This window comes from Bradyrhizobium jicamae (assembly GCF_001440395.1).
In the GTDB taxonomy this organism is placed as follows: domain Bacteria; phylum Pseudomonadota; class Alphaproteobacteria; order Rhizobiales; family Xanthobacteraceae; genus Bradyrhizobium; species Bradyrhizobium jicamae.
In genome coordinates this window covers 1-46,983 of the sequence record NZ_LLXZ01000231.1, presented here as the reverse complement: position 1 = coordinate 46,983, position 46,983 = coordinate 1, and the positions used below count along the sequence as shown (strand labels likewise).

The window sequence follows — 46,983 nt, the reverse complement described above, 5'->3', positions numbered from 1 at the left end:
GCCACCTTATGTGCTCGCAGGCTGCTTGTGCCAGGAGGTGCGCAGCCTGTTTCGTTCGCAGCATCCGCTCGCCTGGCATGTCGTCGAGGGCCGAAGAATATTCGTTGAGCAGGGCCGTGCTAGCGAAAAGGACGCGGCCAACGTTGAACCGGCGCGACGACTGAAGCAGCGATTCGCAAACTGGGCCAGAAACCAGATCTTCGACCGTCTTTGGCGCGCATAGCCGCGATGATTTCGATGGCGCACTTGTGTCGGGCGACGTGGAAAGTTGCCCCCGCACTGCCTCACTAAAAATGTTACCGGACAACTTCCCTGTCGTGTCTGGGGCGGAGCTGCCGAATCAGTTCGGTGGCTGCTATGGCAGGGAAGATCAGCATGCGCGCAAAGCGCGAGATCACATCAGCGCTGGCCGAGCGTTATCGGGCGGGCGGTCGGCGCGAGAAGGGACGGATCCTTGACGAGCTTTGCGCCGTCACGGGATGGCATCGCAAGCACGCGATCCGGGCATTGTCAATGGACGGGTCATCGGGATCGGCCGTCCCGCGGCGGCGAGGGCCGGACCTACGGTGCTTCCATTCGCGATGCACTGATTGCGCTATGGGATGCCTCCGACCGGCTCTGCAGCAAGCGGCTCATCGCGATAATCCCGTTCTTGCTCCCGGCACTTGAGCGGCACGGCAGATTGAAACTTCCTGCCGAGGAGCGGTCGCTGGTTCTGAGGGTGAGCGCGGCGACGATCGATCGCCTACTGAGCGAGGTGAAGATCGCAGCAGCCGAGGACGCCGACGCCAGGCGGGCTTTTCCAGTGCCGTACGGCGGCAGGTCCCGGTGCGCACGTTCAATGATTGGGGAACACCACCACCGGGTTACTGCGAAGCGAATCTGGTTGCGCACGGCGGCACGTCCGTCTCCGGCGCGTTCATTCAGACGCTAACAATGGTCGATGTCGTGGGGTGGACCGAATGCCTTCCGCTCGGCGTGCGTGAAGCAGCTCTTGTGGTCGCGCAGAACCTAGTTCCCTGGCCCGTTCGTGGCCTCGATTTTGACAACGACAGCGCCTTCATGAACGACACGGTCGTGTCATGGTGCCGCTCTCACGATCTCGAAGTAATCGTTCCAGGGCCTACAAGAAGAGGGATCAGGCCTTCGTGGAGTAAAAGAACGGAGCTGTCGTTCGCCGCCCGGTGGGCTATGGGCGGCTTGAAGGCATTGATGCCGCTCGCTTATTAGCTCGCCTGTTTGCAGCGGCACGGCTGCACATCAATTTCTTCCAGCCTTCGTTTATGCTGAAGGAGAAGCACCGTGACCTTGCCCCCATATGTGGAACGGCCCGCGTGGCAAGAGCTTTTTCAGTCGATTTCACACATTGGAACGGTGCGGTCATATGTCCGGCCTTTGCGCGCGGCACATGGCCGCTGGCCTCGATGAGATCCGCGGAACGAGGAGCTAAATCAAGTTTACGCGCTTGAGCGCATTGGGGGCAGTAGCTTCACTCGTTTCGGGATGTCGTCCCATGGGTTCATCGTCTGTTGTTGCACCTTGCCCTCTGCCGGCCTGCGCCGGTCAGATCGTTTTGGCGGTCACTGCGTCCCATCAGACGGCGGCCGCGGTAGTCAGCGGGTCGGGACGCCGGTACGTCCCGCCCTTGTTCAGAAGCGCCCAAATGATCCGCGCCGTCTTGTTGGCCTGCGCGACAGCGGCAACCTTGAAGGGCCGTCTGGCGAGAAGCGCCTTCAGCCACGGCCGCGCCCGAGCGTCGTTTCGGACAACCCGCAAGACGGCCGTTGCCCCGACAATGAGGAGAGAGCGGAGTTCCGGATTTCCCATCTTCGATATCCCTCCTAGCCGCTCTTTGCCTCCGCTTGAATGAGGTCGCGGCGTCAATCCCAACCAGGCGGCAAAGTGGCGAGCCGACTTGAACCCGCTGGGATCCGGCACAAGCGCCTTGATGGTCGCCGCTGTAATGGGGCCGACGCCAGGGATCGTGGTCAAACGACGCATGTCCTCGTCGTGCTTGGCCTCCATGACGATTGCGCGCTCGAGCCTGTCGATCTGGTCAGCTGAAGTTTCAATCTCGTCGGCAATAGCCTTCAGCGCGAAGCGCGCTGCTGCGGGCAGGCGAGCGTCTGTCTCGTCCCGTACGATTGCGACCAGCGCCTCAACCTTTGCCAGGCCGGCGGTGGCGATGATGCCCAATTCGGCGAGATGAGCGCGCAAGGCGTTGACTGCTTGTGTCCTCTGCCGGACCAGAAGCGCGCGGGTCTTCAGCACCATCGCGGCAGCCTGCTGCTCAGCCGTCTTGATCGGCACGAAACGCATGGTCTTGCGGGTCACCGCTTCGCTGATCGCCTCCGCGTCCGCCGCATCCGTTTTACCTCGCTTGACGAACGGCTTGACATAAACCAGCGGAATGAGCCGCACCTCATGACCGAGAGCTGCGATCTCGCGCGCCCAATAGTGGGCGCTACCGCAGGCTTCCATCCCCACCAGGCATCGCGGCAGCTTCTCGAAAAAACGCAGAACTTCGCTGCGTCGCAGTTTCCGGTTGAACACGGGCGAGCCCTCGGCATCCGCCCCGTGAACCTGGAAAACCTGCTTGGCTAGATCCAGCCCGATGGTGATAATCTGTTTCACGGAACGGTCCCTCCTTTGTGGCGTTCGAACAACGACCACGTTCTAGCACTTTGATGCTGTTGGAGCGGGCCGTTCCACCACATCAAGTATTATCCAGACCTGAGTTCGCCGCGGCTGTTGGTGTTGAAGTGCTCCCCAAAACTAGGCCAGCCCCAGCTGGAATTTTCCGGGGTTAGGCTCATGCTGGCGGGGGCGCCGATGAGCCATTCAATCGCGATATCGGCGCCTTGTTGCCGATCGCGCTGTGGGGCCGGATCTCGTTGTAGTCTCTACGCCAATCCTCCATCTTCGCGCGGGCATCGTCAAGGCTCATGAACCAATGCGTGTTGAAACACTCGGTGCGGAATTTGCCATTGAACGATTCGATGAAGCCGTTGTCGGTCGGCTTGCCCGGCCTGGAGAAGTCCAACGTGACGCCGCGCTGATAGGCCCACAGGTCGAGATCGCGCGACACGAACTCGCTGCCTTGATCGACACGGATCGTCTCCGGGAATCCCACTTCATTGCAGACTCTTTCCAGCACCTCCACGACGTCGATGCCGCGGAACGTGTACCGTGGCTCCAGCGCCGGCGAGAAACGGGAGAACGTATCGACCATCGTGAGCACCCGAAGTTTGCGCCCAGTTGCCAGCTGATCATGGACAAAGTCCATGGCCCAGGTCTCATTCGTTCGCGTCGCCGGCTTGCGGTCATCGCGCAGCTTGGCCTTGACGCGGCGCTTGGGTGTCTTGTTGCGCAATTGTAAGCCCAATTCCTTGTAAAGCCGGTAGATGCGTTTGACGTTGACCGACCAGCTATCCCGCCGCAGCAATACGTGGACGCGCCGGTAACCGTAGCGCACCCGGGTCTCGCAGATGCTTTTGATGCGATGCTTGAGGTCGGCCTGGTCGCCGCGCTTCGACTTATAGACGTAAAGTGCACGATCAATCCGGAGGGTCGAGCAGGCACGCCTGATCGAGACCTTCCAGTCGCTGCGCAACTTGTCGACGAGTTCGCGCTTGCGGCCAGGCTTGAAAGCACATCCTGCAGCATGGCCTTGTCCAGCGACAGGTCGGCGACGATCCGCTTCAACTTCGCGTTCTCTTCTTCGAGCTGACGTAGCCGCTTCATGTCCGATGGCATGAGGCCCGCATACTTCTTGCGCCAGTTGTAGAACGTGGCGTCACTGATCCCCGCTTTCCGGCAGACCTCGGCGATCGGTGTCCCTTCCTCGGCTTGCCGGAGAACAAACGCGATCTGCGCTTCCGTAAACTTCGATGCCTTCATGGAACTCTCCTCGTCCCAACGCGGGATCATAGTTGGAAAATTCCAGCTTCAATTGGCCTAATCTGGCGGGAGCAGGTCACCTGGGCCAGAGCGAACTTCAATCTGGATTAAGTCCAGGGGCAAGGTCAGAGCTCTTCGTCGTCAGCTTTTCGTGGTCCTGCTGAGCGCAAGCTTTCCGGCGGCTTTCGTAGATCGCCGCTGCCTTGGTCGCCTCCGAGGGGGCGCCGCTCGATGCCGCCCTTCACAGGGTCGACCCGCGCAGCGGCGCTGGCAGCCTCTCGATCCGCATTGGTCTCGCGCTCTCGATCTTTGCCGCTTTTGTAGATCGCCCCAGCGTCAATACTCTCAGTCGTCTTGGTCATTTCGTTTTCCCTTGCTGCTTGCGTAGATTTGCTAAGCAAGCTCGTTAAATGACGATGGGCCGCTCGCTGAACCCGGACGGTTCCAAAATGCCGAGCTCGCCAAGATTGTGACCAGCGAGGCGCTCGGAAAATTCGGCTCCATGCCGCGGGATGCCATTCGGTTCGCGTCCTCGAGACTGGCAAGCGCGGCGTCCACTGGCACTTCGGTTCCATCCGCAAGTTGCTCCGCCAAAGGCTTGTTCGATCCTGCAGCGAACATGGAACCCAGAATCTTGGAGCGCTGTTTTTGTGGGCGGCCGCTGCTGGTTGCGCTTCCTCAATCTGCCGGCGGTCGTACCAATCGAGATTTGCTATCGTGCACAGAGGTCGCCGATCTCAATGAAGCCAGGCGCTGCCCGTCGCGTTGTTCGGTTCGGCGCGAATAATATCCGTCCATTATCCTCTCTCCTCCACACACGTGATCCGGAAAAGGATGAAGACGGCACGCGCCTCGTTCGCCGTTGACGCCGCAGGCGGAGCCGTACCCAGCGCGCCAAGAAATGCCGCCTCACACTCCCCTCGCCACGTAGTAGCCGGCAAACGCATCATTTGCTCCCCGGCGCCGGCACAAACTACCAAGATTGATAGTTTATTCGTTCGCGTATCGGAGGTAACTGAGCAGATCTTCGTAGTTACGCCAGTCCCCTTCGCTACGTCGAGGTCTATAGGATGGTTGGTTTAGTGAATGGTTGCTCTTGTACAAGGGTGTTTCCTCGCCGAACCTCAAAAAGGCCGCTAGGTTGGCGTGATCGTACAAAAGTCTTTTGTGCGCTTAGGGGGGGCGTCCGGTAAGACCGAATTCAAGCACGGACTGCCGATGGCATCGATTCAACATGATCCTTTCCTCCCGAGATGCGGCGAGGACGTTTAATGGTGCAGGCGGCTGACTCTGATTCCACGGAGAACGGCAATGAACTACGACGAATTCGTAGCCACTTGGCCCCATAAGGAGCCTCCTTCCTGTCAATCCGCGCCGATGCCCGCTGCCGCTTCCGTGCCCGGCGAAATCACGCTCGCAGGCTCGATCGTATACGCCAATGAGCGGATCTGCTGCTTGGAGGCGAACGGGTCACATTTTGAGATCGATCCCAAGGACGTGATCGATATTCAGGTACATGCCACGGCGGCGAAGGCGCAGGCTGCGAACGCGCAGGCAGCCGAGACGGAAAAAGCTCCTCACATCGCCATCCTCCAGGTGAGGCGTGACACAGTGCTGCGTCGATGGGTCTCGGTGCCCGCGACCCTCGTCGCCGCCGTCGGCACCTGGGTGAACGTCGTGCCTGCAAGCCAGAACGCGGCCTAGCCGGCGCAGCTTAGTAGGCAGACATAGTAGTCTCTCTAGCGAACAAAGAGCGCAGTTGGGCGCGCCGGATCGTCACAAGGGGAATCGTCACATGGACATACGAAAGACGATCGTCGCGTACATCGAGGATGTCTCGCGTGAGAAAGGCTTCGACCAATCCTGCAATCTGTTCGAAGCTGGACTGCTGACCTCACTCGACGTCCTGTCTCTCGTTGCGTTTCTCGAGGAAGCGTTCGCGCTCGAGATTTCCGGCGACGACGTCGATATGGATCATTTCGGCACGATCGACGGGCTTGTCAGCCTAGTCGCACAAAAGCAGACCGTTGCCGCGTAGATCGCCGATGCTCCCCGTTCACGACATGCTGAGCAGGACGGCGCGGGACAATCCCGATAAGGAGGCAATTGTCCTACGCGGCCAGCGCTTATCGTTTGGCGAGCTGGAGGATCGTGCGACGCGAATTGCCGGCTTCCTGCGTTCCCGCGTTGCCTTCGGGGCGCGGGTTGCCATCCACGCGCCGAAATGTGTGGATGAGGTCGCGGTGATCTTCGCGATCGCCAAAGCCGGCGCCGTCATGGTGCACATCAATCCGGCGTTCCGAGATGAGCAGCTGCAATACGTCTTAGCCGAAACGGAGCCGGCCGCCGTATTCTTCCACCCGAGCAAGGAGGCGGTCATCGCCCGTGCAGCGCAGCGCGGGCTCCTCCCAGATGTTCGGATCCGCATCGGGCGAGCACCAGCGTTTCGCCAGACGATTGCCGCGCTTGAGCTCGGCACGATAGCAGCCGGCCGGCCGCCAACCCAGTCGGAAGCGGTGAGCGAGGACGATCTCGCGGCGCTTATTTATACGTCAGGGACGACGTCGCGAGCCAAAGGTACCAAGGTCACGCATGGTATCCTGACGGACGCAACCGTGATATCGGCCGCGGTGCTGGAGAACGGCCCGCACGAACGCTTGATCAGCATCACACCCTTTTCGTTCGATGGCGCCCTGAGTCAGCTGTTCACGGCGACCCTGGTCGGTGGCACCCTAGTGCTTCAGGACTCGACCTTCCCGGTCGACATCGTCCGGACTCTCGCCACAGAGCGAATCACCGGCTTTCACGCGATGCCGTCACTGTGGCGGATGATAATCAACACCCACGCGACGCTGCTCGAGCGCCCTTTTCCTGACCTCCGCTATGTCTCGCTGATCGGCGAGGTGTTTCCCGAACGTGAGCTCTCGCAGCTTCGACGTGCGCTAGGCACCACAGACTTTTACATGATGTACGGGACGACTGAAGCGTTCCGCTCCACGTGTCTCGCGCCGTCCGAGCTTTCGAGGAAGCCACGTTCGGTGGGCAGGCCGCTGCCCGGGGTGACGATCACAGTGGTCGACGAGGATGGCCGGCCGTGCGCGCCGGGCACCGTCGGCCAGATCGTGCACAGCGGGGCGTTCGTGTCGCCAGGCTATTGGAAAAAGGACAGCAGCGCCGTCTTTCAGGCGGACGGTGTCCACACCGGCGACTTCGGCATGCTTGATGACGAGGGGTACCTGTACTTCGTCGGCCGCAAGGACACGATGATCAAGCGCTTCGGGCATAGGGTGTACCCCGAGGAAATCGAGCAATGCCTCGCCAGGATCGACGGCATCGCCATGGCGGCGGTCGTATGCGGGCAGGACGATCACAGCGCGCCCACCATACGGGCGGTCGTCGTGCGTGCGCCGGGCGTGGCCGTCACCTGCCAGGATGTCGCGCGCGCATGCGCGATGCTGCCGCATTATATGCGCCCGGACACGATCGAGTTTCGCGCGGCGCTCCCGCTCACGAGCACCTACAAGATCAATCGCGCGGCAGTGGTCGTGGGGGAGGCACCATGAGACGCTGCATCCAGTGCGGTCTACCCGCGGGCTTCCCAGACGTTTCGTTCGGCGACGACGGCGTGTGCTCGATCTGTCGGGATTTCGTCGGGCGCGACCCGACGTCCGGGCGTCAGGCGCAACTGGCCGATGCGCTGCATCAAGTCATCGCCGCTAACCGATCGGATCGACGGCGATACGACGCGGTCGTCGCATTCAGCGGCGGAAAGGACAGCACGTTCCTGCTCAAGTTGTTGCAGGAGAAATTCTGCCTGAATCTCCTGGCGGTTACGTTTGACAACGGCTTCCTGTCGCCGGCAGCCTTCGACAACATGTACAAGGTGGTTGCAACGCTTGATGTCGACCACGTGATTGTCAAGTACCGCCAGGATAGAGTCAATGAGATCTTCCTCGCGAGCGCACTGGCGCGGGTCTACCCCGACTACCTCGCCAAGTTCGGCAGCGGTGTCTGCATCTCGTGCATTCGCATGGTTTTGACCGCAGCGCTGCGCATGGCGATCGAGAAGCAGATCCCGATGGTTATGCTCGGCACCAGCCCTGGCCAGGTGCTGCGGTCGGAGGAGGAACTGATTTACCGCGACAACACCATTCCGTTCGCGGTCCGGCGGCAGTTGTTCGCCATACTGGCGGAGCGCACGGGCTCGTGGGTTTACGACCATGTGATGCTGAGACGCGATGAATACCAGACGCATCCCTTCCCGTACATCGTCAGCCCGCTGCCGATCCTTGGTTACGATGAGGCGGAAATATATCGAAGCATCATGGGCCTCGGATGGCGAAGGCCGGCCGACGTTGATCCCAACTCGACGAATTGCCGGCTGAACGCGTTCGGCATCATCCGGCATAAGAATCTCTACGGCTTTCACCCCTACGACTACGAGATGAGCCAGATGGTCCGTCTCGGTTCGCTTCCTCGCGACGTGGCCGCCGAGCGGTTGGGGGATACGGAGGGGCTGGCGATCGATGTGGCGACGGACGTGGAGCGCGAGCTGATGTGCTACTCCTGCTGCCGTCGAACCGGAGGCGCATGAGCCATGTGCGGTATCTGTGGCGTTGTGAATATGCGCAAGGACGAGCCGGTCTCACCCGCGGTGCTCACGCGCATGAACGCGCCGCTCGAGCACCGCGGGCCCGACGACTGCGGGTTCCATATGGACGGCTTCGTGGGGCTCGGGCACCGGCGGTTGTCAGTGCTCGACATTGAGAACGGCCGCCAGCCGATCGCCAACGAGGACGGCAGCGTATGGGTCACCTATAACGGTGAAATCTACAACTACCCCGAGCTTCGCGAGGACCTCGCCCGCCGCGGTCACCGCTTCAGGACCCGGTGCGACACCGAGGTCATCGTTCATGCCTACGAGGAATATGGCGAGGGCTGTGTATTGCATTTCAACGGCATGTTCGCCTTCGCCCTGTGGGACCGGAGGCGCGATCTTCTGCTCATGGCGCGCGACCGCCTCGGCATCAAGCCGCTCTACTATGCAACGCGTGGCGGGCAGTTCGTGTTCGCCTCGGAGATCAAGGCCATCTTGGCGCATCCGATAATCAATGCCGTCGTCGACTTCAACGCCTTGGCCGAATCCCTGCTGTGCACAACACTGCTCGACTCTAAGACGATGTTCAAGGACGTCCATTCGGTGCCGCCGGGATCGATCGTCGTGGTTCAGGAGGGGCTGGTCAGGAAGCATCGCTACTGGTCGCTCGAGCGCGACAGCCTCAGGCACGGCGACTCGTTCGATGAGTGTCGCGACCGCGTGCGGCATCTGCTGAATTCGGCCATCCGAATGGAGATGGTGAGCGACATGCCGCTGGGTACCCTTCTGAGCGGCGGTCTCGATTCCAGCCTCGTCTCGGCCCTTGCCGCCAAGCATGCAACTGGCTGCCTGAAGACCTTCTCGATGGATTACGACCTCAACGCCAAGGCGCACGGCCATAAATCCGATCCTCACTACGCCCGCATGGTGGCGCGGGCCTACGGCACCGATCACACGGAGTTTTTCTTTCGGCCGGACGAGTACTTTGACGTGCTCAAAGATGTGACTTGGCACGTGGAGAAGCCGGTCGAGCTCACGTCGCCTTCGCTCTATCTGCTGTATCGCGGCGTGAAGCCGACCGCTACGGTCGTGATGTCCGGCGAAGGCGCCGACGAGCTGTTTGCCGGCTACTACTTCTTCCTCGACGGCGAGGAGCCCTCCACCCAATTTCCGTGGGCGCCCTATGTCGACAAGGTCTGCGCCCTGCTCGATCCGGCATTCCAGCGAGAGACAGCGTGCTCTGATCGAATTCGCTCGACCCTGGCGCAGGAGATGGGCGCGCTTGACACCGATGACGCGCTCAACAAACGGCTATATCTGTTCCTCAAATATTACCTGGTAGACATGCTTGAGCGTCTCGACAAGACCAGCATGGCGTCGGGCGTGGAGTCGCGCGTGCCGTTCCTCGACCATCGATTGGTCGAGTACGTCGTGCAGATGCCATCTGCCTTCAAGTCTACCGCGAAATCGGAAAAGATCCTACTCAAGCACATCGCCGAAGATCTCCTGCCGCTGCCGGTCGTGGCACGCAAGAAGCGCCCGGTCCCGATCCCGATCGACGCCGCGACCCTGGTAGCGGAGCGCAACCGCGCCGAGCGGCTGGTCCGATCGACCAACTCGAAGATCGGCCACTATTTCGACGCGGACAAGGTTTCCGAATTTCTCCGCAAGCGCGGTCCGTGCGCGGCCAACGACGATCTCGCGGTCTATCGCACGGCGCATGCTCTGATCGCCCTCGACGCATGGCACGCGGCGTTCGGAGTCGCCGCATGAGCAGCATCGACGACATCCTCGAAAATGGCGCGGCGCTTGTCGCCAAGGTGATCGCGCCGATCGCCGCCGCGGCCGATGAGGCCGAGGCATTTCCGCTCGAGGCGTTTCGGCAAATGGGGACCTTCGGCCTGTACGGCACGCACTATCCGGCGCGATATGGCGGCTGCGGCCTCGATCACACGACCTACATCGGGTTGATCAGGGAGGTCGCGAAGGCGTGCGCGGCGACGGCGATGACCGCCCTGTCGCATGCGACGCTCGCATGCGACCCGATCTTTGCCAGCGGCAATGAAGAGCTCAAGCGCCGCCTTCTGCCGCCGCTTATCGCCGGTGAGAAGATCGGCGCTTTCGCGATGACCGAAAGCGAGAGCGGCTCGGACACGTCGTCGATCCGGACCAGGGCGGAGGAGACGCATGAGGGCTACGTCCTTAATGGCGCTAAGCTGTTCATCACCAACGCCAATGTCGCGGACGTGGCCGTGGTGGTCGCCAGGACCTCGGACGCGGCCGGCGGCCTCGGGCTGAGCCTGTTCGTGGTCGAGAAGGGGACGCCGGGATTCCACGCAAGCGGCCGGCGCGAGCGCAAGCTCGGCATGCGCGCCTCCGACACCGGCGAGCTTATCTTTCGCGACTCGCCCGTTCCCAAGCAAAACTTGCTCGGCCGCAAGAACCGCGGGTTCGACATCCTGCAGCGTACGCTGCCAACGGCTCGGCTCGGCATGGCCGCGATCGCCATCGGCATATCCGAGCGCGTGCGCGATCTGTGCGTGGATCACGTTCTTCGCCGCCGGCAGTTCGGCAAACCGCTGTGCCGCTTCCAACTGATCCAGCGCATGCTGGCGGACATGGAGGTGAACATCAACGCCGCCGATCTGCTTCTGAAAAAGGCGACGCGTCTGCGGGATGACGGCAAGAGCTTCTTCAAGGAAGCCGCCGAGGCGAAGCTTTTCGCCTCCGAGGCAGCAGCCGCAGCGACCCGGGACGCAATCCAGATCCACGGCGCGCAGGGCTACTGCCGCGACCTTCCGCTCGAGCGCTTCTTCCGCGATGCGAAGCTCACCGAGATCGGCGACGGAACGTCAGAAATCCAGCGACTGATCATCGCCGACGAGATGATCAAGGCGGGGACGCGCCGCGCGCAGGGGCGCAATGGGAGTTCGTCGGCCGATTCGGGGTAACGGTGGAGAGTGCAAGGAGATCGACATGCGAAGCCCGGCGCCACTATTGCGGATCGAGCCTTGCGGAGAAGCCCAGTCCTATCCGCTCTCGTTTCAGCAGGAGCGCGTGCTTTATCTCAATAAGCTGTCCCCGGAAAGTCCATTATGGAACAGGATCTCCTGTAAGCGGCTGGTTGGCCGACTGGACATCGCAGCATTGGAACGGGCGATCAATGAGCTGGCCAAACGACACGCGGTGCTGAGGACGCGGATCGGGCTGGTGGCCGGTGCGCCATTCCAGTCGAAGCACGACACGTCGGACGGAACGTTCGAGCTCGTGGAACTGCCCCCGCAGGGCGGCGAGGACAAGGCGCGCGCCCTGCTCAACCGCGAATATGAAACGCCGTTCACGCTTGAGGGCGGACGACTGTTCCGGGTCGTGCTGGTTCGGCGAAGCGAGGCGGAATCGTGGCTAATCCTCAAGCTGCACCACATCATCTCCGATGCGACCACGCTGCGGATCCTGTGGCGCGATCTCAAGTCCGCCTACAACGCGGCGCTCGCAAGCGCTGCGATGCGAGATAAGCCGGCCATCGACTACTTCGACTACGCGAAATGGCAACGCAGCCACTTCTGCGAGGAGAACACCCGCCTCCAGGAAGCCTACTGGCTCGACCAGTTCGCCGGCGAACTGCGAGAGCTCGACCTGCCGACCGACGGTCACGCGGGCACTGCCATGACCTTCTTCCATGGGGCGCTCGCGAGACTTCGCCTGTCGCGCGAGCTGACCAAGCGCATCCAGACTTTCAGCTTGCGAATGCGCGTGATCCCGTTCTCCACGATGCTGAGCGCATGCTACCTGCTGCTGCATCACTACTGCCGCCAGGACGACATCGTCGTCGGATCGGTGTTTTCCGGTCGGCACTACACGCCTCAGCTCAAGGCGTTGGCCGGTTTCTTCTCCAACACCGTGGCGCTGCGCGCGCGGCTCGATCCCACGCAGACTGTGGAGCAATTCGTCAAGGCGACGCATGGCTCGGTCACGCGCGCCTACGACATGCAGGATTATCCGTTCGAGCGGCTCGTCAGCAAGCTCGCGCCCGATCGGGGGCGAAAGCAGAACCCGCTCTTTCGCGTTCTATTTAACATGATTGGCGTGCCGGACGAGACGCAGGCGTTCCGCGGCATCGAGATCGAGGAATGGCGCGAGCCCGACGTCGCGGCCACCCAGATCGAGCTGTTCTTCGATGTGCACATGGGCGCGCACGATTGCGAACTGCGGATTGAATACGATGCCCATCTCTTCGCGCCGGAGACCGTCCAGCGCATGCTGCGCCACTACGTGAACCTTCTCGACGCGGTCACGCGCGGGGCCGGTGTGCGCGCCGGTGCGCTGAGCATGCTCGATGAAGACGAACGGAACCTTGTCCTGGCGTTTGCGCAAGGCGACGCTGCGGGCCCTCCGCCGGCGCCCACCGTCGTCGACCTGCTCGAGGAGCGGGCCGCGCGCGCTCCAGGCGAGCCAGCGATCGTGTCCGCCGCCGGCGTGCTCACCTGCGAACAGGTTAACCGGCGCGCAAATCAGCTCGCCGCGACGCTGGTCGCCTCCGGCGTCGAGCGTGGCGGCACGGTCGCGGTCCTGCTCGAGCGCTCGCCCGAGATGGTGATTGCCTTGCTGGCGATCCTCAAGACCGGCGCCTCCTATCTGCCGCTCGATCCTCAGTTCCCGCCGCAGCGCATCCAGTGCATCCTGCAGGGCAGCGGCGCGTGCACGCTCCTCCTGCGAGGCACGGCCGTACCCGCATCAATGGGTGATTTTGCCCGTCCGTCGCTGACCCGCATCTGCGTTGACGAGGAGGCCGCTTATTCGGGCGACGGGCAAAACCTCGGGCGTCCCGTCGACCCGGCGAGCCCCGCCTACGTCATCTACACCTCCGGTTCGACCGGATGGCCGAAAGGTGTGATCGTCGAGCATCGTGCCCTAATGAACACGCTCGCGTTTCTAGAGACCAGGTACGCGCTGGCCGGCAAGACCATCTTGCTGAAGACCAACTATACTTTCGACGTCTCCGCCGCCGAGCTGTTTGGCTGGCTCTTCGCGCACGGACGGCTCGCCGTGCTCGAGGTGGACGGCGAGAAGGACCCGGCGAAACTACTTGCCGCTATCGAGTGCTTCGAAATCACGCACATCAATTTCGTTCCGTCCATGCTCGGCGCGTTCCTGTCGGGCTTGCGCGAGCAGGACGCGCGGAGGCTCGAGGGGCTGCACTACATTCTCGCAGCTGGCGAGCCGCTCAAGGCGGAGCTGGTCGACCGCTTCCACGCGCTGGTGCGGGGGGTGCAGCTAGAGAATCTCTACGGTCCGACCGAGGCTACAATTTATGCCACCTGGCACGCTCTGCCGCGCGCCGAGCGAACGCTCGTAGTTCCGATCGGCCGACCTTTTCCCAACACCCGCGCGTACATTCTGGACGCCCAGCTCGAGCCGGTCGCGGTCGGGTTGACAGGCGAGCTCTGCCTGTCCGGCGCTGGGGTCGCGCGCGGCTATCTCAATGATCCCGCGCTGACTGCCGAACGGTTCGTGGCGAACCCGCATTGGCCTGGCGAACTACTCTATCGCACCGGAGACCTCGCGAAATGGAGCGACGACGGTCTAATCCAGTGTCTCGGCAGGTCCGACGGGCAGTTGAAGATCCGCGGCTTCCGCGTCGAAATTGATGAGGTCGAGCGCAAGCTTCGCACGTGCGCCGGCGTGGCGGACGTCGCGATCAAGGTGCGGACCGACGAATTCGGCCAGAAGGAGCTAGTTGCCTACCTTGTTCTGCAGTCGAGCAGCTTCACGGCCCAGCAGATCCGCGATGAGCTCGCCGCATGGCTGCCCACCTACATGATTCCGGCGCATCTGGTTGCGATCGAGCGGCTGCCCAGGCTGGCGAGCGGTAAGGTCAACATGCAGGCCCTGCCGGAACCGCGGCCGCGCGAGTCCATGGCTGCACCGGCCGTCGGGGCGACGGAGCTGGAGCAGACCATCATCGATATCGCCGAGCGGCTGCTGAATGTGCGCGGGCTCAACCGGAGCAGCAGTTTCTTCCAGCTCGGCGGTAACTCGCTGTTGGTGCTCCGCTTCATCGCGGCGCTCGATGCGGCGCTGGGCACGCGGCTGTCGGTCATTGATTTTCTCGAACTGCCGACCATCCGCGACATCGCCGGGCTCATCGAGAACTCGCGGACGTCGGTCGAGAGCCGCGCGCCTGATGCGGGCCCCCCATATAACCGTCAGTCGAGCGCGTCGCCGCGCATCCGCGCAAGGGGGGACGCACCTTGATACCGGTCTCGATCCCATCATATCCGCCGATTCCGCCCGCGGGGGAGGGGCCCTATCCGCTAACCTTCCAGCAGGAGAGGGTTCTCCATTTCTGTAGGCTCGAGCCTGATAGCTCGATATGGGACATCAACACCTGCAAGCGCCTGATCGGGACATTCGACGCTCGGGCGCTCAGGCGCTCCGTCGAGCTAGTAATCGAGCGGCATCAGGCGCTGCGCACGCGACTCTCCGACAGTGCCGGCGGCGCCACGCAGTCGTTCGACCTGCGCGGCGTGGGCGCGCTTCGCGAGATCGACATCTCGTGCCAGGCGCAGAACGGCGTCGAGCGCGCGATCGCGGCGTGCCTGACCGAGATCTGCCAAAAGCCGATCTCACGATGGATTTTCGAGGAGCGGCTTTTCGAGGTCGTGCTTCTTTGGCTCGCGCCGCAGGACCACGTCCTTCTGCTGCGCGTCCACCACATCATCGCCGACGCCGCATCCATCGATGTGCTCTGGCGCGATCTCACCGCCATCTATAACGGGCTGGTCGGCGATGCCGCGGACCGGTTCACGTCGGTCCGCCTTGACTACTCTGATTATGCGGTCTGGCAGCGCCGCCAGTTCGCGCCCGAGCGGACGCTGGAGCAGGAGGCCTACTGGCTGGACCAGTTCCGCGACGAGCCCCCAGCGCTCGATCTGCCGACAGACGCGCCTCCTTCCGCGATCGTCTCATTCAAGGGCGGTCTAGAGATCCTCGAGATTGCGAAGGACCTAATTGACGATTTTCAGCGGATCGGCTGGGAGCGGCGGGTCATCCTGTTCTCAAGCCTGTTCGCCGCCTATCTCGTGTTGTTGCACAAGATCTGCCAGCAGGACGACATCACCACCGGGGTGCTGTTCTCGGGCCGGCACTATGCGGCCGACCTCAACGAGGCGGTCGGCTTCTTCGTCAACACAACCGCGGTGCGGGTCGAGGTGCGCCGCGATTGCACGTTCGACCAGCTCGTCCAGGTGGTGCATGCGCAGGTCGAGACCGCATATTGCATGCAGGACTATCCCTTCGAGCGGCTGGTGCAGAGGCTGGCGCCGCGGCGCGGGGAAGGGCGTGTCCCGCTCGTTCGCACCATGTTCAACGTGGTGCGCAGCGGCGACGACGAAACGCTATTCGCCGGTCTCAGCGAGGCGCGCTGGATCGATGTTGCTACGCAGACGAATGCCGTCCAGGTCGACATGATCTTCGACCTGCACTGGGGAACGAAAGGGGCGGAGATTCGCATCGAGTACAACACCGATCTGTTCCGCAAGGAGACCGTGGTACGGCTCGCCGGCTACTACATTACCCTGCTGCGCTTGCTCCGCGGCGGCTGGAACGTGCCTGTGGCCGAGCTCGACCTTGTCGACGAGGCCGAGCGGCGCCAACTGGTCGAAGGTTGGAACCCGCCGCCCACGCCATATGCGGCTACGAAATGCGTGCATGAGCTGTTCGAGGCGCAGGTTGTCAGAAAAGGCGACTCGCTCGCCGTCGTGCACGGCGAGCGTGCCTTGACCTATGCGCAGCTCAACGCCGAGGCGAACTGCCTGGCCAAGGCCCTGCGCGAGCGCGGCATCGGGCCTGACAGCATCGTGGCAATCCTCGGCGGGCGCTCGGCGGGGATGGTGATCGGCCTGCTTGCGATCCTCAAGGCGGGCGGCGCCTATCTCCCCATCGCGCGCAACAGCCCCGGAAGGAGAGTGCAGCAGATACTCGATGATGCTGTGCCCCGCGCGCTAATCTTGACCGACGATGACGAGCCGGCGCTTGATTTCAGTGGCCCCGTCTTTCGGCTGGGCAAGACCGGCGCGGTCGGCGCGCCCGAGCCCGACAATGCGAGCGGGACCGAGCCGACGAACCTCGCCTATGTAATTTACACGTCTGGATCGACCGGGACGCCAAAGGGCGTGATGGTGGAGCACGCGAGCGTCGTCAATCTGGCGACCAACATGGACTATATGCGACTTGTCGCGGACGACCGCATCCTTCAGACCGGCGCACCTTCGTTCGACGCCACAACGTTCGAGATTTGGGGCGCGCTTCTCAACGGGCTTCGGCTCTACCTCGCCGACGATGACGTGCTGCTAGACGCTGCGAGACTCGGCGCGTTTCTAGCCGAGAACCGCATCACTGTCATGTTCTGCGTGCCGACGCTGTTCAACCATCTGGTGGAGGCGGATGCAAGCGTTTTCCGACAGCTTCGTTACGTGCTTTCCGGTGGCGACGTGCTGTCGCTAAAGCATGTCGAGCTCGCCCGTCAGGTGAATCCTCGGCTCACCGTGATCAACGCCTACGGGCCGACCGAGAACACGACCTTTTCGACCTGTTACCCGATCATCCGCCGGGAGCTGCGCACGGTCCCGATCGGCAAGCCGATCCCCAACTCGTGTGCCCATGTTTTCGATCGCGAGATGATGCTGTCGCCGGTCGGCGCGATCGGCGAGCTCTTCGTCGGTGGCGTTGGGCTGGCGCGCGGGTATCTCAACTGTCCCGCGCTGACTGCCGAACGGTTCGTGGGGAATCCGTTCGTGCCGGGAGAGCGCCTATATCGGACCGGCGACCTGGTGAGGCGGCGCTCGGACGGCATGCTCGAGTTCATCGGGCGGGCCGACCGGCAGGTGAAGATCCGCGGCTTCCGCACTGAGCCTGGCGAGATCGAAAATCGCCTGTTCGAGGTTCCCGGCGTCAGGGAGGTCGTGGTTTTGCCGGTGACCGGCGAGGACGGCAAGAAGCAGCTTTGCGCGTATTTCGCCGCCGACGCGGCGGTCGGTGCCGCCACGCTGCGCACGCACCTGGCGACCGTGCTTCCCGGCTACATGGTGCCGGCCAGTTTCTGCCGTGTCGAGCGGATGCCGTTGACCGAAAGCGGCAAGATCGACCAGTGGGCCCTTCCACTGCCGGAAGCTGGCTGCGAGATCAAGGACAGGGTGCCAGTGCGCGGTGCGGAGGAGATCGGCATCGCTCGTATCTGGTGCGAGCTCCTCGGCAGGGCCGAGGTCTCCGCCAACGACAACTTCTTCGAACTTGGCGGGCATTCTCTCCAGGCAAGCGCGCTGGCATGCCGGCTGACGGCGGAGTTCGGCGTCCCTGTCTCGCTGCGAATGGTGTTCGACGCGCCGACCGTGGAGGAGCTCGCCTTGGCGATCGTGAGTTGCAAGCCGGGGGAGGTCTTCCATGCGACCGTCTGCTAAGCCCTTAGTGCGCCCCGCCTCTGCCAACCAGAGTCGTATGTATGTGCTTAATCGGCTGTCGCCTGAAGGCACGGCGTACAACGTCCCGATTGCTCTTCGGCTCGAGGGACCGCTCGACGTGCGCCAGCTGCGCCGTGCCCTGGCGGCGCTCGTCGCGCGCCACGCCAGCCTGCGCACCGCGTTCACGGTCGTGGGCGACGCAGTGGTCCAGAAGATCAGGCCCAGTGTCCGCGTAGCTTTGCCGGTCCTCGTCGCCGGTGACAAGGGAGATGTCGAGCGGATCAAGTCGGCATTCGTACGGCCGTTCGATCTTCATCGCGCGCCTCTGCTGCGCGCCTGTCTGATCCGGATGGCGCACGCCGAGCACGTGCTCCTGATCGACCTGCATCACATCATCTGCGACGGGTTATCGGTTGACGTGCTTAGCCAGGACCTCGGCCGGCTTTACGGCGGACAGCGTCTCGATCCGCCAGCCGCCGAGTATGCAGAGTTCGCCGAGTGGCAGCGGCAGTTCGCTTGCACCGCGCAGGCAAAGGCGCAAGAGGCCTACTGGCTCGCACTCCTCGCCGATCCGCCCGAGCTGAGCCTGCCGACCGACGCTGCGCGGACGGCGGTGTATTCGTATGCGGGCGCGAGAATTTTCACCCGGCCGAGCGCCGAGCTTGTCGTCGAGCTGCGCGGCCTCGCGGCGCGCGGCCGCGCGTCCATGTACATGGTTCTCCTCGCCGCATACTGCATCCTACTGGGAAGATATGCGGGGCAGGAGGATGTCGTCCTCGGGACATTGGTGGCCGGCCGGCAGGAGGAAAGATTCCGCGACGTCGTCGGTCTGTTCGTAAATACTCTGGTGCTGAGGAGTTGGCCGAAGGGGGAACTGGCTTTCATCGACTACCTTAAGGAGGTGCGCGGCGGTTGCCTGAGCGCATTCGAGAATCAGGATTTTCAGTTCGAGGAGCTGGTTGATCGGATCGCGCCGGCGCGCAATCTTGCGCGCAATCCACTGTTCGACACCATGTTCTGCGCGCTCACGCAACAGCCGACGGTGGGACGCTACGGTGCGGTCGAGTTCAGCCGGTACGAGCTCGACTACCACATCGCGAAGTTTGACCTCAGCCTGACCGTCATCGAAGAACAGGATGGCGGGCTAGTGCTTGAGTTCGAGTACCGCACCGACCTGTTTCGCAGGGATACGATCCAGCGAATGTTCGATCACTATCTCAATATCCTCGCACGCGTGACTGCCGATCCGCGCGTGAAGCTGTCAGAGATCGACATGCTGACTGCGGATGAGTATCGGCTGACGCCCCCTGCGCGCTGGCAAACCGGCGAGACGAACGTGCTCGATCTCTTCCTCACGCAGGTCGGCGCCGCTCCGGCGGCTTGCGCCATCTCGTCATCTGCGGGTGACCTGAGTTACGGCGAACTTCATCGACGCTCGAGCGCTTTGGCCTTAAGGCTACAGCGGGACGGTATCGGCCCCGGCGATCTCGTTGCCGTGGCGGCCTCGCCGTCGGCCGACATGCTTGTCGCGCTTTTTGCCATTCTCAAATGCCGCGCGGCCTTTCTGCCGATCGATCCCGCTACCCCCGCCGAGCGGTTCGAACGTATTTGCGCCGATTCCGGCGTCGCCCTGCTGTTGACCGACGGCGAGGCGGATTGGCCCGCGTGCCCCGGCGTGATCGTGATGCGGCTCGGCGGAGAGATCGAACATAGCGGCCATGCTCCTCTGCCGCCCGCGCAGATCAGGCCGGAGGATCTAGCCTACGTCCTGTATACATCAGGGTCGACCGGCACGCCCAAAGGCGTCATGATCTCCCACGCGGCGCTTGCCAACTACGTGACTTGTGCGACAGTGACCTACGAGGCTGGCCGGGGCACGCCATTCGCGCTGCATTCCCCGTTGTGGGTCGATTTGACAATCACGTCGCTGTTCGTGCCGCTCACGAGCGGCGGATGCTGCGTAGTCTATCGCTGCACCGATGCGCTCGGGCTGACGCGCGCGATCGTACAGGACGATCGGGTCGAGCTCCTTAAGGTGACGCCCTCGCATCTCGCCCTCCTGCTCGAGGTGCTGCGCGATTGCGATCGGGTTCCTAAGAGTCTGCGCAAGATCATTGTAGGAGGCGAGGACTTTAAGACCAGCCTGGCCGCCGAGATCGATGCGGGCTTTCACGGGCGGGTCGAGCAGTTCAACGAATATGGCCCGACCGAAGCCACCGTCGGATGCACCATCCATCGCTACGACCCCGTGGATAAAACCCTGTCGGTGCCGATCGGCAGGGCGATCGACAACACGAGCGTCTTCGTGCTCGACGGCCATGGCACTCGGGTGCCGGTGGGGGTCACAGGAGAGCTCTACATCGCGGGTCTCTGTCTCGCCAATGGCTATCTCAACGACCCCGAGCGCACGGGCCAGCGCTTCGTGACCAGGCGCATCGGCGCCGACGTCATTCGCATGTACCGCACCGGCGACCTGGCGCGGCTCGCTCCGGACGGCACCCTGCACTACCTCGGACGCAACGACGATCAGGTGAAGATCCGCGGCTATCGGATCGAGCTGGGCGAGGTCGAGGCACATGTTCGCCGCCTGGCGGGAGTGACGGCCACGGTCGTGACCACGTGGCGTGACGGCGCGGGCGATGCCCGGTTGTGCGCCTATGTTGTGATGGACAACCACGCGTCGGCCGCTGATTTGCGGGCGCAGCTTGCGCAGCAACTGCCGGCTCACATGCTGCCGGCTTGGTTCGTTCCGCTTTTGGCGCTTCCGCTGGCGCGCGGCGGCAAAGTCGACAAGAAGGCGCTTCCCGATCCGCGGGAGCTCGCGCTCAGCGGCTATCCCTATGCACCGCCCCGTTCGCCAACCGAGCTCGCGATGGCGAGGATCTGGGAACAGGTTCTGGGCCTAGAAAGGGTGGGAATCGACGACAATTTCTTCGAGCTGGGCGGCCAGTCGCTCAAGGCGACCATCATGGTGGCGATGATCGAGCGTGAGCTGCGCGTCAAGCTCGAGCTCCGCGACGTGTTTGCCCATCCGGTCATACGCGAACTCGCGGAGCTGCTGGCCCCAAGCGGCGAGGCGCTGTCGGCCGACATCAAACCGCTCGGTGCGCAGCCGCATTATCCGGCGTCGTCGGCGCAGAAAAGGCTGTGGATCCTCAATCAGATGGCTCCCGACGACGTCCAGTACAACGTCCCGTGGGCGATCGCGGTCAAGGGATCGTTCGACCGTGCGCGATGGCATCGGGCGTTCGCGGCGCTCGTCGCCCGCCACGAGGCATTGCGGACTTCGTTCGCGCTGATCGAGGACGAGATTGTCCAAATCGTTCATTCGCGCGTCAACTTCGCGTTCGAGCCGCTGTCAGCAGACAGGCTTCCGACCGCCGCGCAGGCGATGGCCCGCTTCGTCCGGCCGTTCGATCTCGCCAGTGCGCCCCTGATCAGGGCCGCGGTTCTCGCCGATGCGCCGGACGACCACACCATCGTTGTCGATTTGCATCACATCGTCTCCGACGGCATCTCGCTCGAGATCATCCTGGAGGATCTCGTCGCGGCCTATCGCGGCGAGCCGATCGAGACCGCGTCCGTCCAGTACAAGGAGTATGCAGTGTGGCAGCGTGTCAATGCGGGCAGCGCCGCGACCCGTGCGCAACGCGAGCACTGGAAGCAAGTTTTCGCCGGCGAACTGCCGGTGCTCAACCTGCCGGCCGACTTTGCGCGTCACTCCGTCCAATCGTTCGCGGGCGACCTTGTGAAGTTCCGGCTTGACGCGCCGATGACCGAACGGCTGCGGACGATCAATCGGCGCTGCGGCACGACGATGCACATGTTGCTGCTCGCGGCCTACACCGTCCTACTGGCGAAATACGCCGGCCAGGACGATATCGTAGTCGGCACGCCGGTGGCTGGGCGCAACCATGCGGCCCTGCAGCGGATCGTCGGTATGTTCGTCAATACGCTGGCGCTGCGCAACCAGCCGCGCGACGAACTACCGTTCGCCGAGTTTCTCGCCCGTGTGCGTAGTCGCGCGCTCGAAGCATACGCCAATCAGGACTACCAGTTCGACGAACTGGTAGAACAACTGGCGGTCGAGCGGAATCTCAGTCGTAATCCGCTGTTCGACACCGTGTTCACTATGGTCACCCGTGAACGACGATCATTTGAGGTCGATGGGGTGAGGATCGAGCCGCTCGACTTCGATTTGATGATCTCCAAGTTCGACCTGACGCTGCTCGCCGCCGAGCGGGACGGCGGCATCGATTTCGAGCTCGAATACTGTACCCAGCTCTTCCGCCGCGGCACCATGGAGCGGCTCGCCGCGCACTACCGGCACATCCTCGAGCAGATCAGCGCCGATCCCAACTGCCGGATCGCAAATCTCGACCTGCTGACCGCGGCTGAACGTCACCAACTTTTGCTCGACTTCAACGCCACCAGCCATGCTTATCCGGCGGAGCAGACCATTCACGGGCTGATCGAGGCGCAGGCTAGGCGCACGCCGGACCATCCTGCGATCGTCTTTAAAGGGGCGGCTCTCACCTATCGTGAGATGGATCGCCGGGCCAACCAGATGGCCCGCCGTCTGGCCGCACGGGGGGCGGCCGCCGGGCAGACGGTTGCGATCATTGCCGGTCCGTGCACCGGGATGATCGTCGGCGTCCTCGGAATCCTGAAGGCGGGATGCGCCTATCTGCCGATAGATCGCGACTGCCCGCCCGATCGTGCCGCCGCCATGATGAGCGACAGCCGCACCGGCGTCGTCGTGACCGCCGGCGGCGCCGAATGGCGGGACACAGCGCGCCCCGTGATCGATCTCGAGGCACCCGACGCCTACCACGGAGATGACTCCGCGCTCGACGCCCCCGTCGGACCGCACGATCCTGCCTACGTGATCTACACCTCGGGCAGCTCCGGAACTCCGAAAGGGGTTCTGATCGAGCATCACTCGGTCAACAACCTGTGCACCTGGCACAACGAGACGTTCGCCGTGACGGCGGCGGACCGTGCCGCCAAATTCGCCCGCTTCGGGTTCGACGCGTCGGTATGGGAGATCTTTCCCTACCTGCAGACGGGCGCGGAGCTGCACGTTATCGACGAAGACGTCCGACTCGATCTGCCGCGGCTCAACCGCTATTTCGAGAACAACGCGATCACCGTTAGCTTTTTGCCGACGCAGATCTGCGAGCTGTTCGGCGAACTCAAGAACACCTCGCTGCGAATCCTGTTGACCGGCGGAGACCGTCTGCGCCGGTTTAGACCAACAGGCTACTGCGTCGTCAACAACTACGGGCCGACCGAGAGCTGCGTCGTCACTACCAGCGCGATGGTCACCGAAACATCCGAGCGCATCCCGATCGGCCGGCCCATCTTCAACACGCGGGCCTATGTGCTCGGCCGCGCCGATGTGCTCGTGCCGATTGGGGTCCCGGGGGAGTTGTGTATCTCTGGGGCGGGACTCGCGCGTGGCTACGTGGGTGATGACGCGCGGACGGCTGAGAAGTTTGTTGCCAATCCGTTCGAGCCGGGCAGCCCGATGTACCGGACCGGCGACTTGGTGCGCTGGCTGCCCGACGGCAGTCTCGAGTTCGTCGGCCGCACCGACAATCAGATCAAGGTGCGCGGCTGCCGCATCGAACCGCGCGAGATCGAGGGCGCGATCCTCGCGTATGAAGCCGTGAAGGACGCGGTCGTAGTCACGCGCGACGACCGGGACGGCAACAAGCACCTGTGCGCCTGCGTGGTTTGGCAGGCCCAGCAAGATCCGGCCGGCCTGCGCGAGCACCTCGCGAAGCGGCTGCCCGACTACATGCTGCCTGCGCAAGTGTTCGCGGTGGAGAGCATCCCGCTCAACAAGCGCGGCAAGATCGACCTCAGCAGGCTGCCTGCGCTCGACAGCAGCCACGTTGGGGGAGCCGTGGTGATGCCCCGCACTGATATCGAGCGGCGGCTGGCGAAGATCTGGTGCGGCGTGCTGGAGCGCGAGCACGTCGGAGTCGACGACAATTTCTTCGAGATTGGCGGCGATTCGCTGCAGGCCACAATCATGCTGGCCAAGGCAAACAAGGAGTTCGCGGCCGATTTGGCGCTCGGGGTCGTGTTCGACCATCGGACCGTTGCGTCACTCGCCCGCTGCTTCGAGAACATCGCGGCGCACGCTGGTCCTTCGCTCAAGCCGGCACCACCATCGTTGCACTATCCGACCACGCCGACGCAAGCGTTGCTGCACTCGGTGTGTAACTCACGAAGGGGCGTGGAGTACAATCTGCCGTTCGCATTCAGACTCCGCGGCGAGTTGGATCCAGCACGGCTGGAGACCGCCTTCCGGCAGCTGACGACGCGGCACGAGGCGTTCAGGACCTCCTTCCGCATGGTCGCGGGGCGACTGAGGTTGCAGGTCGTGCCAAATGTCGAGCTCGCGCTCGAGCGCCTTCCCGAATGCGACGAGCAGGACCTCGAAGAGGTGGTGCGCGATTTCATCCGGCCGTTCGACCTTGCGACGGCGCCGCTGATACGGGTCGCGCTTATGCCACTGCGCGGCGGCGACCACGTGCTGATAATCGATGTGCATCACCTCGTCAGCGACGGCACTTCGATGGGGCTGATGTACAAGGAGATCGCAGCACTCTACTCCGGCGCGCAGCTGGCGCTTCCCGCAGCGACGTTCAAGGATTTCGCCGCGTGGCTCGACGGCCACTTGAAGTCCGACAAGGTGCGCGCGCATGAAAAATACTGGGTCGACGTGTTTGCCGACGCGCCGCCGCCACTGCGGCTCGACACAGACTATCCTCGCCCCGAGCAGTTCTCGTTCGCCGGAGGCCGGCTGCGCTTCGAGGTAGACCAGCAAACTCACGCCGATCTCAAAACGTTGTGCGCGCGGCACGGCGTGACGCTCTACATGCTACTGCTGGCCGCCTACGACGTCCTGCTCTCGAAGTATAGCGGCGCTGAGGACGTCATAGTCGGCGTGCCGACGTCCGGCCGCTACCAGGCGGACGTGCAGGACGTGATCGGCATGTTCGTCAGCACCCACGCGACGCGTAGTCGGCCTCGCTGTGAGCTGCGCTTCGACGAGTTCCTCGAGGACGTGAAGGCCGGCGTTCTCGGCACGCTAGAGCATCAGGAATACCCGCTGTGGAACCTGATGGTCTCCCAGATGCTCCGGCGCGGCGGGAAGCCGCTGTTCACGACGATATTCGTGGTGCAGGACCAGACATTTGTGGCGATGCAGGTGCCCGGGGTCACGGTCGAGGTGATGGATGCCGGTTATCACGTCTCCAAGTTCGACCTGACGCTAGGGGCGCTGGAATCAACGAGCGGCATCGAGTTCGAGATCGAGTACAGCACCGAGCTGTTTCGCCGCTCCACCATGTGCAGCCTCGCCGACCGCTACCTGCACATTCTAGAGCAGATTGTCGCCGATCCGGCCATGCGGCTGGGCGACATCGCCCTGGCGACCGACGGCGAGAGGCGGCAGGTCCTGGAAATGTTCAACCCCCCAAGTCTAGCCGCAGATGACGACCCCACCGTGTTGCATCTGTTTGAGCACTGGGCGCAGGTCGCGCCGCAGCGCGTCGCCGCCCTGTGCGGCGGGACGCAGGCGAATTTCGGCGAGCTCGACCGGCGCGCCAACCGGTTGGCCCGGTATCTCGCACGGGCCGGCGTGCAGTCGGGCCATCGCGTCGCAATCATGGCGCGGCCCTCGTTTGAGATGATCGTCGCCATCCTTGCGGCGTGGAAGGTGTCCGCCGCGTATGTTCCGGTGGGGTGCGACTGGCCCGAGCAGCGCCTCGCATTCGTCCTTGCGGATAGCGGTGCAGCGCTGCTCCTCGGCGACGCGCGATCGCGCCGGTCAAGCTGCGCCGTGCCGTTCGTCGATATCGCGGGCGCGGACGCGCTGGAGACGGACGCTTCGAGCCCCGATCGGCGGCCTGACGGCGCGGCGCTTGCGTTGGTTGAGTACGTCGCGGATCGCGATGGCGTCCTCAGAGGCGTCATGATCGACCAGAGGTCCTTGCGCGAGCGATGCCGCTGGTACGTCGATTGCTTTGCCGTCGCTCCGGACGATCGCGGCGTCAAATACGGCGATCTCGCCGGCGGGGCGTCGTCCCTTGAGCTGTGGCCGTTCCTGGGCGCTGGCGCGGCGGTCGCGATGCTGCCGGACGAGACCGCGCGCGACGGGCGATTGCTCGACGATTTTCTGCGGCGGATCGGCCCGACCCACGCCTGGCTGCCGGCGCCGCTTTGCGAGCGGCTGTCGCGCTTCGAGAACGAGACGCTGCGTTTTGTGCAGACCTACGGCGGCCATGTGCATGCGGTGCGGCTGGGCAAGTACGAGGTTGTGCGATGCGCCGGCGCCGCCGAGACCACCGTTTTGGCGACGTGCCTCCCGGTGCGCGGCGCTGGGGCGGGTAACAACATCGGCAAGCCGGCCGGGTTGTCGCAGATCCGGATCCTTGGCCATGATGGCGGCCTGTTGCCGGTCGGCGTGAGCGGCGAGCTTTGTGTTGCCGGCTCCGGTGTTGCGGCCGGCTACTGGAACGATGCGGAGACTACGTCGCGCCGATTCGTGGCCTGTCCATATGCGGCGCCAGGCCGGATGTTTCGCACCGGACAGCTGGCGCGCTGGCTCGTCGACGGCACCATCGCTTTGACTGGCCCGTTGGTGGAGGCGAGCATCGATGGTCACCGCGTGTCGCTTCCCGAAATTGAGCGGCTGTTGCGATCGAACGGCGCCATCGACGACGCCGCCGTGGTATTCGACGACCGCGATCCGCTGCATGAGCGGTTGGTGGCCCTTATCGTGGTCCGCGGCACGGTGCCGGCGCCGGTCCCGTCGTTCGTTCAGGCAGTGAAGCACCACCTTGCGCAATGGTTGCCGCCGGCCATGATTCCTGCCACCTACATGCAGGTCGGCGCGATCCCACGCGATCTCGAGGGGCGCGTACAGCACGAGCAGTTGCCGCGGCCCGAACCGGCACCGGAGCCGACCGCAGTATCGTCGCCGCTCGTTGCCGCTGAGGTGACCGAGATCGTCAAGGACGTGCTGGGCTTAGAAACGATTTCCCCCGACGAGGACCTGTCCGCGCTCGGCATGACGTCCTTGGCGGCCGCACGGCTGACGACTCGCATCTATTCGAGCTTCGGCACCGCACCCGAGCTCTGCCGCATTCGGTCCGCTCCGACGATCTCTGCCATTTCTAACGCCCTCGAGGCATCTGGGACCGCGTCATGAATACCGCAACCCACGTGCAGGACGCCATTCGCGACGTTGTCGATCTGCACCGAAATCGGTTCGAGCTGCTGCGCGCCCGCCCGGAACCGAAGCTCGGATACGTGTCGATCCACACGCCGGAGGAGATTCTTCTCGCGGCGGGAGCGATCCCTTTTCGCATCACCGGCGAGCAGGCGTACACGAACGATGCCGCCGCGCGATTGAGCGCCAACTACTGCTCGTACGTGCTGAGCTGCCTGAGTGAAGGAATGGACGGCGTCCACGACTTCGCCGATGGCGTCGTGTTCGTCAACGGTTGCGACATGCGCAAGCGGTTGTGCGAGGCGTGGGCGTGCGATGTGCCCGGCCACTCAGCCTATTATCTCGATCTGCCTGGGGATGCCACCGACCTTTCGAAAGCCTACTTTGCGAGCCAACTGCACAAGCTGATCGCGACGCTCGAGCGGCGCTATGACCGCAAGATCGTCCACGATGCGCTCGGGCGGGCAATCGAGACGTGCAACCGGTCGCGCGCGCTGGTGCAGGAGCTCGATCGACATGCCCGCAGCGGGCGGCGGGTGCTGTCGGGCGGCGAGACGATCGGGGTTGTCAAGGCGGCGACCACAGGGCTCAAGGACGCGTTCAATGAGCGCGCCGCGGCCCTGCTCGGCGCGCTCAATACGGCCGACTCACTGCCGCAGCGTCGTCCGCATCGGGTCATGATCTGCGGCAGCTACTTCGATCACCAGGGCATCATCGATACCATCGAGGAGACCGGCGCCGAGGCTATCTGCGCCGACATCAGCAATGGAGCAAAATACTTTGAAGGCCGCGTCGATCCCGACGCCGAGCCGGTCGCGGCAATCGCCGCCTACTATCTCGACAAGCACACGAGCGCGCGCCGCCTCGATACGGATGTTAGGATGCGCCACATGCTCGAACTGGTGCGAGCCTACGGCGTCGACTCGGTCATCTACTACGTCCTCAAGTTTTGCGACACCAACCTGCACGAATACCCCTACATCCTGCAGAGACTGCAGGCCGAGAAGATCCCGGTGCTGTTCATTGAAGGCGAGCGCAACGCGACGAATATCGCCGGCACGCGAACGCGAATTCAGACCTTTCTGGAACCCCTAATCACATGAGGTGACACCGTGAGAACCGAAAGACGCGAAGGAGAGCGCGCCGCACAGTATCAAAACTTGCTCGGCCTTATGGGCGAGCCGCATGGCGATAGAGCTGCGGCCCCCGACGCCCTGATCAAGGCCATCCGCATGCGCTCAGTGATGAACTGCCATCGCCTAGCGGAGGCCTACCGCGAGACTTCCAAGGTCGCATACGTGTCCGAGCAGTTTCCCACCGAAGTCGTGTTCGCGGCGGGTGCGATGCCGTGGAACATCGAATCGATGGCGATCATGCTCGCCCAGTCGGTCGACGTGAACCGCATCTTCCAGCTGACGCAAGAGAAGGGGCTGTCACGCGACATCTGCTCGTTCCTGCGCGGACCACACGGCATGATGCTGGCCAATTGTTACCCGACGCCAGACGTCGTCCTCACCAACGACCAACCATGCGAGGGGCTCGCCAAGCAGATGTGCCTCGCCGGGAAGCGCTTTGACGTGCCGGTGATCGCGATGAACACCCCGGAATCGTTCGACGAGGATGCGATCGGCTACGTCGCTCGGCAGATCGAGCGTATGCGGGAGAGGATGGCGGCGGAGCTAGGACTCGAGGGGAGTTCCGAGTCCTTGCAGCGGGCGGTCGCGTTCTCAAACGATGCCCGCGAATACTACCGCAAGACGGTGGCGTTGCTCGAGACCCACAAGCTTCCCGGCATCTCGCGTGAGTTGCAGGAGATCTTCGGGATGAATTATTTCGGCGCGCGGGAGAACGTGACCCTGTGCAAGGCGCTGTACCAGGCCGCGGCCGAGCTCGCTAAGGCCGCACCAGGCGGCGGCAAGCGCGTTATATGGATCGGCCAGGTCCCGGAAGAAACACACGAGTTGCTGCGCCACATGAGCCGTGAGGTTGAGATCCTCTACTGGGCGCCGCTGTGGAACGCTAATCTTCGTAGCCTCGATGAGACCCGTTCGCTGCACAGCATCGCCGAGCGGGCGATTCTCTACCACTGGAATGCGGAGCGGATGTCGGTCGAGCTGGAGCGGATCTGCGATCGCTTCTCTGTGGAAGGCTTTGTGATCGTCAACGTGTGGGGGTGCCGTAACATCGCCGGCATCAGTCCGATGCTCAGGGACTTCGCCGCAAGGCGCAAGATTAAGCATATCACGATCAATGTCGACCTGGTCGACCGCAACAACTACGCGTTCAACCACGTTAAGAACCGGGTCGACGCTTTTCTCGAGTTGATGCAATAGGCAGGTAGAGGCGCAACAACATGATCACGGTAGGTATCGACGTCGGCTCGCTGTCGACGAAGTCCGCCCTCATGAACAATCGCCTGGAAGTGATCGCGTCGGACGTGGTGCTGACTGGAGGCACTAACCGCGCCGCAGCGGAGACGACCTACGAGCAGGTGCTCACCAAGGCCGGGCTCACGCGCGACGACGTCGGTTACGTTGTCACTACTGGGTACGGACGCGAGAACGTCACGTTCGCCAACAAGCACCTCTCAGAGATCACCTGCCATGGCTTCGGCATGCACCTCATCAATCCGGAGATCCGCACGATCCTCGAGATCGGCGGTCAGGACAGTAAAGCGATTCGGATCGACGAACACGGGAACGTCGAGAACTTCGCCATGAATGACAAGTGTGCGGCCGGCTGCGGCAGGTTCCTCGAGGTCACCGCGCGGGCGATGGGGGTCCCGCTCGACCAACTCGGCGAGGTGTCCGCGCACTCGCAGAACATCGTGCGCATCAGTAACACTTGCACGGTCTTTGCTGAGACCGAGGTCGTCTCCCTGGTCGCGGTCGGGACGCCCATTCCAGACATCGTGCGCGGCGTCCACAACTCAATCGCGGCGCGCGCGGCCTCGCTGCTGCGCACTGTGACGATCAGCGGCCGTGTCGGGATGAGTGGGGGGGTGGCGCTTAATTCCGGCGTCGTGCGGGCGCTCGCCGACGCGCTCAAGACCGACATTTACGTGGTGGACAATCCGCAGGTCAGGGGCGCTATCGGTGCGGCGTTCATCGGCCAACGCCAGGTGGCCTCGCGCGACGCCTAGCCCGTTATGGAGGCTCTCATGAACCTGGGCCGTTACCAGGCGATCGGCTGGCGCAACATCGGCAAGCTGCCGGAATGGGCCGCCCTCGACGGCGATCTGCGCGAGGCCATTCAGGTCGTCGCGCAGGTACTGCCGTTCCGTGTCAACCGTTACGTGGCCGAGAACCTAATCGATTGGTCCAAGGTCCCCGAAGACCCGATCTTCCGGTTGATCTTCCCGCAGCGCGAGATGCTCGACGCCGACGAGTTCAACGAGGTGAAGCAATGCCTGCGCGAGAATGACGGCGAAGCCCTAGCCAGGACCGTCCGCCGCATCAGGCTTGCGCTCAATCCGCATCCGGACGGGCAGCTCACCCACAACGTGCCGATCGTCGGAGGACGGCCCCTCTGGGGCCTGCAGCACAAGTACCGCGAGACCGTGCTGTTCTTTCCGCTTCAAGGGCAGACGTGTCATTCCTTCTGTACGTATTGCTTCCGCTGGGCGCAGTTCGTCGACATAGATAGCTTCAAGTTCGCGCGCAAGGATGCCACGGACCTAGTCGCCTATTTGAAGTTCCATCCCGAAGTGACCGACGTGCTTGTCACGGGCGGCGACCCCATGGTGATGCGCGCGCCCGTGCTGCGGAAGTACATCGAGCCGTTGCTTGATCCCGCACTCGAGCACGTGCAGACGATTCGTATCGGAACCAAGGCGGTCGCTTCGTGGCCGTATCGCTTCGTGTCGGACGACGATGCGGAAGACTGCCTGCGGCTGTTCGAGCAGGTCGTCGCCGCCGGGCGGCATCTCGCCATCATGGGGCACTACTCGCATGCCGCCGAACTCGCGCCAGAGATCGCCCACGAAGCCATCCGCCGCATCCGCGCCACGGGCGCGCAGATACGCATGCAGGCGCCGCTGATCCGCCATGTGAACGACGACCCGGGTGCGTGGGCAGGGCTGTGGCGATCGGGCGTGCGGCTCGGCCTTGTTCCCTATTACATGTTCGTCGAGCGGGACACCGGCGCGCGCAAGAATTTTGAGGTGCCGCTGGTGCGGGCGTTCGATATCCATCGGCAGGCGCAGGCGCGCGTCTCCGGCCTCGGTCGTACTGCCCAGGGCCCGGTAATGTCGGCGTTCCCCGGCAAGGTGCGCATTCTCGGCTCGTGCACGCTGCGCAGCTTGCTCGACGACTGCGCGGCCGCCGAACTGGCGGCACTGCCGGCGCGTGCCGGGGCCGCCGATCCGGACTCGCCGGTGCTGATCTGCGATTTTCTCCAGGCGCGCGATCCGGCCTTCGATCGCACACTCTTTGTTGCCGCGTGCGACCCGGACGCTACCTGGCTCGATCATTTGCGGCCCGTCGGGAGGCAAGATCGGTTCCCGTTCGACTGTTGGAGCGGCAACGGCCTGAACCAAAGGCTGGAGTCAGAGACGGAGTGTCTGCTGCATTGAGACGCGCGAAAAAGCGGCCCGGCAGGTGCTTGCGCGAGAGGAGCAGTGCCGCCATCGTGGGCGGCGCGCCGATATTCTGTGAGGAGCCAAACCAATGTCCTTCTCCAACGTCTATGACGATGCCGCGCGTGCTGAGGCGTACGCGCGGCTGAAGTTCCCCGGTACGTACTATCTCGCCTACCGCGATCTCCCGACCATAATCGCGGCCCATGTAAAGGGCTCTGCGGCGCTCGACTTTGGCTGCGGCGCCGGCCGTTCGACCCGCTTTCTCAAGAAGCTCAGGTTCGACACCGTCGGCATCGACATCTCGCCGAGCATGATCGAAGCTGCCAAGCAAGCTGATCCGGATGGAGACTATCGCCTGGTCGCCAACGGCGATTTCAGTGCGTTCGCGCCCGGATCGCTCGACCTCGTTCTTTCGGCTTTCGCATTCGACAATATTCCCGACCTTGCCAACCGGCGCGCCTTGCTGGAAGGCTTGAGACGTCTGCTGCGGCCGGCCGGCCGGATCATCATGCTCGGCTCGACGCCGGAAATATACAGCCGGGAATGGGCGTCGTTCACGACCGAGGCCTTTCCCGAAAACAGAGTGGCGAAAAGCGGCGAGGTGGTCCGTATCGTCATGACCGACGTCGGTGATCCGCGGCCGGTAGTCGACCTCGTCTGGTTTCATCAAGACTACCTGAACCTGTTTGAAGTCAGCGGGCTGGTCTTGCAAGCCGAGTACCGCCCGCTCGGACAAGCTGACGAGCCTTATTCCTGGGTCAGCGAGATGACGGTCGCGCCGTGGTTCATCTACGTACTGGAGCGAAGAGGCTTATCTTCCAGCGGTTAGGTTCCGCGCTGGGAGCCATCGTGTGACCACCCGCCAGTCGTAGCCGTGCATTGCGACCGCGCCGTAGTATCCGGCAGGGAGCTCTAAATGGACAACAAACCAGCCAGAGATGATCGGCGGCTCACCTACGGGCATCACGGGCCGCGGCGCCGGCGCAGAGGCTGGAACAGTGAAACAATCGAGCGGGAGCCCGAGGCCCTGTCCGGCAGCCTTCAAGACTGCTTCCTTCATGGTCCAGATACGAAAAAACTGGTCGGTCGGATCGATCGCGGTGCGTACGCGTTGCATCTCGTTCTCCGAGAAAAAACGCCCCGCTATCGCTGGCATTTCGGGAATGTGATGCGCAGCCTCGATGTCGACCCCGACTTGGTTGGGCGCTAGCGCGATCGCGACGATCTCGCCTGAATGGCTCACGTTGAAGTGGATATCCGATTGCTGCAGAAAGGGCTTGCCGTTCTCACCCAGATCAAAACGCAAGGCTTGCGGCTCGACACCCAAATGCCGCGACAAAACGTACCTCAAAGCGGCGCGACCGATAATGCTTCTGCGCCGGTCCTCATCACAATGAAAACGGAACACTCGATCCGCTTCGGCTGATGTCAGAAGAGTCAAGAGACGAGCAAGAACGGATGGAGTGACATCGATCGAGACGAAGAGAAGTTCCACTGCGTTTCGCGCAAGTCGCATGGTGACCTCGGAGCGGTTCTTCAATCCTGGAGTCGATCATCAAGAGAGGTTAAAAGGAACTCGCAGCTAACCAATCACGTTGCCGACATTTTCTTGTGCATCAATCCAGCCCTTTCAAGCCAGCAAAGAATCTCTACCTGACTTCGCGACCACGCGCGAGTCCTGGATGGAAGACGCCGGCGCCGCGATCCGGCGCTGTGCCATGGGCGGCGCGCGAGATGCGGCTACCGAAGCGTCGACGGGGCAGCGTAGCAGCACCTCCGACGACAACATCGCAACCATCCGGCAACTGGTTCGGATCGCCAGCGACGACCTGACTGCGGGCCTACTTAACCGCAACGGTCTCAAGACCGGCAACGGCAACCGTGGACCCACGGGCGCGTCACGACCACGCGATCTTATCATGGGATACCGCTCATGTGGCGCATCCGAGAAAGACCGGTGCTGCCAAGAGGGAGCGGCAAAAGCAAAAGAGAAGCGAGATCGCTGACGTCCTCAAGGCGATGGACGTTATGCAGGAGGACGCTTTGTAACGTTTTGCGACGATAGGCCGAATGGGGCGGGATGCGCCGGGATTTTGGCGTGAATGCAACATGTCAGGCCGGCCGGTTCTTTCTGCGCGACCTCTTCACCGAGGATCGCGGCGGCTATCTGAAAGCGGCGGCTATCTGGAAGATGTGGCGCTGCTCGATCTCTTGGTGACGGCAAGGCTTGGGAGGCGGATGGCCTGCGAGCGGCTGAGGGGTGGAAGTGGACGGAGCCCCATCTCGACTTCCCGCACGCCCACGGCATGCATCGCGCCTACCCGCATCCTGTCGAGCTTTCGGCGGAAGATCAGACCGCCCTTGATGTAGCTAAGAAAGAGTTCGACCGGCTGACCGAACAGCATCAAACGGCCGACGAACTGCCCGATGAGGTGGATGCGTGGTTCGGTGAACTGGAGAACCAAATCGAGCAGCTTGAAGCGAAACGGCAGGCCTACGATCCCGGGGATGTGGCGCACGGCGGTGCGTTCGTGATCCTCAATCATGACGGCACCATCAGGATCGAACGCGGTTTCATCCGCCCCGAGGACGACAAACCTCATGCCGAAGCTGGTCAGGAAGGCGACGCTCAGGCACCCGACGAGGAGAGTGAAGGAAACGATCAAGCCAGGCGCGATGGTGAAGGGGAGGAGGGAGAAAACGAGGAGGAAGACGAGGAACAGACGCTGTCTGACACGCTCGTTCGTGACCTCACCGCGCATCGCACCTTGGGGGCTGCGTCTCAATTTGAGTGAGCAGCCAGACGTCGCGATCATGGCGGTCACCCACGCGCTCGCCGCGAAAATCTTCTATGTCGGGGCCGATGCCCACGTGGTCGGCATCCAACCTGTGAAGACGGATTTGGCCACGCATGCGCGTCGGAATCGAGGACACTCCGGCCGGCAAGGCGTGGTCGGATCGCTACGCCAATTGGGCCAGGCAGATGCCCCGGGACGCGAGCGGGCTGTGGGATTTCGTGGCCGAACTCGATCACGACAGCCGCACGGCGCTGTTCGCGCATTGCACAGCGTTGACGGTCAATGCGGTCAAATTGCCATTTGACCTGCGGCCGCGCGCGTTGGCGGCCGCCAACCGTTTGGCCGGGACCGTCGCCCTCGATATGACCCGATACTGGCGGCCGACGGTGCGCAGTTAGCGCAACGTCAAACGATGCCAATTGCTGTTCGTCAGTTTGCCGAGCCTGCATCGCCCGGCGGCTCTTCTCCTCCGCCGCGACCAGATCGCTCTCTGTCCCACGGATCGCTTCCGCCAACTCGGCCTCGGCGAAATCGGGAATGATCTCCGTAAGCTCGCGAACTGAGGAGGCGGCGGCCTGGAGTTCCGCTGCGATGGTCGTCTGCGTTTGGGCTGCGGCGTTCAACTGTAGCTGAGCTTGATCCCGCATCCAGATGGCAGTGGCGTGCGGGCCTCCAGGCGTGAAAAAATCGTCGTTCAGCCGGTTGCGCCAATACCATTTCCGCTGCCTCAACCTCGCGATCTCTTCTGCGCTCGACGCCAGTTGCCCCTGACGTTCTTCGGCCGTCGCTCGGTCGACAGCGTCGTCGCCGAATACTCCAATGCCCAGCTCGGTCCTTGCCTGTTCCTCGGATTGGAGTTCCTCCATGAGCGAGCTCAGATCGCGCTTGGCGCCCCTCAGTTGTTCGAGGTGATTAGTGGTCGCTTCCGAGCGCTGCAAGGCGGACTGAACACGCACTTCCTGAGCCAGCACCAGAGGAGCCAACCTTGCTGCCGCATTCGCCGCCCTTTGCTGTAGTTCCCCTCTAGCGCAAGGGACCTTCGATCAGGCTCCGCGCGGCACGTGTTTTGGAATGCCACCCCGATGAAGTCGCCTTGTCGCCAGATGAGGCGACAAGGGTAGGTGGTGCGAAATTCATCGAAGGAAAGCGAGAACTCGGTCGGCAGAATCGTGAGTCCATTAAGCTGAATGCCAGCGCCTCTATTAGAGAGATCACGTACCAGGCAGGGCTCGGAGGTGATGTGTCGCGGAATTGAGAGAAAAACATCTCGCCGCACCGATTGCCTTTCAATCGACCGCCGGAAACAACTCTTTCCTTCCCATTGACGGGCCTTCTCTTGCAACTTCTTTAGCTCTCGGTACTCGCGCTTCAGACTCACGCTCTCCTCCGCTTTCTTGTTGGCGCTTCCACACCGGGACCGGAATGCAACAACCGCCGCGATGGTTACATTAGAGCGATCACCAGGTTGAGGAAATTCCGGACAACTACCGTTCGTGCATCCCAATTTGGGCGAGGACCAACTTAGAACAGCAAACGAAGTCATCTAGGCCGCCAGAATCACCTTGGCGGCGATTTGCCGGGTCCCCTTACACGACCTGCTACACGCTGCGGCGGGCTGGTGTCTGGGCCCGCATCATATATGCACTTGCCGCTGCCCATGACGCCGCTGTCTAGATGATCGATACCTCCAGTGTCCGCGTGCATCAGCACGGATCTTTGATGTGGTCATATCGCTCCAAGAAGTCGTCAGATCCGCGCTTATCCCGGTTATTCACGGGCCACACCGGAGGCGAGCCTCAAGAAGGACGGTGGATCAACTTTCTTCAGCCATTGACCAGCCGCGACTCAGGCTCTGCATTTGCCGGCGCAATCACGCGCTCAACGGGAGATGCCGATGCCAAGCGAACAACTGCAATGCTGCGCTATCTGCCCTCATCAAAACGACTGCCGCAGGGTCGGCGCCTGCGTTGACGACGTGAATGCGGAATATCTCGCGACAAGCCACGCCCGATTTTCCCGGCTAATGACGCCAGCGCAGGCCACGAGGTGCATGGATGCTCTGAAGAGCAAAACGACCTTGAGGCGAATATTCGGCTGCAGCAAGGAGAACGTGATTATTGTCACGCCTGGAAAATTCCGCAACCATTGCAAGGCGTATCCGGAATGGGGCGCTGAGGCCCTGCGGTTGGCAAAGGAGAACGAGAAGGCGGCCGGCATACGAACGACGACAGTCAATCTAAAATACGCACGGGAGCGCTCTGCCGAGAGCCGTCGCAACGCAGCGACTTGCGCCAACGGCCATGTTCGCACCTTGGAAAATACGTTCTACGTTCTAAATGAACGCAACTGCCTCGTGAGGCGATGCAGGGACTGCAACAAGAACGCCAAGCGCGCGCGTCTGCCGACAGAAGAGCAGGTGAGGGCAGTGGTGGTGGCGGTTCATCATGGTGCAACATTGACCGCAGCTGCATCCGCATCATCCCAACCAGCGCTGCGAAATTTCTTCAGAAAGAATCCGAAAATTGGGAATCGGATTTACACGCTCTCCCGAGCAAATCTTGCCGCACGCCTGAGAGAGGTCTGGCGGGCGAAGCGGCTTACGGCCGCGCCGTCATTGACGCAGAACAATGGAGAAGATGCCTACGAAGCCGTGCGGAGAGCGACGGCCCATTTGCACGAGCACGAGCGGGACGACGTCATGTCGAGAATGTTCATCGCAATCGGCGAAGGGTGGTTGAAGCTTTCCGAAGCATCGGTACGCGTCGGTGAATTCTTGCGAGATCAGCGTCGGCGGCCCCGAGTTTACGGAGACCAGCGTTTCAGTTTGGACAACCCCTTGGCCGACGGTAGCGGCATGACCTGGCTGGACACAAAGACCAATGCCGACCGGTTGTGGGGGTTAGGCACGGCGGAAGCGCCCAGAAAGGAGGGCGGATTTTAGATGGGACCGGAAGCGCTGATGAGCCCGATCACGATGGGGATGAGACCAGCGCAAATCCATAAAGCGTACACCGGAGCTCAGGCCGGCAATAAGGATCCAAAGACCAAAGCCGACGATGAAGGCCGAGATCGCATAGGCGGCCGCTTTTTCCATATTCGATCCAACAGCAAGGAGCAGGATCGACGTCTCTACGTTTCGGCGAGTCGAAGCGGCTCGAAAGGGCCTGGTAGGATCAATGGTCAAGCAGTCGATGGCCCTCGTTGGTGAGGGCAGGCCCGTCACCGCGAAGCTCAACCAATCCTAGCTCGGTTAGAGTGTTCAGGTCTTCTGCGTTTACGGGCGTCAGCTTCGTTCGCTTGGCTTTGATGTCGCGCAACGACCATCGAAGACGGATTGCTGTGTCCAAATCGAGAGCAGCCAATGGCGAGACCGATTGAATTTGTGCCGGCGGTTCGGCGGCGGCATCCTCTCCCGGCGTGGGCGCGGTTTTGGAAGGCTCGGCTGGTGTGTGCCAGCGCGCTCTCACGGCCGATGCAATTTCTTCCAGTCTGTCCTTTGTGCTCACATCTCACCTTCATCAACAGCCGGCGGATAGTTTGAGAGCAATGGCCTTATCACGTCCTGTCTTATTTGGGTCGGCGACCGCGTGGCGCGAAACTGGGGGGCTTTAATCGGTCGGCAGCGTTCCGCAGTTTACTAGCTTCTTTAAAAGCTTCAGAGCGAGCCGCGCCCGGAGGTAGGCTGCGGGCGTACTTGAGTGACGCGTCGGCTGCCGCGTCTGCCTCCTCAAAGTCGTCCCGATCGTTCACTTTTTTACCTTCAATCCCAGTTCTACCAGCCGGCGGATGGCTTCGGAGCGGACCGGGGCGTCTTCCTGCTGACGAGCCCATTTGTCCACGGCCTCCGCTGTAGCAGGGGGAAGCCGCACGGCGCTGACCGGATAGGAGCCGCCCTTCTTCTTGGGTCGGCCCACCGGATTTTTGTTTACAGAAATTGACTTCTTCATAATTTCAGTTTACAGAAATTGCAAGCCGAGGGGAAGCGCGAACTTCCGCCCCGGCTCTAACCCCAGCCAAGGAGTGATCCATGCCCAAGGCCATCCGAACAAATAGCACGCCGCAACGTCGCTCGTCTCAAAATACCCAAGGCTACTCAACGGCTGCAGTTGCATCGGATCCAGTTGTCGGGCTGTCGCGCCATCTTCTGGTTCTAGTTGATGCCGACGACGGCGCGGAGCTGGAATATCGCGACAAGTCTATGGAAGACCCGAGCCGCAATGCTGCGCGTCAGTTCGGAGAGTGGCGCACCGCAGTTGAGAGGATGATTAGCTTCTCTGAGGCGAGCAGCCTCGACGGTGCGCTCGTGCAATTGGCACTCACCTTAGATTTGCTGGACGATATAGACTCGCTGGTCCCTGATGAAGTTGCAGGGTTCGTACCTAAGCGTCTCGAGATCGAGCGGCTCGTCCGGTCGGCGATGCGAGCTGTGCGCAAGGGGCGGACAACGGAGCCGACCGTCCAATCGCTCGTTGAGTATTGCTCGGGAAGCGGTTCCCTTTGGATCGATCGCGTTGAGGCTTGGGCAACTGAGGGGCGCATGCAGCGCGAACGCGGGGATTAGCGCCGATCAATGCACCGATCGAGGTTGCGACTGAGATAGGGCCCGGCCTAAGCGCTGGGCCTTTTTCATTCATTAGGCTGGCTTTGACGGCGTAGCGGGAGGGGGGACCGCCGGTCACGCAGGGACTCATTGCTCGTTGTCATCGTTCCCAACCGCGACGCCAACCGCCGTGACCGTCGCCCCAACTGTAACCGGGACCCCAATAACGTGGACCGTAGTCGTGGCGGCGAGGCCAGTCATCGCCGTCAAATCGATATCGACAGTACCTATGCCGACGATAGTCATTCGGCTGCCACCAGAAACGTCCCCAGGGGTTGCAGACCCAGCCGACCTGTTCCACGCTTGACGTCGGCGCCACGGATGGCGCGATCGGCGTGGCGTTGGCGCCGGTCGCGGCAAACAGGATGATAATCGCGCCGACCGCTAGGCCCAGCGTGGCGGCAATGGACAATGCAAACGTCCAGTCGGTCCGCGCCATAGGTTGATCGTTGCTCTCGTTCGAGGCCCTGCGTTGATCTGGATCAAACGGAAATCACGTACCATTCGTAAGCGTGAAGAGACCATTCCGGGGGTGACCGGCGGTGGCAAGGCCCGGCGTGTGCCGTCCGGAAAGCGTCGCGCGCCGGGCCAGCCGCCGCGGAGCTGAACGGTGAAGCCCGGCCTCATCCTTCTGTTTGCCATTGCCAACCTGATCGCAGGCGGGTGTCTGACCGGCCGCATGGCACCGGATCAGCACGTCCAGGCGATCATCGTCGCGATTGACCAGTACGCCGAGAAGGCGCTGGGCAACCGCGAATACTTTCTCAACAAGCCCTACGGTGGATGTACGGCGAGCCGCCCGGTGATCGTCCGGGCGGCTCTTGTCGCAATTGCCGGTTCGTGACCGATCCAATTGCGTGATCTAGCCCGGCTGCTCAAAGAGCGCGACGGCAAGCAGACCGTTGATTTGGATCAACGGTACCGGTCTGAGCGGGCCGACCGTTGCCCGATGGCCGGGATCGACTGGGTACACGTAGTGGGCCTCGCCACGCTGATTCTTGCGGTCAGCGTGATCGGCATCATGCTGTTTGCGATGTGACCAGTAATACTACGGTGCTAAAAACAGATGGGCTCTAACCACCTTGTTTGGGGGGTCCATAATCTGAGCTTTTGTACTATTCGGAAGGGGTGAAGGACCGAATTGTAATTGCTGTAGCAGTTGCTTTGAGCATGCTTTCTGTTGCTCTGCTGGCAATGGCTCTTTTCTCGCATTGATGCCACCTCGCGCGAAGGCTTAGCGCTGGCTCACCCTCCAGCAGATTAGGCCTAAGCCGGCAGCGAGACGGGAGGTCGTCCCAGTAGAAGTAAGGGTAGGGAATCGGACCTCGCACACGGATTTGCCGCTTTATCCCGGCATAATGGTTCGGCGCTCGAAAGAGCGCGTCTTAAGGGACGGCTCTGGCGCCATTAGCCCCGCGCCAGAGCCGTTTCAGTCGATGCTGCTGAACCAGGTCTCGGGCGGAAAGGTAGTATCGTCAGATCTTCCGCCGCGACAAACCGGCCGTTTCTGGTCGATTCATCGTGGCGCGGGGAGTGGTCGCATGGACGGTTCGAGGTGCGCACCGCTGTGGCCGAGAAAGTATCGGCTGGAGGGACGGTGTCCGGGCTCAGGCATCATCACCAGGACTAGGCATAGTTCCGCTTTCCGCCTGTCCTCCCTCCCTCCACGGGACGCACGTCGGGGCAGCGGAGCCCAGACTTGAGAACACCAACTTCCCGTTCGGTATAGCCACGCTGCCCTTTACGGGGGCCAGCCATTCTCCCTTCCCAATGCCTGGGATCGCGGGGTTCTGCCGGATTAAACCGGCGGCGTGATTGTCGCTTCGGCATGGCAGCCTAGGCGCGGTCGGAAAGTCCGAGTTGAGGAGTCACCTTCCGGCATCAGAATGAGGCGTGCCGAATTCCCGGAGAAAAATCCCGCCGAACGTGTCGCCCCGATATGCTCGCCTCGGGGCGGGACTATTCGATCCAAGTGATCGACAACCTGCCGGTGGAAGGCGCCGGCACCGTGCTGTCGTTTATCGGCGGCCGAGCGGCCGGTGACGGGGAAAGTCAGGATCAAACTCGTCGCTGGCGACGGTTGACCGGAACGATGTGTTGAGGCGGGACCACCGAGCACCACAACATGGCGCCACGGCCGACCGAACGCGTGATTGTTCGGTCAGCGCTGCGGCGCTGACGATTCTGCTCCTCTGTTGAGCTGGCGCTTTTGTTGAGACGTCAGGGACGCCTTCCATGCGATCCAAGCGGCCTTGGCGGCCTTTCCAAGTTCATCTCGAGGAAAGCGGGTGTTGGCGAACTGCGTGGGTTTACGCTTTTCCGCGCGCCCCCATTTCATGTTGGGCCCGCTCATCGCAGCACCGCACTTGTCAGAAGCGGTACGGTAGCGTATCTTGTCGAAGCTGCAGCATCCCAGACGAACGAATAGCGCCCTGCCGTTCCCGCGGCGGGGCGTCGTCTTTTATCGGGTGGATCATCTCCAGCGTCGTCAATGGCTTGGGCGAACGGGCCTGGCGCATCGGCATGGCGCGCACGCTCAGGTTTGGGGCGCGCGTCTGAAACGCATTGAAGATCAATGGGGGCTGACTTCCCCAAACTTGTCGCTAAACTATTGATCTGTTGCGCTTCCCGCAGTTCCCTAGGGAGCGCGACCGCGGCGTGAACGCCTTGAGGTCTGATTTCCGGACAGCATGCATCCGGTTCTGAAGAACCGGCGAGTAGAAATTCCGCAGGTGAACTTGAGAAACGTAATGGTCCAATGGCATGGCGGCGCCGTCGCGAATCGGTTTTCGTCCATTTTAGCGCGAATGGCGTATTACCCGTCATACGATACGGATTTCGAGAAGCCCGCCTACGTCAGGATTTGGCGGGCGGCTTGCCCTTGGCGATGGCAGCTTCCAAGCGCTTCATATAGTCGCGGAAGTTGCCGATGTACCATTTGTACCGGCTGGCGTGGTAGCCCTCCTTGATCCAGCGCTCGGCATCCCATCCACAGAAGCACAACTCCGAAACTCCGAAGACGAATTCGAGCGTGTCGGTGAAGAACGACGCCAAGCTATAAAGATCCTCCGATGCCATGTTGATTGGCGTTCCGTGAACGAAGAAGTTCCGCGCCCGCACGCTGTGCGCGATGGCCTCGGGCATCCCAGAGCCGCGTTGTGATGCAAGAGGGCACCGATGACCAGCGCTGCAAGACCTTGCCCCGGAGGTTAAGGCCGCGCATGAGACCGAGATTGTTCAGCAAGCGTTCGCGATACTCGTTTACGGCGGCGCTGCTCTCGGCCTTCTCCTTGATCTCCTTTTCGAGCCCGGCGAGCAAAGATCCGACTTCCGGCGGCAACGCGCCCTGGTTGACAAAGTCCGTCGCCGCCAAAACATCGAAGGCATTGGCGGCGCCGACGAACCTATCGGTGTTGAAGCTGCGGGCGCGACGGAAGTTGTCGATGAACCGTCGTCGCGCCGCGCTACGCTCTGCCGTGCTGTTCATCCAGGCAATGAGCACGCGGGTAAATTCTTCCTCGTGGAGGCCGCCATTGACCAACGCGTCGCTCGGCATGAGGTCCTCGACCTCTTTACGCTCCTCGCTCATTGCGAAGAAGTCGAGTTGCGTGCCTTCGGTGAGGCCGGTATGCCGCAGCCGAATATCGGTAACTTTTTCCGGCCTTGCGCCAGGAGCTCCATCAGAACCATGAGCAGATGCCGAACGCGCAAGGCTTCGCTGAGAATGAGCGGTTGGCTGAATTGAAGCGTTACCCGGGTGCGGTTTTCGACATCGAGGCCGTCGGGGGAGGGACTGCGTTTGCGCGTCGCATTCCAGGCCGTGATCGTTCCGAGGGTGCAGGCCGCTTCGATAATCGGGCCACGGTCCCAGCGATAGTAAAGATCAAGATGGCCGCCGCGCCGACGATGTTTGGACCGATTGCGCACGCCATGCAACAGCGCGCGCCTTTGTCCGAACGTAAGCTTTTGCTCTGACCGAATGTGTCCGAACGAACCCCTATCAAACGGGCCGAGCGACATCCCGAGAATTGGCTATTCCAGGAGTTCTCACAGAACTCCCAGCCGAGTTCGGGATTGAACGGCCGCGCCCGGAGCGGCCCGACTACGGCACCTCCCTGAGACCCGAGATGTTGATGTGGAGACGCCATCGGAAGTAACCTAGCACCGAGCAGGCCTTGCTCAAGACCATGAAGTTCAGATCGCAAGCCGCCACGCCATCGGCCAGCACTTGGCTCTGCCAGAAATGGTCGTCGATGCTTTGGTTGTCCGGCTGCAACAAATTCTCGAAGTTGGGCGTCGCGATGGTCAAGGCTTGGCGCAGGACAAGCTCAAAGGGGGAAAGGACATCAGCGTGTTCCTGCGCGATCCCATAAAACACGACGATATGCTCACCTCTCAAGGCCAGGGCATTTCCACGGATGCGCAGATGGACGCCAGGCGTAACGGCCAGATCGAGATGGCCGTCATTGCTCCCGAGCGGCCCGCCATCGCGCGCGGCCAGGACGTAGAGATGCTCACTGTCGACGCGTACGGGCGCGTCTGGCGAGAGACTGACATTCGGATACCGTGACAGCAGTGTCTCTGCGTCGACAATGATGAGAACGGCAACGTGAGGCTCGGAGCGCTGTCTCTTCGTTGAGGGTCTGGCCATTGCTGTTTCCCTTCCTCCCGACCGTGGGATGCTCGGCAACCGCGGAGCTTGCCAAGTGCTTGAGGGCCGGCCGAACTGGATGGTGCTGACGGTGGATTGGTCTCATTCGAGAGCGACGCGAAAAAGCGACAGCTGGTCGAGAAGGCCGATCCGCCAGGGACGATGGGTGAGGTCGGCACGCGTCCGGACCGCAAGCTCCGCACCTACCATTTCATGCTACCCTCGGAGTCGACGGTGGTTGGGATCATGGCCGTTGCGCCGTCGCACGGTTCCTTCGGTGCCTTGATGATCATCCGCATCAATTGTGGATGCTGATGAACGGATCCCACGAGAAGTATCCCAGCGCGCTGCAATTGCGATCGACGACCATGAAGTTGAAATGGTAGGTGACTCGTCCGATAGCCAAAGTTTCCGAGGACCAATAGTAATTGGCGATCTTCTGACATGTCGGCACGGATGGATTGCTAGGATTGGGATGCGCGAACGAGGCCTCCGCCTTCCGCGGGGTCGGCGTCGAAATCAGCTCGTTCCCTACGTTTCCGATAAAGCGGTAGAAGATCACTGACTTCTCGAATCCAAGGGAGAGGCTGGTCTCGCGCCAACGAATCAAATCCCCGACCTGGGCCTTCAGGTCGAGCTCGCCGCCCGCTTGTCCATTGATCACGTTGTCCTGATTGGTGATCATGTAGACATAGCGGAAATCAATGAGAGTGGGGCTGTCCGGTCTTCTGCTCGGATTCGCGTACTTCTGAAGAATGGATTCCGTATCAAAGGCAACAAGAACGTCTGTGACTCTGGACATGATGCTTCTCCATTGCAAACAAGAATCGCCGAGCTCAACCCATCGCCGTAGACCATTGCGATGGTTGATAACGCCGTTCGTCGAATTGCGCTGCTTCGACCGGTCCATCAGGACGTGGCTGCGGCCGCCGAGTAGGCCTGAGCTTCCGTGAGCGGTCCATTCGCGTGATCATAGGATGATTTCTCCTCAGGCCGCGCGCGTTGCAGGAGACCTGCATTTGCCGTGCCAAAGGAGAGGGAATCACTTGGAGAGCGACAGGATGGCGCTTTAGCTGCCATGTCGCATATCTGAAATCGGCCAATGCGGACCGCGATAATTTCCCGAGAGCAATCAGCCACTCGCCCGACAACTGTTTCCTCTTTCCCACACTCGACGGGGGCTCGTTCACCACAGGCACTATGCAACACGGGCAGAAGCCTCACGATATCGAGGGCGTCATCACTCCCCATCTCGATTCTGGAGTGCTCAGCCGTGGGAGGACTGTAACCAGTGGCTCTGAGGAGGCTAGTGTGCCGTATGGATGACAGCTTTCGGTCTTCGTGTTTATCAACTCCGTCGTGTGGGCACGCATACCACCCCCTCGAGAATGCTGTTAGGCCGATCGCCGTCACGCGCAAGATGTTCATGCTGTCGCGTTCATGCGTGTCGGACTTAAGACGTTTGGCGGCAAGCTGCCATGAACAGGCCGCGATTTCACGGTCGCGTCACGAAGAAACTGGTTTCGCTCTCGACGCGCGGCTCGCAAAGCGTGGCACGCCAATTGCTTCGCCTACGACACCGCGTCGCGGGGCTTAGTAATGTGGTCCTCCCACGACCTGGGATGCGGTCCAAGCCCGAAGAGAGGAGATGCGGATGGCACCCAGCAGGCAAGTATATAGATGGGCACGCTGAGTCGGCTGCTCGCAACGACCCGCAAGCCCAACCCTGATCGCAAAAAAGCGACGGCTAGGCGCGCCATGCTGCGGCGCAGCTTTGGCACCGGAGACCTCCATGACAAGCTCGTCTGATATCGTGCGGCAGCTTCGAGCTGGTCCGGGCACCGCTTCGCTACCGAAGTGGGGCTCGGTTTTCGCCCTCGGCGTAGTTTATCTGATCACTGGCTTCGTGGCGCTCGGTAGCGTTGCGCTCGCGACGGTGGCGAGTGTGCTGCTTGTTGGCGTGATGATGATCGTCGCCGGCGTTGCCGAAATGATTAATGCTTTCCAGGTTAAGACCTGGGGCAAGTTCTTGCTATGCGCTCTTTTGGGTGCGCTCTACATCGTCGCGGGGCTTGTGACATTTGATAATCCTACGCTCGCCGCTGTGCTGCTTACGCTGGCCCTCGGCGTATCGCTGGTCGCCGCCAGCATCATGCGCCTGATCCTGGCGTTCAGCATGAAGCGCGCAACGCCCCGGTTCTGGCTGGCGATATCCGGCGTGGTTACTCTGCTGGTTGGATCGTTGATCTTAGCAAGTTGGCCGATAAACAGTGTTTATATTCTGGGCCTGTTTCTCGGCGTCGATCTAATCGTGGCGGGCGCGAGCTGGATCGGAATCAGCTTCGGCCTACGCCACAGTCCCATCGTGAAGGCACGATCGTCGACGTAGTTGCCGGGCACCCTTGGTTTCGAAGGAGAAAGACACGCAGGGAAAACACAACAACAACTTGGAGCGTGCGCGCCCTCGCTAAGGAGACCGAGATTGCCAAGAGCACCGTTCATCGCCTGTTTCAACTCTTCGGTCTGCAACCTCACCGCACCCGTAGCTTTAGGCTTTCGACTGATCCCTTCTTCGTCGAGAAGCTGCGCGACGTGGTCGGGCTTTATCTCAATCCACCCGACAAGGCCGTGGTGCTTTGTGTCGACGAGAAGAGCCAAATCCAGGCCCTCGAACAACCCAGCCCATGCTTCCCACGGGGTTCGGCTACATTGAAGGCGTCACCCACAACTACCAGCGCCACGGCACAACCACGCTGTTCGCCGCCCTCAATGTGCTCGACGGCGTGGTCATCGCCCAATGCAAACCCCGCCATCGCCATCGGGAGTTCCTCGCCTTTTTGCGTCACATCGAGGCCAACGTGCCAGCCCAGCTCGACGTCCATCTCGTCGTCGTACGGAGACACTTCCGAACAGTTTCACCATGATCATGACTCCTGCATTCTGCACATCATTGTGATTTTCGGTCGGCTTGTTCACGAAAGCGCTTCTTTGCCGGCTCCCATAGCCGCATCTTGCTTGGTCTTCGAGAGAGAAAACAACAGCGCCGCGAGCGCGGCGATGAAGCCGATGCCGAAAATCAGTCCATGTCTGTAGCTAGCACTACTGAGTCAAGCGGTCGCAGTCCTTGAGGCCGTGAATCAAGTATTTGAT

At 62.1% G+C, this 46,983-nt stretch carries 34 protein-coding genes and 4 pseudogenes; 26 read left to right on the top strand and 12 right to left on the bottom strand.

The window, feature by feature from the left end; genetic code table 11:
- Together CQ12_RS45815 and CQ12_RS40930 are read left to right on the top strand one after the other, a co-directional pair.
- Nucleotides 1-223 (top strand): annotated as a pseudogene (locus CQ12_RS45815) (nucleoside deaminase); the annotation flags it as partial.
- A gap of 605 nt (nucleotides 224-828) precedes the next feature.
- Nucleotides 829-1,230, top strand: a complete 402-nt coding sequence (locus CQ12_RS40930) for a hypothetical protein (protein WP_157088804.1) — start codon at nucleotides 829-831, stop codon at nucleotides 1,228-1,230.
- A 363-nt stretch (nucleotides 1,231-1,593) separates the two neighbouring features.
- On the opposite strand, the gene CQ12_RS40925 is transcribed toward CQ12_RS40930, so the two are convergent.
- The 3 genes and pseudogenes from CQ12_RS40925 to CQ12_RS40915 form a co-directional block, all read right to left on the bottom strand.
- On the bottom strand, nucleotides 1,594-2,634 hold the full coding sequence (locus CQ12_RS40925; protein ID WP_057840897.1) for an IS110 family RNA-guided transposase: 1,041 nt from the start codon (nucleotides 2,632-2,634) through the stop codon (nucleotides 1,594-1,596).
- A gap of 178 nt (nucleotides 2,635-2,812) precedes the next feature.
- Nucleotides 2,813-3,900, bottom strand: a pseudogene (locus CQ12_RS40920) (IS3 family transposase).
- Nucleotides 3,901-4,025: 125 nt separating this feature from the next.
- Nucleotides 4,026-4,262, bottom strand: coding sequence for a hypothetical protein (locus CQ12_RS40915; RefSeq protein ID WP_057840895.1), 237 nt, complete (start codon nucleotides 4,260-4,262; stop codon nucleotides 4,026-4,028).
- Nucleotides 4,263-5,211: 949 nt separating this feature from the next.
- Between CQ12_RS40915 and CQ12_RS40910 the strand changes: the two genes are divergently transcribed.
- The 14 genes from CQ12_RS40910 to CQ12_RS40845 all read left to right on the top strand — a co-directional run bounded on the left by CQ12_RS40910 (nucleotide 5,212) and on the right by CQ12_RS40845 (nucleotide 32,613).
- Nucleotides 5,212-5,604 carry a hypothetical protein gene (locus CQ12_RS40910; RefSeq protein WP_157088803.1) on the top strand — a complete coding sequence of 131 codons (393 nt, stop codon included), beginning with the start codon at nucleotides 5,212-5,214 and terminating at the stop codon, nucleotides 5,602-5,604.
- Between the two features lie 91 nt (nucleotides 5,605-5,695).
- Nucleotides 5,696-5,938, top strand: a complete 243-nt coding sequence (locus CQ12_RS40905) for a phosphopantetheine-binding protein (protein WP_057840893.1) — start codon at nucleotides 5,696-5,698, stop codon at nucleotides 5,936-5,938.
- A 7-nt stretch (nucleotides 5,939-5,945) separates the two neighbouring features.
- Nucleotides 5,946-7,463, top strand: a complete 1,518-nt coding sequence (locus CQ12_RS40900; protein WP_083519718.1) for a class I adenylate-forming enzyme family protein — start codon at nucleotides 5,946-5,948, stop codon at nucleotides 7,461-7,463.
- Nucleotides 7,460-8,494: an adenine nucleotide alpha hydrolase family protein gene (locus tag CQ12_RS40895; RefSeq protein ID WP_057840891.1), complete on the top strand. Its 1,035-nt coding sequence runs from the start codon at nucleotides 7,460-7,462 to the stop codon at nucleotides 8,492-8,494. Before CQ12_RS40900 ends, CQ12_RS40895 begins: the two co-directional genes overlap by 4 nt.
- Nucleotides 8,495-8,497: 3 nt before the next feature.
- On the top strand, nucleotides 8,498-10,270 hold the full coding sequence (asnB, locus tag CQ12_RS40890) for an asparagine synthase (glutamine-hydrolyzing) (protein WP_057840890.1): 1,773 nt from the start codon (nucleotides 8,498-8,500) through the stop codon (nucleotides 10,268-10,270).
- A complete protein-coding gene (locus tag CQ12_RS40885) occupies nucleotides 10,267-11,448 on the top strand; it encodes an acyl-CoA dehydrogenase family protein (protein WP_057840889.1) in 1,182 nt (393 codons plus the stop codon). Before asnB ends, CQ12_RS40885 begins: the two co-directional genes overlap by 4 nt.
- A 25-nt stretch (nucleotides 11,449-11,473) precedes the next feature.
- Nucleotides 11,474-14,752 carry a non-ribosomal peptide synthetase gene (locus CQ12_RS40880; RefSeq protein WP_198164405.1) on the top strand — a complete coding sequence of 1,093 codons (3,279 nt, stop codon included), beginning with the start codon at nucleotides 11,474-11,476 and terminating at the stop codon, nucleotides 14,750-14,752.
- Nucleotides 14,749-17,955 carry a non-ribosomal peptide synthetase gene (locus tag CQ12_RS40875; RefSeq protein ID WP_057840887.1) on the top strand — a complete coding sequence of 1,069 codons (3,207 nt, stop codon included), beginning with the start codon at nucleotides 14,749-14,751 and terminating at the stop codon, nucleotides 17,953-17,955. Before CQ12_RS40880 ends, CQ12_RS40875 begins: the two co-directional genes overlap by 4 nt.
- The gene (locus CQ12_RS40870; protein WP_083519716.1) at nucleotides 17,939-27,184 is read left to right on the top strand and encodes a non-ribosomal peptide synthetase; all 9,246 of its coding nucleotides are present in this window, start codon (nucleotides 17,939-17,941) and stop codon (nucleotides 27,182-27,184) included. The genes CQ12_RS40875 and CQ12_RS40870 overlap by 17 nt, the downstream gene beginning before the upstream one ends.
- Nucleotides 27,181-28,308 (top strand): 2-hydroxyacyl-CoA dehydratase subunit D, encoded by a 1,128-nt coding sequence (locus tag CQ12_RS40865; protein ID WP_057840885.1) that lies wholly within the window; start codon nucleotides 27,181-27,183, stop codon nucleotides 28,306-28,308. Before CQ12_RS40870 ends, CQ12_RS40865 begins: the two co-directional genes overlap by 4 nt.
- 9 nt (nucleotides 28,309-28,317) lie before the next feature.
- Entirely contained in the window at nucleotides 28,318-29,538 is a 1,221-nt protein-coding gene (locus tag CQ12_RS40860) for a 2-hydroxyacyl-CoA dehydratase family protein (RefSeq protein WP_245310363.1), read from the top strand.
- A 20-nt stretch (nucleotides 29,539-29,558) separates the two neighbouring features.
- Nucleotides 29,559-30,347: an acyl-CoA dehydratase activase gene (locus CQ12_RS40855; protein WP_057840883.1), complete on the top strand. Its 789-nt coding sequence runs from the start codon at nucleotides 29,559-29,561 to the stop codon at nucleotides 30,345-30,347.
- Nucleotides 30,348-30,365: 18 nt separating this feature from the next.
- Nucleotides 30,366-31,778 carry a KamA family radical SAM protein gene (locus tag CQ12_RS40850; protein WP_198164404.1) on the top strand — a complete coding sequence of 471 codons (1,413 nt, stop codon included), beginning with the start codon at nucleotides 30,366-30,368 and terminating at the stop codon, nucleotides 31,776-31,778.
- A 94-nt stretch (nucleotides 31,779-31,872) separates the two neighbouring features.
- Nucleotides 31,873-32,613, top strand: a complete 741-nt coding sequence (locus CQ12_RS40845; protein ID WP_057840882.1) for a class I SAM-dependent methyltransferase — start codon at nucleotides 31,873-31,875, stop codon at nucleotides 32,611-32,613.
- Here the strand turns inward: CQ12_RS40845 and CQ12_RS40840 are convergent.
- The gene (locus tag CQ12_RS40840; protein WP_198164403.1) at nucleotides 32,596-33,279 is read right to left on the bottom strand and encodes a 4'-phosphopantetheinyl transferase family protein; all 684 of its coding nucleotides are present in this window, start codon (nucleotides 33,277-33,279) and stop codon (nucleotides 32,596-32,598) included. The two genes, CQ12_RS40845 and CQ12_RS40840, sit on opposite strands and share 18 nt — an antisense overlap.
- Nucleotides 33,280-33,466: 187 nt before the next feature.
- On the opposite strand from CQ12_RS40840, the gene CQ12_RS45585 reads away from it, so the two are divergent.
- The 5 genes and pseudogenes from CQ12_RS45585 (at nucleotide 33,467) to CQ12_RS40825 (ending at nucleotide 37,523) form a co-directional block, all read left to right on the top strand.
- Nucleotides 33,467-33,790 carry a hypothetical protein gene (locus CQ12_RS45585; protein WP_198164402.1) on the top strand — a complete coding sequence of 108 codons (324 nt, stop codon included), beginning with the start codon at nucleotides 33,467-33,469 and terminating at the stop codon, nucleotides 33,788-33,790.
- Between the two features lie 300 nt (nucleotides 33,791-34,090).
- Nucleotides 34,091-34,579, top strand: a complete 489-nt coding sequence (locus tag CQ12_RS47160) for a hypothetical protein (protein WP_245310362.1) — start codon at nucleotides 34,091-34,093, stop codon at nucleotides 34,577-34,579.
- Between the two features lie 116 nt (nucleotides 34,580-34,695).
- Nucleotides 34,696-34,980: a hypothetical protein gene (locus CQ12_RS47155; RefSeq protein WP_245310361.1), complete on the top strand. Its 285-nt coding sequence runs from the start codon at nucleotides 34,696-34,698 to the stop codon at nucleotides 34,978-34,980.
- 1,159 nt (nucleotides 34,981-36,139) lie between these two features.
- Nucleotides 36,140-36,253 (top strand): annotated as a pseudogene (locus CQ12_RS44785) (IS5/IS1182 family transposase); the annotation flags it as partial.
- A gap of 223 nt (nucleotides 36,254-36,476) precedes the next feature.
- Nucleotides 36,477-37,523, top strand: a complete 1,047-nt coding sequence (locus tag CQ12_RS40825) for a hypothetical protein (RefSeq protein WP_157088801.1) — start codon at nucleotides 36,477-36,479, stop codon at nucleotides 37,521-37,523.
- Nucleotides 37,524-37,755: 232 nt separating this feature from the next.
- On the opposite strand, the gene CQ12_RS47530 is transcribed toward CQ12_RS40825, so the two are convergent.
- Nucleotides 37,756-38,088, bottom strand: coding sequence for a hypothetical protein (locus CQ12_RS47530; RefSeq protein ID WP_347337462.1), 333 nt, complete (start codon nucleotides 38,086-38,088; stop codon nucleotides 37,756-37,758).
- Between the two features lie 240 nt (nucleotides 38,089-38,328).
- The gene (locus tag CQ12_RS40820) at nucleotides 38,329-38,529 is read right to left on the bottom strand and encodes a hypothetical protein (RefSeq protein ID WP_057840878.1); all 201 of its coding nucleotides are present in this window, start codon (nucleotides 38,527-38,529) and stop codon (nucleotides 38,329-38,331) included.
- 80 nt (nucleotides 38,530-38,609) lie between these two features.
- Between CQ12_RS40820 and CQ12_RS40815 the strand changes: the two genes are divergently transcribed.
- From CQ12_RS40815 to CQ12_RS40805, 3 genes are all read left to right on the top strand, one after another.
- Complete coding sequence (locus tag CQ12_RS40815; protein ID WP_057840877.1) at nucleotides 38,610-39,143, top strand: hypothetical protein; 534 nt, start codon at nucleotides 38,610-38,612, stop codon at nucleotides 39,141-39,143.
- Between the two features lie 679 nt (nucleotides 39,144-39,822).
- Nucleotides 39,823-40,026, top strand: coding sequence for a hypothetical protein (locus CQ12_RS40810; RefSeq protein WP_063799905.1), 204 nt, complete (start codon nucleotides 39,823-39,825; stop codon nucleotides 40,024-40,026).
- Between the two features lie 9 nt (nucleotides 40,027-40,035).
- Nucleotides 40,036-40,221 (top strand): hypothetical protein, encoded by a 186-nt coding sequence (locus CQ12_RS40805; RefSeq protein WP_057840875.1) that lies wholly within the window; start codon nucleotides 40,036-40,038, stop codon nucleotides 40,219-40,221.
- A gap of 1,330 nt (nucleotides 40,222-41,551) precedes the next feature.
- Here the strand turns inward: CQ12_RS40805 and CQ12_RS40800 are convergent.
- The 6 genes from CQ12_RS40800 to CQ12_RS40770 form a co-directional block, all read right to left on the bottom strand.
- Nucleotides 41,552-41,758 carry a hypothetical protein gene (locus tag CQ12_RS40800; protein ID WP_057840874.1) on the bottom strand — a complete coding sequence of 69 codons (207 nt, stop codon included), beginning with the start codon at nucleotides 41,756-41,758 and terminating at the stop codon, nucleotides 41,552-41,554.
- 280 nt (nucleotides 41,759-42,038) lie between these two features.
- Nucleotides 42,039-42,236, bottom strand: coding sequence for a hypothetical protein (locus tag CQ12_RS40795; RefSeq protein WP_057840873.1), 198 nt, complete (start codon nucleotides 42,234-42,236; stop codon nucleotides 42,039-42,041).
- Between the two features lies 1 nt (nucleotide 42,237).
- Nucleotides 42,238-42,771, bottom strand: coding sequence for a hypothetical protein (locus CQ12_RS40790; protein WP_057840872.1), 534 nt, complete (start codon nucleotides 42,769-42,771; stop codon nucleotides 42,238-42,240).
- Nucleotides 42,768-43,202 (bottom strand): hypothetical protein, encoded by a 435-nt coding sequence (locus tag CQ12_RS40785; RefSeq protein WP_057840871.1) that lies wholly within the window; start codon nucleotides 43,200-43,202, stop codon nucleotides 42,768-42,770. Before CQ12_RS40785 ends, CQ12_RS40790 begins: the two co-directional genes overlap by 4 nt.
- Nucleotides 43,203-43,284: 82 nt before the next feature.
- Nucleotides 43,285-43,833, bottom strand: a complete 549-nt coding sequence (locus tag CQ12_RS40780; protein WP_057840870.1) for an AidA/PixA family protein — start codon at nucleotides 43,831-43,833, stop codon at nucleotides 43,285-43,287.
- A 298-nt stretch (nucleotides 43,834-44,131) separates the two neighbouring features.
- Nucleotides 44,132-44,635: an inclusion body family protein gene (locus CQ12_RS40770; protein WP_057840868.1), complete on the bottom strand. Its 504-nt coding sequence runs from the start codon at nucleotides 44,633-44,635 to the stop codon at nucleotides 44,132-44,134.
- Nucleotides 44,636-45,625: 990 nt separating this feature from the next.
- On the opposite strand from CQ12_RS40770, the gene CQ12_RS40765 reads away from it, so the two are divergent.
- Nucleotides 45,626-46,222 carry an HdeD family acid-resistance protein gene (locus CQ12_RS40765; protein ID WP_057840867.1) on the top strand — a complete coding sequence of 199 codons (597 nt, stop codon included), beginning with the start codon at nucleotides 45,626-45,628 and terminating at the stop codon, nucleotides 46,220-46,222.
- Nucleotides 46,223-46,275: 53 nt separating this feature from the next.
- A pseudogene (locus CQ12_RS43205) lies at nucleotides 46,276-46,724 on the top strand (IS630 family transposase); the annotation flags it as partial.
- Nucleotides 46,725-46,983: the final 259 nt, after the last annotated feature.

What these genes read in the sequence shown, in the direction of transcription:
- CQ12_RS40915 (WP_057840895.1), bottom strand. Translation starts at nt 4,262, where the DNA reads ATGACCAAGACGACTGAGAGTATTGACGCTGGGGCGATCTACAAAAGC.
- CQ12_RS40910 (WP_157088803.1), top strand. Translation starts at nt 5,212, where the DNA reads ATGAACTACGACGAATTCGTAGCCACTTGGCCCCATAAGGAGCCTCCT.
- CQ12_RS40905 (WP_057840893.1), top strand. Translation starts at nt 5,696, where the DNA reads ATGGACATACGAAAGACGATCGTCGCGTACATCGAGGATGTCTCGCGT.
- CQ12_RS40900 (WP_083519718.1), top strand. Translation starts at nt 5,946, where the DNA reads ATGCTCCCCGTTCACGACATGCTGAGCAGGACGGCGCGGGACAATCCC.
- CQ12_RS40895 (WP_057840891.1), top strand. Translation starts at nt 7,460, where the DNA reads ATGAGACGCTGCATCCAGTGCGGTCTACCCGCGGGCTTCCCAGACGTT.
- asnB (WP_057840890.1), top strand. Translation starts at nt 8,498, where the DNA reads ATGTGCGGTATCTGTGGCGTTGTGAATATGCGCAAGGACGAGCCGGTC.
- CQ12_RS40885 (WP_057840889.1), top strand. Translation starts at nt 10,267, where the DNA reads ATGAGCAGCATCGACGACATCCTCGAAAATGGCGCGGCGCTTGTCGCC.
- CQ12_RS40880 (WP_198164405.1), top strand. Translation starts at nt 11,474, where the DNA reads ATGCGAAGCCCGGCGCCACTATTGCGGATCGAGCCTTGCGGAGAAGCC.
- CQ12_RS40870 (WP_083519716.1), top strand. Translation starts at nt 17,939, where the DNA reads ATGCGACCGTCTGCTAAGCCCTTAGTGCGCCCCGCCTCTGCCAACCAG.
- CQ12_RS40865 (WP_057840885.1), top strand. Translation starts at nt 27,181, where the DNA reads ATGAATACCGCAACCCACGTGCAGGACGCCATTCGCGACGTTGTCGAT.
- CQ12_RS40855 (WP_057840883.1), top strand. Translation starts at nt 29,559, where the DNA reads ATGATCACGGTAGGTATCGACGTCGGCTCGCTGTCGACGAAGTCCGCC.
- CQ12_RS40850 (WP_198164404.1), top strand. Translation starts at nt 30,366, where the DNA reads ATGAACCTGGGCCGTTACCAGGCGATCGGCTGGCGCAACATCGGCAAG.
- CQ12_RS40845 (WP_057840882.1), top strand. Translation starts at nt 31,873, where the DNA reads ATGTCCTTCTCCAACGTCTATGACGATGCCGCGCGTGCTGAGGCGTAC.
- CQ12_RS45585 (WP_198164402.1), top strand. Translation starts at nt 33,467, where the DNA reads ATGGAAGACGCCGGCGCCGCGATCCGGCGCTGTGCCATGGGCGGCGCG.
- CQ12_RS47160 (WP_245310362.1), top strand. Translation starts at nt 34,091, where the DNA reads ATGCATCGCGCCTACCCGCATCCTGTCGAGCTTTCGGCGGAAGATCAG.
- CQ12_RS47155 (WP_245310361.1), top strand. Translation starts at nt 34,696, where the DNA reads ATGCGCGTCGGAATCGAGGACACTCCGGCCGGCAAGGCGTGGTCGGAT.
- CQ12_RS40825 (WP_157088801.1), top strand. Translation starts at nt 36,477, where the DNA reads ATGCCAAGCGAACAACTGCAATGCTGCGCTATCTGCCCTCATCAAAAC.
- CQ12_RS40820 (WP_057840878.1), bottom strand. Translation starts at nt 38,529, where the DNA reads ATGAAGAAGTCAATTTCTGTAAACAAAAATCCGGTGGGCCGACCCAAG.
- CQ12_RS40815 (WP_057840877.1), top strand. Translation starts at nt 38,610, where the DNA reads ATGCCCAAGGCCATCCGAACAAATAGCACGCCGCAACGTCGCTCGTCT.
- CQ12_RS40790 (WP_057840872.1), bottom strand. Translation starts at nt 42,771, where the DNA reads ATGAGCGAGGAGCGTAAAGAGGTCGAGGACCTCATGCCGAGCGACGCG.
- CQ12_RS40785 (WP_057840871.1), bottom strand. Translation starts at nt 43,202, where the DNA reads ATGTCGCTCGGCCCGTTTGATAGGGGTTCGTTCGGACACATTCGGTCA.
- CQ12_RS40780 (WP_057840870.1), bottom strand. Translation starts at nt 43,833, where the DNA reads ATGGCCAGACCCTCAACGAAGAGACAGCGCTCCGAGCCTCACGTTGCC.
- CQ12_RS40770 (WP_057840868.1), bottom strand. Translation starts at nt 44,635, where the DNA reads ATGTCCAGAGTCACAGACGTTCTTGTTGCCTTTGATACGGAATCCATT.
- CQ12_RS40765 (WP_057840867.1), top strand. Translation starts at nt 45,626, where the DNA reads ATGACAAGCTCGTCTGATATCGTGCGGCAGCTTCGAGCTGGTCCGGGC.